We start from the raw sequence: 57,671 nt of genomic DNA, 5'->3' as shown, positions 1-57,671 counted from the left end.
TAGCAGAAAATCATGACTTATTTCTTTAGCAACTTATGTAAGAGCTGAACTGACGCATCAATTACAAACCAGGTGGCGAGAAAAGCGATGACTTCCAAACCAAAACTGCCAAATTTGTAAAATGTGTTCGCTATAAGGAAAGAAACAAAAAAGATAGGCATCTGCTCTAACAACAACTCTCGATTAGAAATAGCGCGTAAAAAAGTAAACATAACAAATACCTTTCGGTTGTTTTTAGTTACTTAAAGCGTAGCCAATATGGCAGTTCCAGGCAAACCTTCGGTGTTCAAAATATTCATTAAATTTATTAAAGAATTAGGATGGAAATAAGGCATCAACATAGCAGTCTATGTTGATGCCAACTTCTTAGCACTTATGCCATAGTCAATCTGCCTGCTTGTTCTTTATCCGTATACAGCACCACATGCGCATGATTACTCATCACGGTACAAGCCCATATACGGTAGCCGCGCTATAAATAGAAAACTCAGAGCCAATCAGCAACAAACGATCTTCTACCCATGCCCTTATGTGTTCAAAATTTTGTCCTGTGAATTTATCAACAGCGCGGTTGCCACCCCACACAAAAATGAACGGCGCACACAACAAGAAACACAATGGTAATAAGGGGTGTCAATTAGACTAATTTGGCTTTTAGGTAGCTGAGGCATAACAGACCATCATTTTTTGAATACCTTACAACTTAGAGCGAAACTGTCATTTTTCAACTTTTAAGAATGGGTGTCTTATAGTTTTTTATTAATATTATGAGCAGGGGCTTAGATAAAAGCGTCAAATACACGTAAAAAGACCATCTTGTTAAAGATGGCCTTATATTGTGATGTATTGGCTAAGGTAACAGAACGGTATCGATAACGTGTATTACACCGTTTTTGGTTTTTAAGTCAGTTTGTACAACATTAGCATTGTTGATCATGACTCCAGTATCGCTGACTTTAATCATGACTTTACTGCCTTGCACTGTTTTAGCTTCAGATAATTTAACCACATCCTTGGCGTACACTTCACCCGCTACAACATGGTAAGTCAATACAGCAACGAGCTTGTCTTTGTTCTCTGGCTTCAATAACTCTTCTACCGTTCCGGCGGGTAATTTTTCAAACGCCGCGTTAGTAGGAGCGAATACCGTAAAAGGCCCAGCGCCTTGCAGCGTATCAACCAAACCAGCAGCTTTTACTGCGGTGACTAAGGTAGTGAAATTTGAATTACTCGCCGCAGTCTCGACAATATCCATTTTAGCTTCATTGTGATGATTCGCCATTACAGGAGCCGATAATAGTGAAAGTGATACTACGCCTGCAGAAATAAATTTTAATAGAGTACTTTTCATTATTTTTCCTTAGTTTATTGAGTTAGTTCAAGTTCGTTTTACCCACCAGTGACTAATTAATGTCGCTGTGGTAAGTGCTTTATTTTTCACCATTTGATACCGCTAAAAACGACACTTCGATCATAAAGAAAAATAAAAATTTATAAGTTAAAACAATGATTTAAGTAAATAAAAAAAGTAATCCAAGAAGACAGTGCGGCACTATACGTTACAGATAATAAAAAAGTTTACCGTGTTTATTGAAATAGCAAATACGCACTTTTACTACAAATAGTATTCGCTACGGATAGGTAAATTGTATTTGCTGCCACCCACTTGCATCGACAGCGATTTTGCCTATTTCATTAATGGGGCAAGTGCTTATACCGCTGCGTTCACAAAAAGCACAGAGTCGCGGAAACCCCCTTTAAACAACAATAACTTACGATGCTCGTGATTGAGTTATGCCTTGATGTAGAAACCGAGGTAATTAATTACAAAGACACCCACAATAATAATAAGCAGTTAGTAGGTAGAAACTAATCTCGGTAGGCTGCTTGTCCTTACCTCTTAGGTTTACATAGTCACCGTTTTGAATCTGTCCAGACTCCATGAATCTTTTCGCCCTTAATGTATTTTTTTATTATTGTGTTAGTTGCTGGGAGCATAAACAGATAAGTTAATAACACTGACTTTGGGCATGAGATATATATCCTCTAAAAACAGAAAGGCTCTTCATTTCTGAAGAGCCTTTCTATCACTATTTGGTGAAGCTGACGTGATGTAATACACAGTTAAAGTTGATTTACACCCTTACAATATACGTGGGCTAAGAGCTTATCAAGTTTCTGTCAGCAGACAATATGACACTAAAGTAAGGTAAACTTAACACTCTAATTTGTTCAATTATTGCGACTGAATTGTGATTATTATCTGTATAAATCAAATACCAAGGAATTAAAGCTATCCTTTATCCTCAGCTGCATTCAAAGGGTTGCTTGAAAAGTAAAAACCGTTTTGCTTTCGTTGGAACTCACTGTTAGCGTTCCGTTGTGCGCTGACGTTATTTGTGACGCAATGAACAAGCCTAGCCCTAAGCCCCCGGTTTTCTTATTGCTTTCATTTTGCCAAAAGGGCTTAAATAGTTTATCAATCTTTTCAGGCGTTATCGGCTCGCCACCATTACTGACACTTAGTAAGAAAATGCCGTCTTTGATAGTCGATTTAACATCAATCATTTGTGCTGGGTCGCCGTGCACAATGGCATTTATTAAAAGATTAGATAACAGCTGGGCAATACGCTCAGGATCACAATCAACCAGACCCTTTATATTAATATCGGTCTGTATAGCTCGTTGTGGATGTAATCCGGATAGTTCGGAAACAGTGTGTGTTAAGGTATCTTCCAAGTTATCTACCGTCTTGATATTTAACACCATGCCATTGCCCATTTTCTCACGGGTCAAATCCATAACATCACTGATTAAGCGCGTCATTCTGGTTGTGCTATTGTCCATTCGAGCGAGTATTTTCTGAGAGGTCTCGTCTTTAACCTGTTGCTTTAAGAAACTGACGCCCATTGTGAGTGCAGATAATGGCGTCCTTAAATCGTGACCTAGAATAGCAATATATTGCTCTTGAAGTTTAAAGGCGGTCTTCTGGTTAAATAAATCAGACTCGGCAATGCTTAGTCTCTGATCAACTTCAATCTGTCTAGAAATTAATTCAGCAAATGACTTGATTTGATGTTCAATTTCAGTCGTTTTTAACTTTGCAGGTAGGGGATCAAGACCACATAGCGTGCCGAAAAAATCGCCATTCGAATTGAAAATAGGGAAAGAAAAGTAACTTTCAAACCCGTACATAATGGGAATTTCGCTTTTGCTATAATGCGCATCTGTTTGAGCGTGCTCAATGACTATTGGCTGGCTCGACCTTCTAACCTGACTACAAAAGGTAGTCGTTATCTCAAGCTCGTCACCAGGGTTGAGATTAAAGTCAACTAAATCAAGCACTGCGCAAGTTGTCCATTTGACTTCAGTTACTCGTGCAATACAAATGAAACGCAGCCCTGTCGCATCTGACAGCATTTTCATTATGTGAGGCACAGCCTCTATAGACTGAATAGTCTGAATATCTTTTTCAATTAACGGGTTCATCAAATACTCTTCACTTTGCATCATATGCACGATAACTATTCGCGACTCACATCTTTTTGCGATTCATTTTCGCAGTAAAAGCGCCTGTACGTTTTTGTAGATAATTTATATTAAACAGAATGACAAGCAACTAACCGCAAGTTTTTAACACGAATCATTAACATTTATAATTAGGTAGGCTGCTTTACTTTATATAAGAGTTTACAAGGACAGGGCTAGAGATAGTTACTAAACGATCCACTAGTTGTGTAATTAGTTATGTATTACTGAATGACCGAGAATGTTCTAAACACGTTTCAGCCTTTTATGAGGTATACCTTTTACTGTTGACACTTAGATGCACGTTGATTTTAATTAATGACTAACATTTCTTCTACCTTTCGATAGTAAAAATTTTTCACTGGTTGCTGATCCTACTGGGTTTGCGTGCGTATCTATAGAATAGCTATATCGTGTGAATAGTATTAATCTGTGTGCATATTGTATCTAGTGAAAGTTAGAATTTTCAATAAAGCTACGTCACAGTTGTAGTCAACTTTACCGTATAAGGGTGAAAATGATTGAACATGGTTCGTTTGAACTAGAATTAACTGGCAATATCCTTACACTTAGAGCTTATGACGCTTGGAATTACCAAACTGCCATTCGTTGGAGTAAAGAAACCAAGGAAATTGTTAGTAGCATAAAAAGTCATCATTGGTCGAGTTTATGCGATCTTACTGAATGGGAGCTCGCCACTCCTGAAATTCATCCCTATGTATTGGAATTAAATGTTTGGTTGGATGCTAATAATTTAAAGTATTTAGCCATCGTATACAAAACCGCAATTCAGCAATCTCTTCTTGAAAAGACTAATCGAGTATTTACAAATGTCGAAGTAAGGTATTTCACCAACGTAGATGAAGGGGAAACTTGGTTGAAAAAGGTATCCACACCAGCAAATATGAATTCCAATAAAGCGGGTAACGGTTAGTCATCTAATTCGATTTTATTTTGATAATTGGATGCATAGCTTTCGTAAGGCTAAGTAATTACTAAGTCGTTCAAGTGTTATTCCTCGAACTCATAAGTCACTTCTCGTCGTTACGTTTATCGCTGCAAAACAACTACCTTCAACAGCAGAGCATGGTTTGATATTTTTAATCTGTGGACAATTTGTGGATACCCAGACATAAAAAAGCCCCTAACTTTTTAAAAGTTAGGGGCTAAATGTGGTGGAGCTGGCGGGAGTTGAACCCGCGTCCAAAAAACGTTAACCGTCGGTACTACATGCTTATTCTGTCTTTTATTTAACTAATTCGAACTCCGGCAGACAGGATTTCTCATAGCGGGCCTAATACTATTTCGCGGTTCACCCTTAGACAAGGTTCCCTCGCTATCCTGCTGGGATGACCTTCCGAACCTCTACTAGCAGAAAGAGTATGAGTGGAAGGGCACTGCCGGTTATTAAGCGGCTAGTGCGTAGTTTTCGTCGTTTGCGACTATTTAAATGCGGCTTTTATAGAGGCAAACCGCTCCTCTGCATGCACCTAAAGCCTCAAGAATCTTGTCGAATCCAATATCAGCCCCAAAGCGTGTTGGTTGCAAACTACCAACGCCGAGCATTGTAACACAGGCTCGGAGGAAATCACTACTATGCGTAGGCAAAATCGCGAATAATTCGCTCGTTCTCACTGCTTGATTAAAGATTGTACAGGCAAACACGGGCGATTTGCCCAGTTGTTGCTCGATAGGGTAAATAGGTAAATTTGCAAGCAGATTTAATGCACCGGTTAACGCTGAATTTGCATCAGGATCGCGCTTATCTTTTGGGGTTGATTGACATTTATATTCACCCAACTAGGAAAGACGAAGGTTTTGCCTATAAACCAAAAATAAAAGGCGCTAAGGCGCCTTCTTATATTGATTAAAACACTCAGCCTAGACTTTATGTTTCATCATACGTTCTTTATCTCTTGCCCAGTCTCGGTCTTTAACGGCATCACGTTTGTCATGCTCGTGCTTACCTTTACCTAGGTAAATTTCGACTTTTACCCAGTTTTTCTTCCAATACATGGCGGTAGCGAGTATTGAAAAACCTTGGCGTTCAACTGAGCCAATTAGCTTGTCGAGTTCGCGCTTTTTAAGCAGTAGTTTGCGTCGGCGAATGGGTTCGCACACCACGTGACTTGATGCTTGGTTGAGAGGTTGAATGGTACTACCAATTAAAAAGGCTTCGCCTTTGTGAAGGGTAACGTAGCTGTCTGATAAATTTACTTTCCCAGAACGAATGCTTTTGACTTCCCATCCTTGTAATTCGACGCCCGCTTCGATTTTATCTTGCAAGATATAATCGTGCCGTGCCTTCTTATTTAAAGCGATGGTATTGCTTGTGGCTGATTTTGACTTCTTTCTATTCATGGGGAAGTATTATAATGGTTGTTATTCGCGGTACAACAAAAATCACTGATATTGAAATAGATATATGATTTTATGCTAGAATTTTGCGCTTATAAAAACAGACTTACTCAATTCAAGGGGAATTGATGGCTAATGTGACCCGTAGTGCCTTGGTGGCTTTTAGTGCTGAATCGATGTTTGATTTAATAAATGACGTGCAGCGTTACCCTGAATTTTTACCTGGTTGCGCGCAAACTAAGGTGCTTGATGAAACACCACAAAGCATGGAGGCATCGTTACTTATATCCAAAGCAGGCATAAAGCAATGGTTTACTACGCGCAATGAATTAGCACGTGGCCAGTACATTAAAATGCACTTAGTCGATGGACCCTTTTCTGAGCTTCGTGGCGGCTGGACATTCAAGCCACTGACAGAGAGTGCGTGTAAAATTGAATTGAATTTAGATTTCTCTTTTTCCAGTCGCTTAGTGGAAATGGCGTTTGGACGAATATTTAATTCAATAGCGTCTAATATGGTGGTTGCCTTTACTAAGCGAGCAAAAGAGATTTATTAATGAGTGACAAGCAAATAAACCTTGAAGTGGCGTACGGGCTACCTGGTCAACAAGCGTTATTAGAGGTCGTAGTAGAACGTGGGCATACCGTAGAAGAAGCGATTAACGCCTCTGGTATAATGCAACGCTTCGATGATATTGATTTAAGCAAAAATAAAGTCGGTATCTGGAATCGCACCTGCAAATTAACGGATGTGCCTCAAGACGGTGATCGTATTGAAATTTATCGGCCTTTAATTGCCGACCCGAAAGAAGCACGGCGTCGACGAGCTGAAAAAGCCAAGGATGAAGGGCGAGCGAATAAGATTACGGGCGGTCGTGCCTAAGGCGACTAAAAGGTTGTTTTTCAGTCTCAGGGATTAAACGAAGCTTATTCGCCTATCAATTAAAAACGTAACCCTAACGCATCACATAAAAACTTCTGTAACGGCTGTGCTCGACCATATCGAGTAGCGGCCAATTCACACACATTGCCTGTTAATAGTTGTTCTTTGGTCAACGGGCACATGGCAATAAAATCTTTACGTTTAATTTCTTCAATCATCGGTGATTCAGTGTCATAACCTTTAGGCGGGCGCGTGAGTGTGTCACCTGCTAAATGGTAATACTCGGTAAACGGTTTGTGTTCAATGGCATCTTGATAAACTGCCGGTTTACGTTGAATGTGTTCTCGAATGGCTCGCAGTGCATCGGGTTGCGGATGCCAAGTGCCCACAGCTAAGAATATTTCATGAGTCGAAATATGAAAGTAAAAACCAGGTGAGTGCACGTCTTTGCCAATTTCATGACGAAATTGAATACCCACGTTGGTTTTATAAGGAGATTTGTCTTTAGAGAAGCGTACGTCTCGGTATACCCGCATCAGCGAGCCACCTACTTTTTTCGGCGAAGCCTCATAGTGCGGTGAAATCATCGGGATCCAATTTTGCATTTCACTGATAAATTCGAGTACCGGGCCGCGAACTAAATCTTCATAGCGCTGCTTATTATCATTGAACCATTCGCGGTCATTGTGCTTCTCTAATTCTTGTAAAAATGTGAATAGCGAAGGGGAGAAATGCGTAAACATAGACAGGCCTTTTATAAAATCTGTGCCCAGCTTACCCCTTGTTTAAGGCAAATCAAGTCACTAAAGGGGGATAATTGTTACATGATTTTAGCAAGCTTAACCGAGGCAATAATGCAGATCGTCGAGGTAGGAGACGACAAGCATTAAGACCTTTATTCAATAACGTGCATGGCGAAGGTGTTTATGAGTGAACAGCTAGGCAATTTGCTTGGTTGTTTACTGATGCACGCGACACGTTGATTGGTTAGTGTTTTTTACGTTGTAAGCCTGTTGTGGCAAGTATTTTGGCTGAAATTTCTTCAATTGAATAAAAAGTACTGTTTAAAAATGGGATTTTCTCTTTGCGATAGAGGTTTTCGACTTCGCGTAATTCCATACGACACTGTTTTAACGAAGCATACTGGCTGTTTGCACGACGTTCTGAGCGAATTTGATGCAGACGCTGGGCTTCTATGGTTAAGCCAAACAACTTGTCTTTGAAAAGCTTTAGGGCCGGAGGCATTTTAAGAATATCGCCCATATCTTCTTCAGTAAATGGGTAATTTGCGGCTTTGATCCCATATTGCAGCGCTAAATATAAGCTAGTGGGGGTTTTGCCCGAGCGGGACACGCCGACCAAAATAATATCGGCTTCTCCGTAGTCACGTAAATTTGAGCCATCGTCATTTGCCAAGGCGTAATTCACCGCTTCGATTCTGATGTCATAATTCTTTTCGTGAATACTATGCGTACGATGTTTTTCTGGCTTAGATGGTACACCTAATATGATTTCTAATGGGGCAACAAATTGGTCGAGAAAATTGTAGTTAATACCGACTGATTTAGAGATTATTTTGCGCACATCGATATTTACGATGGTGTAAAACACCAGAGGGCGCTGACCGTCATCTTGAAAACTTTCAGATATTTTTTTAACAACTTGTTGCGCATGCTCCACTGTTTCGACGAAGGGAACGGTGATATGTTCGAACTCTATCGTGAATAATGACAGCAATGCGTGGCCAAACACCTCTGAAGTAATCGCCGTGCCATCTGAAATATAATAAGCCGTTCGCATAACATTTCCTTAACAATGTAGTAATATAATTACAGAAAGAAATTAAATTTTACTTTCCACTAGAGTGCATTCTAAAATCCTTCTCGTAAAAAGCTAGGCGCTTGAGAAATATAATTTTTTTTAGTGTATTGCGAGCATCATTTTGACTAACTATCTGGGGTTGTCATTGTTGGCAGCTTACACAATTGAGTTCATCTTGGAGACGAATTAAATGCAAGAAAATGTACTTTGGTATCAGCAATTGGGTATGGGCGACGTGAGTGTTGTCGGTGGTAAAAATGCATCCCTTGGCGAAATGATTTCAAATCTTTCAAATGCTGGTGTACAGGTACCCGGTGGTTTTGCGACAACAGCGTCGGCGTTTAATCTTTTTCTGGAGCAAAGTGGCCTTGAGGCTCGTATACACACATTACTCGACAGTTTAGACGTTGACGATATTCCTGCATTAGGTGAGGCAGGCAAAGCTATTCGTCAGTGGATTATTGAAACACCGTTTTTACCCGAGCTTGAAGCAGATATCACCACCGCGTTTAAAACTCTGCAAGGGGATGCCGGTGAAGAAGCATCGTTTGCAGTACGTTCATCTGCAACGGCAGAAGATATGCCAGACGCATCATTCGCGGGTCAACAAGAAACCTTTTTGAATGTAAAAGGTATTGATGCGGTGATGGTTGCCATCAAATACGTGTATGCCTCTTTATTTAATGACCGCGCTATTTCTTATCGTGTACACCAGGGTTACGACCATAAAGGCGTAGCATTATCTGCTGGTATTCAACGCATGGTACGCAGTGACTGCGCCGCTTCAGGTGTGATGTTCACCATTGATACAGAATCCGGTTTTGAAGACGTGGTATTTATTACCTCTTCTTATGGTTTGGGTGAAATGGTTGTGCAGGGTGCGGTTAACCCAGATGAATTTTATGTACATAAGCCAACCTTAGAGAAAGGTCTTCCAGCGGTGCTTCGCCGTAATCTTGGCAGCAAATTAACCAAGATGATTTACTCAGATGACTTAAATCATGGTAAGCAAGTTGAAATCGTTGACATTGATAGTGCCGATAGCATGAAGTTTTCGCTTACTGACGACGAAGTACTTGAGTTGGCGAAACAAGCGCAAATTATTGAGAAACACTATAAACGTGCGATGGATATCGAGTGGGCCAAAGATGGCATCGACGGCAAACTTTATATTGTTCAAGCACGTCCAGAAACCGTTCGCAGCCGCGAAGATATGCAAGTTATTGAACGTTTCCGTTTAAATGGCAAAGCGAAAGTTGTATGTGAAGGTCGTTCAATCGGTCATAAGATTGGTGCAGGCGTGGCCAAAGTGCTTGGCTCTGTCGAAGAGATGGACAAAATTCAAGCGGGTGATGTTTTAGTAACTGATATGACTGACCCCGATTGGGAACCGATTATGAAAAAGGCATCTGCGATTGTGACTAATCGTGGTGGCCGTACTTGCCATGCCGCAATTATTGCGCGTGAACTAGGCATTCCGGCGGTAGTCGGTTGTGGTAACGCCACAGACGTAATCAAAAATGGCGATAAACTCACTGTGTCATGCGCTGAAGGCGATACAGGCTTTATTTACGGTGATGTGCTTGATTTTGATGTGGTCACTTCACGAATTGATTCAATGCCTAAAATTCCGTTGAAGGTGATGATGAACGTGGGTAACCCCGATCGTGCATTCGACTTTTCTCGCTTGCCTAACGATGGTGTGGGCCTTGCGCGTTTAGAGTTTATAATCAATCGAATGATTGGTGTGCATCCTAAGGCGTTGCTTCATTTTGATGATCAGCCTGAAGAACTCAAACAAGAAATAAGCGAAATGATCGCTGGATACGAATCTCCTGTTGAGTATTATGTGCAGAAATTGGTTGAAGGGATCGCGACTATCGGCGCTGCATTCTCACCTAAGAAAGTGATCGTGCGTATGTCTGATTTCAAATCTAACGAATACTTCAACTTAGTTGGCGGCTACCAATACGAGCCAGATGAAGAAAACCCAATGTTGGGATTCAGAGGGGCAAGTCGTTATATTTCTGAAGACTTCCGTGATTGTTTTGCACTCGAGTGTGAGGCCATTAAACGGGTGCGTAATGACATGGACTTAACGAACGTTGAGATCATGATCCCGTTCGTACGAACGCTTGAAGAAGGTCGCAAGGTTATTGAACTACTCGCTGAGCAAGGTTTAGTGCAAGGGGAGAATGGTTTACGCGTTATTATGATGTGTGAATTACCGTCCAATGCATTACTGGCTGATCAGTTCTTAGACATCTTCGATGGTTTCTCTATTGGCTCAAACGATTTAACCCAATTAACCCTCGGCCTAGACCGTGATTCAGGTGTTATTGCGCATTTGTTTGACGAGCGTGACCCAGCGGTAAAAGTTTTATTGGCTATGGCCATTAAGGCCGCTAAAAAACGTGGCAAGTACGTGGGAATATGTGGTCAAGGCCCATCTGATCATGAAGACTTAGCAGCGTGGTTGGTTGAGCAAGGTATCGATAGCGTATCGTTAAACCCTGATTCAGTTGTAGAAACATGGTTGTACTTAGGGGAAAAACACGCGAAGTAAATAGCGCTAAAATACACCACTGAGCAAGAATAATAAGAAAATCAGTGCCCTACACGTAAAAGGCTGTCATATGACAGCCTTTTTAATTTCTAATACTTTTTATGTCGGTATAAGCTATTGGCTTAGCTGGGTAACAATTGCACTAATATGGGGTTTAACTACGTAGTTTGCGATTAAGTATTAAACGGTCAAGCTTAGCCGAAGAACGGCTCATGGTGCTTTGGCAGCGCTTTAGCCATGTTCTGGCCAAGGGCACATCAACACTGAGTAGTAATAAACCCGCCAGCACCAAAAGCATTGAGCCAGGTATGATAAATAAGACGATGCCTGCAAGCAGCAACAATGCGCCAAGTCCGATACGTATTTGTTTCACGGTTTAAATATTCCTTTTTTCATCATTACTTTTTACGTCACAAGTACCGAAGTTGCAACAAACCACTTGTTACTGAGTATGAAGATTGTGCAAAAATGCAGGATATTAAATTATTTTTATCGGATAAGAGCTAATTAATTCGAAACACGTATTAGCTGTTATAGGCCCATGGGTTGTATAATACCGCGCAATTGATGAACCGTGAGAATAAAGAACATTATGGCACAACTTGAATTACCTGCTTTAAACGTTGAAACCGGCCCGCAATCTAATTATCAAGCTTATTTATCGGCTTTGAGGCGCAGCGAATTTAGTGGCGATATTGAGTTTAGTTATGCCAGCCGTTTAGCTGTTGCGACAGACAATTCCATTTATCAATCTCTTCCTCAGGCTGTTGTGTTGCCAAAATCAGTAGCTGATCTAAAAATTATCGGTGAACTTGCTAGCCAATATGCTGATGTCACGTTTAGCGCGAGAGGCGGTGGTACGGGCACAAACGGTCAGTCTTTAACATCGGGCATTATCGTTGATGTGTCGCGGCATATGAATCATATTCTGGAAATTAATCCGCAAGAACGCTGGGTGAAGGTACAAGCAGGTGTCGTTAAAGACCAATTAAACGATGCGTTGCGCCCTTATGGTTTATTTTTTGCGCCGGATTTGTCTACCAGTAACCGTGCCACTATTGGCGGTATGATCAGTACTGATGCGTCCGGTCAGGGATCATTGGTGTATGGTAAAACCAGTGATCACGTATTAGGGCTAACCTCTGTATTAGTCGACGGAACACTGCTGGAGTCATCCCCCATGAGCATGGAGGAAGCCAAGCAAGTCGCGAAAATCAACACCACCACAGGGCGTTTAGTTAGGCAAATTCTTGCAACCTGCGTTGATAAGCGGGAACAAATTCTGGCTAAATTCCCGCGCATGAATCGATTTTTAACCGGTTACGATTTAGAGCATGCGTTAAGTGATGATTTATCAATGGTTGATGTAAGCCGCGTAATTACCGGTTCTGAAGGCTCATTAGTCTTTGTGGCCGAAGCTAAGTTAAACGTGACGCCTATTTCCAAACATAAAGCCTTGGTAAATATTAAATACGATTCCTTTGAATCAGCACTTCGTCATGCGCCTCATATGGTGGCTGCGCAAGCAACGTCAGTTGAAACAGTTGATAGCAATGTATTGAATTTAGCCAAGCAAGATATTATCTGGCATCAGGTAAAGGATCTGATCACCGAGGTTGAAAACAAAGAAGTGCTTGGCTTAAACATGGTTGAGTACAACGGTGATTCTGATGATGAACTACAAGATAAAATTACCCAGCTCTGCAGTAAATTAGATGCCGCCCTGGATAACAATGAAGATGGGGTCATTGGCTATCAAATTACCTTTGATAGTGTCGATATCGGCAAAATCTATGCGATGCGTAAAAAGTCAGTTGGACTGTTAGGTAAAACCAAAGGCCGCAAAAAACCGTTAGCCTTTGTTGAAGATACCGGGGTACCGCCTGAAAACCTTGCTGACTTTATTATGGAATTTCGTGCTTTACTCGATGCTAGGCACCTCAACTACGGTATGTTTGGTCATGTAGACGCTGGGGTATTACACGTACGCCCAGCCCTTGATATGTGCGATCCTGAGCAAGAGAAAATGATCCCCGACATTTCCAATGAAGTGTCAGCCTTAGTCGCCAAGTATGGTGGTTTGTTGTGGGGAGAGCATGGCAAAGGTTATCGCAGCGAATATGCCCCGGCGTTTTTTGGTGAAGAACTCTATACAGAACTGCGAAAAATCAAAAGCGTGTTCGACCCGCATAATAAGATGAATCCAGGCAAAATATGCACGCCTTACGAAAGCACTGCTTCGTTAGTCAGCGTTGCTGGGGTTAAGCGCGGAGAGTTTGATAGGCAAATACCCATTGAAGTGCGTGATGCGTTCGAGCCCGCCATGAGTTGTAACGGTAACGGCTTGTGCTTTAACTATGACACCACATCACCTATGTGCCCATCGAGTAAAATAACGTCTGACAGGCGCCATAGCCCTAAGGGACGAGCGGGGGCTATGCGTGAATGGTTACGCCTACTGGCTAATCATAATGTGGATGTGAACGCCCTTGAGCGAAATGCCAAGAGCCAGAGCTGGTTTAAACGGCTCAATAATTCTATGGGTAAAGCCCAGTCGACTGATTTTTCTCACGAGGTATTGGAAGTGATGGACGGTTGTTTGGCCTGTAAGGCGTGCACCAGCCAATGCCCAGTGAGCGTAGATGTGCCAACATTTCGTGCACGCTTCTTGTCGCTCTATTATCAGCGTTATTTGCGTCCCGCTAAAGACTATTTGGTCGGCAATATTGAAGCGATGGCCCCCTTGATGGCTAAAGCGCCTAAAATGGTCAACTTCTTTTTGAAGCAAGGATGGATGAACAGCCTGATCAAGAAGTCAGTGGGGTATGTGGACACACCATTATTGTCGTCGCCTTCACTAAAAAAACAGCTTGCGGGTCATCAAGCCAGTCGTTTTGATTTAGGTACGCTACAAGCATTAAGTGGCAAAGAACGCGCTAAAAAAGTACTGATTGTACAAGACCCGTTTACCAGTTTTTATGAAGCTGATCTACTCAGTGATTTAGTGAAATTGGTGGAGTGCTTGGGTTACGAGCCCATATTGTTACCCTTTAAACCTAATGGTAAGCCTCAGCATGTTAAAGGCTTTTTGAAAGAGTTTGCTGCGACTGCCAAGGATAGTGCTGACTTTTTAAATAAAATCCTTCCGCTAGATATTCCTATGATTGGCGTCGATCCCTCTTTAGTGTTGTGTTACCGAGATGAATATAAAACAGTACTTGGTGATACCAGAGGGCACTTCGAGGTGAAACTGGTGCATGAATGGCTGGCGAATATTGAATTTCCAGATAAAGGTCAATTAACAGAGGTCGAATACGCCTTTTTCGGCCACTGCAGTGAAAAAACAGCACTACCGGAAAGCGAAAAGCATTGGCAGCAATTATTCCAGCGAATGGGGATGACGCTTACGCCCATTGCGGTAGGTTGCTGTGGTATGGCGGGTACGTTTGGTCATGAAGCGAGCCATCTAGATCAATCTAAAGGCATATATGCATTAAGTTGGGAAAAAGCGATAGCCCGCTTTAATAGCAAGCAAATTTTGGCAACTGGGTATTCTTGTCGTAGTCAGGTAGCACGAATTGAAGGGCATAAACCGAAACATCCGTTGCAGGCTATGCTGGCGCACTTGTCTTAAATCACGGGATGTAAAAAAGGGCGGGGAATACCCAGTATTCATTGCCTTGTTTATGCTGTTAACAAAAAATGAATAGGGGCTTTGTTAATACTGGTTTATAACTGAGATCTGAACTCTTAGATAAAAGCCAACGCGGCATTAAAATAGACACACGAAGCGAGTCGGCCGAAGCTAGCTAACGACAGTATTTTTCAACCTTTGGTAAAGCCAGCTGGGTTTGTAATACATCGCTTTGCTTTTTCGGTTCCACGGCCTATTAATTCTATTGTTGTCTAAGTACTCTAAGTACTAAAGCAGACTTAACCACCGTTAAAAAACTAAACTTTGGCCTAGGCTTGGTATGACGGCTCTGATGTTTTTATCGGTCCATAATTTTTGCGCTAAAGCCTCTTGAGCTCTGGGTTCACCGTGGACTAAAACAACTTTGGGTGAATTCTCAAAATGAGCAACCCATTCTATTAGTTCACTTTGCCCAGCATGGGCCGAAAAACCGCCAAGGGTTTCGATCTGTGCTTTAACCACATAATCATCGCCAAATAGTTTTAAGTGTTGTAAGCCGTCAACGAGTAGGCGTCCCAACGTGCCATTTGCTTGGTAACCACAAAAAATAATGCTGTTACGTGCATCCCAAATACGCTGTTTAAAATGGTGGCGTATTCGTCCTCCGGTACACATTCCGCTACCGGCAATAATCAGCGCGCCTTTTTTCATCTTATTAATCATCATGGATTCGTCTGGCGTCACTGATAAAAATAAGCGAGGGATGAAATCTTTTAATATGGACTGTGCATGGGGACTTGCTTGTTCAATTTCATCTCTATCTAGTGCGCTAAACCAATGGTCGTAAACCCTTGTGACTTCAATTGCCATAGGGCTGTCGAGAATAACCTGCCAGTTGTCTAATAAACCTTCTTGGTGTAGTTGACCCAAATAAAACAATATCTCTTGGGTACGCCCCACCGCAAAAGCTGGGATCATGATATTCCCGCCGCGTTCTTCTGTGTTGCGTAAAATCGTTTTAAGCTCAGATACCGTATTATCGATAGATTTATGATTGCGGTCACCGTAGGTGCTTTCCATCAAGACAATGTCGGCCTTAGTCAGTATGCTAGGGTCTTTCATCAATACTGCACTTTTGTTACCTAGGTCGCCGGAAAATACCAGTTTTTTCTGCTCGCCTCTTTCTTCAAAACTGAGTTCGACAATGGCTGAACCGAGAATATGGCCTGCATCATGAAGACAAACGGTTGCCTTGTCTGCTACGGTAAATCCCTTGTTGTAGCTTTGAGGTTCACACTGCGTTAGTACCTGCATAACATCTTCTTCAGAGTATTCTGGTTCAACTAAAGGCTTACCCTTACGAGCTAATCGGCGGTTCTCGCGCGCTAAATCTCCCATATAGATACTGACCGAATCTTTGAGCATCACCACCAATAATTCAGCCGTTTCTGACGTACAGTATATCGGTCCAGTAAAGCCGTCATGGACTAGTTTGGGTAACATACCACTATGGTCGAGGTGGGCATGAGATAGAATGACTGCGCCAATAGACGCGGGATTAAAAGGAAACCCTTTATCACCTATGCGCTCAATGGAGTTGCCTCCTTGATGCATACCACAATCAAGTAAAATTTTGCCGAAACTAGCTGACTCAATCAAGTGACAAGACCCCGTTACTTCTTGTGCCGCGCCCCAAAAATAAATAATAGCCATGGTGATCCCTTTTTAAATGAGAAAATTGTTTATATCGCCTATCTATAATGTAGCTCGCTTAACGGTAAATACTTTGTTTTGGATCTAGTTTCTGTGACTTTACTTATTGGGTGAATTTTGGCGTATGAATTTCGTTTAATCTAAACATTTTTTAATGGCAATGCTGATTAACAGGACTAGAGGGCTAATGCAGCCGAGCAGAAAAACGGCTGAAATAGGGCAGAAGCAACGCAGAAATGAGTTTCGTTAAAGGGAAGGCTACTTTTTTACACAGCCTGTACACACAGCCTGTACACATAGTCTGTATATACAGTCGACGGGTAAATTAACTCGAGTGCTCAATGACGAGGTATTAATTGGAGAACGAATCAGCTCGAGATAAATTAGAACTGACTAACAATATTCGAGCGTTTTTCCCTGCATACAATTAGTCTTTTTTCTCGCCGATGGCTTTGTCTTCACCTTTACAGATAGTATCGTAGCCGTCTCGATAGTAGCGTAAATTTACGCACGCTTCTTCGTAGTGCTTTTTAGCGGTTAGGGCTTGTTGTGGATATTGTTTGTTGTCCATCGTTTTTCGCCATTCTGTGCATTGCTGCTCTTGGCGCTTAACTTCAAGGATATCTTCACAGGGTTTTTGCTGATTAACGCAGCCTGTAAGACTGGTGACGATAAGTGTGCTTGCGATCAGTAACTGTATTCTCATGCTACCTCTACATATTTACCGAGATCACTTTTAAGTGATTCGAATTTTTGTTGGTGAGATTCAAGCATAACCATGTTTTTCAAATGACGATACATCTGTTTTAAGGTATTAATCGCACGGGTTTCTGGTTTTTTCATTTGCGCGATAAGTTTAAGATTACATTGCAATATATTAAGGGCGGTACCCGTATGCACTGGGGCAACTTTTTGTGCTTCAGCAAACGCGCCGTGAGCCTCTTGAAAACGCCCGCTGTTATAATGTTCTACCCCCAGTTTATTGAAGCTTTGATAAAGTCCTTTACGCTGAGCAACTTTTTCAACACTGCTTTTTAATGATAACAGGGTACTCTCATCCAAGCGTTTACCACTTGTTACCAGTTTTTGACTAAGGCGATCTGCGTCGTCATACTCGCCTAAATCTAACAGTACTTTGATAGAGTCCGGAGCAAAAGCGGTTGGATATTCTTCGAAACGGATTGCTATCTGCTGTTGGCACTCGCTCAATATGCGCTTTGCTTCCAATAAACGTCCGTCTAAAACACTGATACGTGCGGTCAAAATATTCTCATAAATACCGTAGTCAAAATCTTCATCAATTCTGGCTAACGCCTCGTCGTGGCGGTAGCGTGCAATAGCTGTCAGCATTTCGTGCTGATATTTGCTGCGAATATGTTTATCTGTACAGTTTTCGGCGGCGTCCAAAATACTTCGAAAGTAATTACATAAATGGGAAATATCGCGATGAATTGATTTCTTAGACTGCTCCCATACATCAAGACTGCGCAACTTGACCATCTCGTAGTTTTGATTTTGTCTGGCAATTTTGCAAGCCGCTAACTGGCGCTCAACGGAAAAAGGCGCAAGGGAGATTGCCTTTTCAATTGCTGTGAGTGCATCAGCGTAATTCAACTGTTTTACGTAACACTGGGCTAAAATATCGTATGCTTCAAACAGTAATGGATTACGCGAGAGTACATCTTTTGCAAGTGTAATAGCGTCGTCATATTGCTGAAGATACATCTCTGTTTTAGCCAGTGCAATGCTCACCCAAGGATGAGGGCTTTGCGCTAACAGCGGCGTCAACATGTGCTTAGCTTGTACGTACTCACCTGCTTTCCAGTAGAGTTCGGCGAGTAATCTACAACAGCTTTTGGTATAGCGAGTACCCGACATAATAGCTTGTCGACAAGCCGCTATCGCCCCTGAGGTGTCATTTTTTTGCATGGCATGATAGATGGAACTCAGCGTAATGCGTTTCTGATACGCTTTAGATAAGCGTAAATTGAGTTGTGCTTGGGAGAATGGCTTAATCAAATAGTCATCTGGCTGTTTTTCAACGCTGCCTAATACCATGGGGCGTTCAGAGTCTGCACTCACAACGGCAAATACCGTTTCTGGCTTAACGAGGTTTTTTTGTCTGGCTTCTTCTAAGAACTGATAACCGTTCTTTTTACCTGAGCCTAAGTGTAGGTCACAGATAATTATATCGAATTTTTCTTTTTTGCAGGCTGCGAGAGCTGAATCTGCATTTTGTACAGCCACGACGGACTGCGCACCCATATTGTTTATTACACCACGAAGTAATGTTAAAAAGGGTCGCTGGTCGTCTACGATCAATACGCGTTTGTCAGAATAATTCATGATCTATGTACCTTTAGTGTCCGTTACATAAGGTGCTTGAGTGCTGCGCTTGACGCAAAGTAATACCATAGTAAATTGCCGATGGTTAAAATATTAACCTTTTATGAGTACGTGTATAAGATACAGATAATTTGTAGACTTTAGTTATAGGATCTTATCCTTAAGTATAAGTTTTGTATTCGAATTGGCCTAAATGGTCACTTGGGTGTTACTGTGAAAAATGTGATCTGTGATAATTTAGTTAGGTGTTAAATTAGCTAAAATATTTTTAATTTTTATGGCAATCTCATTGGAAAACCCAATGATAAGAGAAGGTTAGGTGTTTGATTTTTGTATAGTTGGCGGCGGCATGATCGGTGCTGCAACCGCATTAGGTCTAGCTAAAAAAGGCTTTTCCATTGCGTTGATAGAGACGCATATGCCAAAAGAGTTTGAACCCAGCGATGAACCAGACATACGTGTATCAGCTATTAGTGTGACATCTCAAGCGTTACTCGAATCGCTTGGTGCATGGCAGTATATAGAGCAAATGCGCACCTGCAGTTATGCGCGTTTGTCGGTGTGGGAGCGACCAGATTGTCGCACTGATTTTGTAAGCGACGATATCAACACGCCGCGTCTTGGTTATATTATTGAGAATCGCGTATTACAATTAGGCTTGCATCAGGCACTAGCCGACTTTACTAATGTGACTTGGTTTTGTGATAGTCCGGTAAAAGAGATAGTACCTGGTGATAAACCGTTAGTGCACCTAACGGATAAGCGTGTGCTGAGCTGCCGTTGGTTGATTGGCGCAGATGGTTTGCGTTCACAGGTACGCGAAGCCGCATGTATCGGTACGCAAGGATGGCAATATAGCCAGCAAGCGTTTGCCATTCAGATTATTACCCATGCACCCCAACAAGACATTACTTGGCAACAATTCATACCAACTGGACCCGTCGCATTCCTTCCCATGTATGCGCAGTTTGCATCTTTGGTGTGGTACAACACGAGTGACAATATAAAGCGCTTAAAAACGTTACCGCCGGTCGCACTTAAGCAAGAAATAATAAAGGCGTTTCCGGAAGAATTGGTAGATTTTGATGTGTTAAAAACAGCACATTTCCCACTGATGCGAATTCACGCTAATCAATATGTGAAGGAGCATGCGGTACTGATTGGGGATGCTGCGCACGCTATTAATCCTTTAGCTGGGCAAGGCGTTAATCTAGGTTTTAAAGATGTAGCAGTACTACTCGAATGCATTGGTAACGAGCAGCCACAGGTTAAAGACTTGTTACGCTACGAATCTATCAGGCGCAAAGATAATTTACTGATGATGAGTGCTATGGATGTGATCTACGGTACTTTCAAACAGCGCAACCCACTATTTAAAGTCATACGAAATTTAGGGTTTAAACTCGCTAATCACGGCGGTGTTATTAAACATCAAGTGATGAAATACGCTATGGGTTTAAACTAATAGCGTTGATATTGAGCCCGCTAATATAAAAAATAGCCATATATTCGGTAACTTAGGAAAACTATAATGATAAAAAATCTGATCGTTCCATTCGCGTTAAGTGCACTGGTTTGTGCCTGTTCTGTGCAACAAGAACAAAGCTCGCTTTCAAAGCAGGACGTCACCGCCGAACAAATTGAAAATACTAAAAATGCAGTTAGTTTGCCGCAGAATCAAGTCGCGTTTGATGCATTAGTTGAACAAAAAACTATAGCGTTTATGCATTACGAACCGCTTCTTGCTACCGCTTTAGGAGTATCTGAATCGATAGCAGGAAAAGGCTATAACACTCGCTTTACTGATTTCTCGCCTACGGGAATGCGTAAATTTCAACAAGATATGAGTGATGCATCCCAAGCTGTGTCCAAAGCGAACAATGATGGTTTTTCTGTCGATGCAAAACGCCACCAACAGATAGTGACGGATATTTTGCGTTATTATACCGGGTTCTCTGAGTTTCATGGCGGTTACATTGATACGTGGGCTGGGCACTTACCGTATATTATTAATCAATTATCCGGCCCATTAATTGATGTGCCTAAAGTAATGCAAGTCCAGCAAACTGTGTCAACGCTGGCTCAAGCCCAAGATTATATTGCCCGTTTACAACACTTTGATTTTCTCGTCGCTGGTGTACTAGAAACATTCAACGGTGACAGATTGAACGGTGTGCAATTACCCCAAAAGCTATATCCTAAAACATTGGATTACTTCAGTAATTTCCTTGCTAGTCCGATTGAAGATCATGCGCTTGTCACGTCATTTTCAAAAAAATTAGCCCAGACCAACATGAGTGAAAAGCAACAAGGTCAGTTAGTTACCCAAGCCAAGCAAGCAATGGAAAATGTGGTTTACCCAGCCTATCAAACAGTCAAAAATACTTTGCAAGCTACCCAAGCAAATGCCCCTAAGGGTGACGGTGTGTGGGCACAACCCAACGGCGATGCTATGTATTTGCATGAAGTGCGTTATCTAGGTGATTCAAATATGACACCGGATGATATTCATCAGCTGGGTTTAGATGAAGTCACGCGTATCAGCAAAGAGATGGATAGCATTTTACGAGCCCAAGGCTACGAAGATGGTAGTGTGGGTGAGCGCATGGTTGAGCTAGCTGAACAACCAGAGTTTCTATATCAAGATAGCGACGAGGGCCGCGAGCGGTTACTAGAGGATTTAAACGGTCAAATCGCAACTGTAATGACGAAAACAGATATGTACTACGGTACATTGCCTAGTCAGAAGGTAGAAGTTAAACGCATTCCTAAAGTAACTGAAGCGGGGGAGGCAGGTGGTTATTATTCTCAGCCGTCATTAGATGGAGAACGCCCAGGTATTTTTTGGATAAACCTTAGAGATATGTCAGCGGTGCCGAGTTTCTCTTTAAAAACGCTTACCTATCATGAAGCTGTGCCTGGTCACCACTTTCAAATTGCCCTTAATATGGCCCAACATGATATTGGCTTGTTACGCCAAAACGCACCGTTCAATGCATACGTTGAAGGTTGGGCACTGTATTCTGAGTTGGTCGCCAAAGAAATGGGCATGTACGAGGGCGACCCCTTTGGTGATTTAGGACGCTTGCAGGCTGAATTGTATCGCGCGGTGCGTTTAGTGGTAGATACAGGCTTACACCGTAAGAAGTGGACCCGAGAAAAAGCAATTGAGTATTTCCACCAGACAACTGGTACAGGTATGACAGACGTAATTGCTGAAATTGAACGTTATATGGCATTACCAGGGCAAGCCCTCGGTTATAAATTGGGTATGTTGCAGTTTGTAGAACTTCGCCATATGGCCGAAAAGTCGCTTGGTAGTGAATTCGATCTTAAACGTTTTCATGATCTATTGCTTTTACCCGGTGCTCGCCCCATGTCAGTGGTGAGAAGCGACGTAAAACGCTGGATTGCTAATAACGGGATATAAGGTATGACTCGAAAAAGTTTTTATCGATTCACAACAAGGGGGCAGTTTTGACGGTTTTGATTATATTAGGTGTTTTATTGGTTGCCTTATTAGTCGTTGTACCTTTACTTGAGCGTTCAAGTTTTAGAATATCAGGCGAGCAAACAGCAAAAATGAGCCGCTGGATACTGCCTTTGTTGGTGGTAATGGTTGTGGTACAGCTGGTGATGCATTTCACTTCGAATTGAACACGCTTTGCTGGTGAACTCTAGCAAAGCTGTTGTTAAACAGATTGATTTAACAAATGGAAATACTATGTCATCAAAAATACTGTTTTTAGCCGGAAGTGCGCGCAAAGACTCAATGAATAAAAAATTGGCGAAAGTTGCCTATGAACTTGCTGTAGAGCAGGGCGCAAATGCTACCTTCGTTGATTTAAAAGACTACCCAATGCCGCTATATGACGGTGATGATGAAACTGCCAGCGGTTTACCTGAAAATGCTATTAAACTGAAAGCGCTATTTATTGAGCACTCTGGTTTGTTTATCGCATCTCCCGAATACAATAGTTCGTTTTCTGCATTACTAAAAAACACGCTAGATTGGATTTCACGGCCCCATACTGACAAAGAGCGTCCTTTATCTGCCTTTAGAGATAAAGTCGCAGGCTTGGCTGCTACATCGCCTGGGGCTCTAGGTGGATTACGCGGCTTAGTGGCTCTTCGAATGTTGCTTGGGAATATTCAGGTGATGGTATTACCAGAACAAATCGCTATCGGTGGTGGCATGACAGCGTTTGACGAGCAAGGTAACTTGATAGATGAGAAACAGCGTCAAGCCCTAGGGTTAATTGTTGCACGGCTTATTTCTGAAACATCAAATTAATCTAAGAGACTTGACTTTATAAATGCAAAAAAGCCGCTGACATCAGCGGCTTTTTTACAGAAACGAATTAACGAGACTTAGTGTAATAGAAGTCGCTATTTGTTTTGATCCCAAATACCTTTCTCACTTTCTCCCTGGATCTCGCAATCACCGGTTTGGTATTCAATTGTCTTACCACTTTTGTGCTTCTCAAAATAATCTTTGGAGATAGCGACAATTGTCGGCGTTAGCATGCCAATTGCGATGATATTAATGACCGTCATTAATCCTAACGCCATATCAGCTGCAGCCCAAACCTCAGGTAATGCAGCCATTGAACCCCATAAGATCATGGCCAGATAGCCAACGGTATAACACGTCCTACCGATCTTATTATCGAGTTTGAACATGTGTAAGTTACTTTCGCCGTAAGCGTAGTTGGCTACCACTGAGGTAAAAGCAAATAAACTTATTGCGGCCGCTACAAATTCAGTTCCTCCGCCAAAGTGACTGCTCATCGCGTTTTGAGTTAAACGAATGCCTTCCATTTGATCACTAGAAGACCCGCCTGCAAGCAAAATAACAAATGCTGTACAGGTACAAAGAATCATCGTATCGATAAACACCCCAAGCATTTGCACGTATCCCTGTGACACGGGGTGGTTTGGATTCGGCGTGGCGCTTGCCGCCGCATGAGGCACGCTACCAGAGCCTGCTTCGTTAGAATATAAACCGCGTTGCACACCGTTTTTAAACGCGGCTCCCAGCGCGCCAGCTCCAGCCTCTTGCAAGCCAAATGCCGATTTAAATATGTCTGCCAACATGGCGGGCACTAAATCGATATTCATCACGGTAATAAACAGAGTAACAGCGATATAGCCTACTGCCATAAAGGGTACAACCCATTCGGCAAATCGAGCAATTGCGCGTAAACCGCCGACTACGATCAGTGCAGCCAAAATAATAATAACCAGACCAGAATGTAGGGTAGGGATATCGTATGCAAATTTAAGGGCGTCAGTGATGGTGTTGGCTTGCACAGCGCTGAAGATAAAGCCGTACCCAAGAAAAAGGAACAGAGCAAATGTGATAGCTAGCCAGCGGTTATTTAGCCCTTGTTGAATATAGTAAGCTGGGCCGCCTCGATATTCGCCGTTATCATCGCGTACCTTATATAATTGGCCTAACACACTCTCAGCAAAACCCGTTGCCATTCCTAATAGTGCGATAACCCACATCCAGAATACGGCTCCTGCGCCCCCTAACGATATAGCTACAGCCACGCCCGCTAAGTTACCCGTGCCTACTCGAGCGGATAAACTCGTGCACAGCGCTTGAAAAGAACTAATACCTGCTTTATCGCTTTTATTACTGCCTTTCATTACGCCAAACATATGAGTGAAATGGCGTAGCTGAATAAAGTTAAGCTTAACGGTAAACCACACCCCGGCTATAATAAGCAGGTAAATTAGAACTTGGCCTTCACCCCACAATACATTATTAATAAAATTGACGATCTCAGAAATCAAAAGCTGGTCCGCAGTCTTTAAGGTTATTGAGCAAAGTGTGCCGTTTAATGGCATGTGTGTCTAGGTTGAAGCGAGGCTAAAAGGCAAATTTAAGAAAATTAACTGCCGAAACGAAAAAAGCCAGACTTTCGTCTGGCTTTTTAAGCATAAATGTGTGAAATACATCACTATATATGGCTGGGATAGCTGGATTCGAACCAACGAATGACGGGATCAAAACCCGTTGCCTTACCACTTGGCGATATCCCAATAAAACAGATATCAACAATCTATTCATTGAAAAAATGGCTGGGATAGCTGGATTCGAACCAACGAATGACGGGATCAAAACCCGTTGCCTTACCACTTGGCGATATCCCAAACATGGTGCGGAAGGAGAGACTCGAACTCTCACGCCGTGAAGCACTGGAACCTAAATCCAGCGTGTCTACCAATTCCACCACTCCCGCACATTTTTCTCCCCTGCTTCTCTAAACGTATTTAGTCAAACAGGAAATGGTGGCTACAGCGGGATTCGAACCTGCGACCCCATCATTATGAGTGATGTGCTCTAACCAACTGAGCTATGTAGCCATTCCTTCACTCCCTCTCGGAAGTGGCGCGTATTATGCTGATATGCCTTTTAGTCGTCAACCGTTTTTTTAAGATTAGATGATCGTTTGCTCGCATAATAAACAGTTGGTGCTAATTTAGCCTATGCGTGGCGAAAAAATAACATGCTTAGTTTGTTTTTTGCCCACATCATCTGTTTGTGGGCAAATACTGTTGTGCTTATTTTCACTTAAAGTTGATTTCTTCAGCCAAATTTAAGATTTGGATTCAAATTTAGACCCGTTTATTCAGATTAGATGTAAAAAAACACTGTTCGAAAGAATAAACTAGCTCTATTGATTAAAAGAAATCATCAAATTTTACGTTAGTTAATTATATTTACGTCATTTTCTATATTTTTACGCGTTGGGGAGTGATGAATAATGCGTTTGCTCAAAAGAGTTTGGTATTACCCGTAAAGTGGTTTTTTAAAATAACAGGGCTTTAAGTCTTACTGTTAGGCAACAACACGTATACCGATAGTAAAAAAGTAAAAACCATTTTCGTCAAAATTATCATTCGACTCTCGCCACAGCCATAAGCCCAGTGCGGGTATTTCATAGGTATAGCCACCATCTGAAGTAATGGCTGTCTTCCCTGTGACGCTCTCTAACGTGGCCAAAGCGCTTTTGGCTGGCAAGCTCAATATGGCTTCGCCCAAAAGTGTCACATCATATAGCTCGCTATATGCAAACTCAATGGATTCAACAAGTGCGGGTTGCCCCTTATATGAAATGTGTAAATCATTGCGAAAGAGTGCGTCGCTTGCTTGCTCCCGCTCCGGGTATTTTTTAATAGCTTTATAAGGCTGGTTTAATACGCTTAGCAAGGTATCTCTGGATGCGTGCAATTTAATTTGGTCGCACCCAATAAGGGGTTGTATATCAAAAGTAGGTTTCATGATGATTCTTTAATAGGTTAACAGGCCGGTTTTCCAAAGTGTAAAGTTTGAGGTTAAACCCGTAAAGATATTCATGTACGAAATATTAGTAGTAAAAGTGTGGTGGCAAAAGGTAAGTGTAAACAGACTGTAAAGTCGCTGTGCTTAACATCATTCTATCTACCACTGATGAGTCAATCAAAAGGCCGATAATGAATAACACCTTCCAAAACGTTAGCGAGTATAGGGCTTTTCAATTTCAGTTGCTTGACTGCTCCGCCACATGAGGGGCATACGTTAACTCTCAGGCGTTGCTTGCCTAAGATATTTAGTGTTGGACGCGATCATCAGCAAAGGCTTGTAAACGTACTTTTTCTAAATTTTGAGTGGTAAGTTCAACATTGGCATTGGTTAAAAACGCAGACATGATTTTCACCCCTTCAATTGACATAAGCTCAGCAGTATCGCGATCATAGTATTGGGCTACTCCGCTGTCATTCTCTTTCATTTCGATATTTGGATGGGGATCATAATATGGATTTTTCTTTGCCTGTTTATGAGGCGCAATATAACCTAATTCTTCATTCAGACTTTCTTGGATATCAGCGCGGCCAACAAAGGTTAGAAATAACTTTGCTGCAGCTTTGTGTTGCGCATTTTTAGGTATAACGAAAATTTCAATTGGTGTTTCTTCATGAAGAGGTATGTTTGGATCAATCTGTGGAAAGCGAAAAAAAGCAATGTCATCACTACGTTTCTTTGCAATATGCTGTTCAGCAAAGTTACCTAATAAGGTCATGCCAGCAATATCACGGTAAATATAAGGCAGGGCCTCTTGCCAGTTTTTATTGTTCATCGTCGGGATAAAATACCCTAAATCGATAAGTTGTTTCCATTTGTAGAATACGTTACGCACCCGCACATCAGTGTAAGGAATGTGACCTTTCATTACTTGCTGATGAAAGGCTAGGCCATTAATACGTAAATTAAGGTAGTCAAACCAGGAGGCAATTGGCCATAAACCTTTACCCCCCACAACAATTGGTGTTACACCTGAGGACTTTAATTTTTCACATACGGATATAAACTCTGCCCATGTTTGAGGGGCAGTGATATTGAGTTGAGAAAATAGTGATTTTTTGTAATAGAAGCCCCACTGATAGTACGAATAAGGTAAGCCATAAATATGATCATCTTGGCGAATGATGGCTTGTATACCTTTGGGAAAATATTTCTGCCAATGTTGGGCTTGCCACAGTTCATCGAGTGGCTCTAATAAGCCCTGAGCAGCGATTTGATTTAGTCGCAGCCCTGCTTGCCAATACAGCACATCTAATCCTTTGATTTGGGTTAACCATTGATGAATAGAGTGTTTGTAGTGTTTGTCGTTTTGCGATAGATAATTTATGTGTATATCTGGGTGTTGTTTCTCAAATTGTATAGCGAGATGCTCATAGGCCGAGCGTTGGCCTTTGCTCGCAACAAGCACAGCTACATTCAAGGTCTCTTCTGCACAGGTCTTAAGCGACAAGAAAATAGATGAGGCGAAAATGCTGATAAAAATTAATATACGCAATTCGTTTAAACCAAGGTTGTAGTGTCTTTATCAATTTGACCCGTTAAAAATCTGTAAATGGGAATAATAAAGTGCATAAGTAGTTCCGCAAGCATAGCCCACACACTATTTTTTTCATTAACTCTTTAGTCGTGAAACATCGGCTTACTACGAATGGGTGTTAGCTAAATCAGTAATATGTAATGAGGTAAATTAGGGGTATAAAAAAACAGAGCTAAGAAGCTCTGTTTTTTGCAAAATCATATTAAACCGTGAAGGTTAAACGTTGAAGCGGAAGTGAATTACATCACCGTCTTTTACGATATATTCTTTACCTTCAAGACGCCATTTACCTGCATCTTTTGCACCTTGCTCGCCATTGAATGCTACAAAGTTTTCATATCCAATCACTTCAGCTCGAATGAACCCTTTTTCGAAATCAGTATGGATGATGCCTGCTGTTTGTGGGGCAGTAGAACCAATAGGGAAGGTCCAAGCGCGCACTTCTTGTACACCAGCAGTGAAATACGTATTCAAATTTAGCAAATTGTAGCCGCTGCGAATGACGCGATTCAATCCCGGTTCTTCAATACCCATTTCGGCCATGAATTCCGCACGTTCGTCATCTTCTAGTTCACCTATTTCGGATTCCATTTCGGCGCACACCGCTACAACGACTGCGTCTTCATTTTCTGCGATGGCACGTACTTTATCTAAGTAAGGATTATTTTCAAAGCCGTCTTCATTTACGTTAGCAATGTACATAGTGGGTTTTAAGGTTAAAAAGTTCATGTAGCTAATGGCTTTTAACTCTTCCTTTTCAAGCTCCACGGCACGTAATAAAACGCCTTCGTCCAAATGAGGCTTAATTTTTTCAAGCACTTTTAATTCAAATTTAGCATCTGAATCGCCACCTTTGGCACGTTTTGCTACGCGTAAAAGGGCTTTTTCGGTCGTTTCCAAATCGGCTAGTGCCAATTCAGTATTGATAATATCGATATCATCTTGTGGGTCAATTTTACCCGCAACGTGAACAATATTGTCGTTGTCGAAACAGCGTACAACATGACCGATAGCATCAGTTTCACGAATATTAGCTAAAAATTTATTACCTAAACCTTCACCTTTAGATGCCCCTTCAACTAATCCTGCAATATCCACAAATTCCATTGTGGTAGGCAAAATCCGCTTTGGATTAACGATAGCAGCTAGCTTGTCTAAACGAGGATCGGGAACGGGTACAACACCTGTGTTCGGTTCGATCGTGCAAAACGGAAAGTTAGCGGCTTCGATACCGGCTTTGGTCAAAGCATTGAAAAGAGTTGATTTACCAACGTTTGGTAATCCCACTATGCCGCATTTAAAACCCATTTTTTGATCCTCTTAATCTTTAGTTTCAGCAGTAACTGCTGATGCTTATTCTGCTTTGAATGAATGGAGCCGATTCATGGCTTTTTTCATATCATCTTTAATTAGTATTTCGACACAACGGATCGCTTCATCTATGGCAGCGTCCATTTGTTCTTGTTCTTTTGCTGGGGCTTTGCCTAGAACGTATCCAGTCACCTTACCTTTGTGACCAGGATGGCCTATGCCCACACGCAAACGATAAAAATCTTTATTATTTCCCAAGCTTGAAACTATATCGCGAATACCATTTTGGCTTGAACTGCCGCCTAATTTAAATTTGGCGATACCAGGGGGTAAATCGAGTTCATCGTAAGCCACTAAAATAGATTCAGGGGGAATGCGATAGAATCCTGCTAATGCAGCAACCGCTTGACCACTATTATTCATATACGTGGTGGGAATGAGTAAACGTATATCTTGGCCATCAATCGTCATGCGACCAGTAAAACCAAAAAATTTACTTTGTAAGCTTAGGGTGCAATTGTGCAAACGGGCGAGGTTTTCAACTAACCACGTGCCAGCATTATGACGGGTGTTTTTATATTCGGGGCCTGGATTACCCAGGCCCACGATTAGTTGAATGTTAGACAATCAACTTATTCCGCAGTAGGAGCTTCTTCACCATCGGTGTCGGCTTCTTCTGATTCAACACTTGGACCTTTAGTCGTTTTAACTGTTACTACAGCTAAATCGTGATCTTCGCCTTTAGCAAGGTCAACTGAAGTAACGCCTTCAGGAAGAACAAGATCTGACAAGTGAAGAGTTTGACCAAGCTCAACTGCAGCAACGTCAACTTCAATGAATTCAGGTAAGTCAGCAGGCAAACAGCTGATTTCTACGTCAACCATGTGGTGCTCAGCGTGGCCACCCAATGTTTTAATAGATTCCGCTTTCTCTTCGTTTAAGAAGTGTAAAGGTACGTTTGTTTGAAGCGCTTGCTTAGCATCAACACGTAAGAAATCCAAGTGAGTTACACGAGGTTTAAACGGGTGACGTTGCATGTCTTTTATAACAGCTTCAACTTTTTTTCCGTCAATGTTCAACGTTAGAACGTGAGAGTAAAAAGCTTCAAATTCTTGCGCTTGGAAAACTTTGTTGTGAGACAAAGTTAAAGAAACGGCTTCTTTACCTAGGCCGTATAATACAGCTGGTACTTTGTCGTCGTGACGTAGGCGGCGGCTCGCACCTTTCCCTAAATCAGTACGGACTTCTGCGTCTAGTGTGAAAATTCCATCAGACATGGGGTAACTCCAATAAGTAAGTAATTAAGTGTAGATTTCTGCGACCAAAATCTACTATGTTCGCTAGATTGTCTCGCCAGTAAGGCCAGAAAACCTGCAGCCCTATAAAAAGGGCGGCGAATATTACCATTGGCATGGGTGGTTAACAAGAAAGATCTCCTTCGATTACCGACGCGTCTTACTCTGGTAATAAATTCCAATGTTCTGATATAGCGTTAGCTTGACTCTGTGCTTGAGCTAAGATGTAAAATTCTAAATTAAGATTACTCAAGGAACTGTACTTTTTGTTTGCTCTTGCTGCGTGTTAATGGCGCGTATGGGGTAAGGAATAACGATCCCTTCTTGGCGAAAACGCGCGTGCAAGGCTTTGATGAACGCGGATTTAATGAAAAACCGATTGAAATATTCTTCTGCTCGTAACATCACTGTAAAATTTATGCTCGAGCTATCAAAGGTATGAAAAACCACGAAGGTCTCGTAATCGTCAACTCCCCATTTGTGGCTACGTAATATTGCTCTAGCAACTTCGAGAGTCACTCGTTCTACGTGTTCTAAATCAGAATCGTAGTGCACCCCTACATCTACTGGAACAGACAGTTCTTTCTCTGGGTAATAGTAGTTAACAATTTTTGACTGGGATAGCATACTGTTTGGCATAACGATTATGTTGTTGGGAAGCATCTTTATCCAGGTTGAACGCCAACCAATTTTTTCTACAAAACCCTGTTCACCGGAATCAAGCTCAACAAAGTCGCCTACCCGAATAGGTTTATCGATGACAAGCTGTACCCCGGAGAAAAAATTCTCCAATGTTGGCTGCAACGCCAATGCTACTGCCAGCGATGTTATCCCGAGAGAGGCAACAATTGGCGTAATCGAAATTCCCAAAGTTCCCAGTATTACTAGTCCGCCTATGCCGATGATGAGTATTTTAGTGGTTCCTCTGATAATACTCTGGCTGGTACGAATTGCTTCGGATGTTTCGGCGTAACTACTGGCAAGATGACTGCAGAACCGCTCAGCAAATACCAAAAGCGCAATGATAATGCCAATTTGCGCAGCTTTATCGACTCCTATGGAAAACTGATCAGAAATTAAGGCGTATTTTACCAGCAGATATTGCAAGAGATAAAGATTGATGACGAGTATTAAAATATTCAAAGGTTTACTGAATGAGAGTAGTAAAATACTGCCCACATGGTGACCCTCATTGCGTTTTATCTTTTGTAATTGCACCAAAATAACGCTTTTAGTCAAGTACAGGGTCGTGACGCTTAGCGTGACTAAACCGGCTACAATCAGCCAAGAATAAGGAAACAGCTGCCATACGTTGTCCATAGGGACTCCGAGTTACCCAATCAATATATTACCCGCGCAAGTTACGTACCAAAAGAAATATTAAGTGATGGTAAGAGAAGGGAACCGTGTCAGAATGTCTTGGAGTGTGAATTTTTAGCAAAAAAAAGCCGCTAACTTAGCGGCTTTCGTCTATCAAAAAACGTTCAGATCGTTATGCTCAATATTCAAACATTGCCGAAATAGATTCTTCGTTGCTCACGCGGCGAATCGCTTCAGCCAACATATTTGATAAGGTCAGTTGCTTCACTTTATCAAGGGCTTTAATTTCAGGGCTAAGAGGGATGCTGTCAGTAATAATGATTTCATCGATAACAGAGTCACGAAGGTTTTGTGCCGCGTTACCCGAGAAAATTGCATGGGTAGCGTAAGCGTATACTTTTTTCGCGCCGTGGGCTTTTAACGCCTCAGCAGCTTTGGCAAGCGTTCCGCCAGTATCGATCATGTCATCAACTATGATGCAGTCACGGTCTTGTACGTCGCCTATAATATGCATAACCTGAGCAACGTTCGCTTTGGGACGACGTTTATCGATAATAGCTAAGTCCGTATCGTTAAGCAGTTTTGCCACGGCACGAGCACGCACAACGCCACCAATATCAGGAGACACAATAACAGGGTTTTCAATATTGCGGCGACGCATGTCATCAAGCAATATTGGAGTACCGAAAGCGTTATCTACTGGTACGTCGAAGAAACCTTGAATTTGTTCAGCGTGTAAATCGATTGTCAAAACACGGTCAACCCCGACGTTTGATAAGAAATCTGCAACCACTTTAGCCGTGATAGGAACACGAGCAGAACGTACGCGACGATCTTGACGGGCATAACCGAAATACGGAATAACAGCAGTAATACGACCTGCAGATGCACGACGAAATGCATCAATCATTACGATCAATTCCATTAAGTTATCATTAGTAGGAGCACAAGTGGATTGAATAATAAATACGTCTGAGCCGCGCACATTTTCATGAATTTCTACGCTGATCTCCCCGTCGCTAAAGCGCCCGACACTGGCGTGGCCAAGTTTGGTATACAGCCTGTCGGCTACTTTCTGTGCAAGTTCAGGTACTGCATTTCCAGCGAAAAGCTTCATGTCTGGCACGTTAAATTCCTCAGTGCGTAAAAGTGAAAATGGCTGGGATAGCTGGATTCGAACCAACGAATGACGGGATCAAAACCCGTTGCCTTACCACTTGGCGATATCCCAAAAATACTGCGTATTGCTATAACCTTTCGCCGCGTAATCACGCGTCTTACATGTGCTAACAAATGCTACCGAGATGTGCTAATTTTTCATGCACAGGAGAGACATTGACTCCCTTGGCAACAAAACCTGAACAACCTAGCGGCAAGTTAGCAAGCACATTTTTAGCTTCTTGGTTACTGGTAAAGACCGAAAATAAACAAGCACCTGTGCCTGTCATTCTTGACGGCGCGTATTCTAACAACCAGCGTAATGTATTTGCAACATTCTCAAAGCGATTACAGACTAATTGTTGACAGTCATTGTGTGTACGGTCAAATTCATACTCTTGCCAAGAAATAAGCGGTGTGTTTCTAGGCAGATCAGGATCTGTGAATATCTCAGCAGTAGATACATGACATTCAGGGAAAACCACTAAATAGTACTGTTGCGTCAAATTGACTGGGGTCAATTGTTCACCAACCCCCTCAGCAAAAGCTGTACATCCCCTAACAAAAACGGGCACATCAGCACCCAAATCTAAACCTAGTTTAGCTAATTCTGTCAGGCTTAGGTTACATTTCCACAGATAATTTAAGACAATTAGTGTGGTAGCTGCATTCGATGAACCTCCACCGATGCCGCCGCCCATAGGTAAGTTTTTGCGTAATCGAATTTCGCAACCCTGATTTTTACCAGTATGTTTTTGCAGTAATCGAGCTGCTCTTACAATCAAATTTTGTTCATTGGGTACGCCATCGATTGGCGTTAACAAAGCAATATTAGGGTGCTCGGTAACATTAAAGGCCAGCTCATCGCCTTTATCTAATAACTGAAATAAGCTTTGTAAGCGATGGTATCCGTTTGGATAGCGACCGTTGATATGCAAAAAAAGATTAAGTTTAGCGGGGCTTGGCCACCAATCTATTGTTTGGTCCATTGATTTACTCTAATCAGTATTTGATTCCCAAGGGTGGGGTTATCTAAGGTAATATTATGTGGTAACCAAACATCGCCAAGTTGGCGATAATCACTATAGCTAATCAACCAGCCAGTGCAATTATCACAATGAGGAATAAGCTGACTCACGACGCCGCTTTGTGCATATATGGCTTGATCTGTGGGTCCTGCTTGGCCTTTAATCCAAAATGGAAACTGAGACACCGGAATTTGCCAACCAGTAATACGCCAAATTAAGTGGCTTGCGTCGGTATCTTGATAATGCTCATCATCAGCATCTAGCTCCACTGAATGGTTATCGCCGTGCATGGACAAGATATTAATGCCCAACATGGTATTAAGCGAAAGATGATAACTGTCTTCAATTTGCTGCCAATTCAAATTGGCACTAAATTTTTCGTCGGTGCTTTTAAACGCCATGCGGCCTTTGAGTTTCCACTGCTGAATTTGACCCAATTTGACTTGGTGAGCTTTGCTATTAACCTGAATATTACTAGGCGTCCGAGTGGCGCAAGCATTAAGTAGGATCGTAATGAGAATAAGTAATACAAAATGTAAATTTGAAGGGACGCTCACAGGCACCATACTCATAAAATGAAAGTCGCTATAGGAACATAGATGGCAGGGTGCTTTCAATAGTTTTACCTTTTGCGTACAATGCGCCCAGATCTGGCCTTAACACTGTTTAATGAAAAAGCTGTAATCCGCATGACCTTAATTGCCTTCGGGATTAACCACAAAACTGCGCCAGTAGAATTGCGCGAAAAAGTCGCGTTTTCCCCGGACTCCATGGTTGAAGCCCTAAAATCTTTGGCTCAACTGACAGGCGCTTATGAATCTGTGATTGTATCTACATGCAATCGAACAGAGATATACGCGCAAGCTAAAAATTTGACCAGGGACCATTTGAGTCAATGGCTGGCGAAATTTCATAACGCCGATGCTGACGAGTTAGCCGCAAACAGTTATGTGCATCATCAACAAGACGCAGTCAAACATATTATGCGCGTCGCCAGCGGTTTAGATTCATTAATACTCGGTGAGCCGCAAATTTTGGGGCAAGTAAAACAAGCGTTTATTAGTGCCAAAGATTCTGGGGTGATAAAAAGTGAATTTGAACGCTTGTTTCAGCAGACATTTTCAGTGGCAAAACGGGTACGCAGTGAAACTGAAATAGGCTCCAACGCAGTATCTGTCGCTTACGCATCTGTACAGCTGGCCAAACATATCTTTTCATCACTGAAGAAAAGCAATGTACTGCTAATTGGCGCAGGTGAAACCATTGAACTTGTGGCGAAGCACTTGCACGATCAAGGCGTGGAAAAGCTCAGCGTGGCGAATCGAACACTTGCCAGAGCTGAAGCCATTGCTAAACCTTTAGGCGCCACCACGTTAACCTTGACGCAAATTCCACATCACTTAAAAGATGCAGATATAGTGATCAGTTCTACTGCTAGCCAATTACCTATACTGGGCAAAGGGTTAGTTGAACGAGCCTTGAAAGACAGACGTCACAAGCCAATGTTTTTGGTAGATTTAGCGGTACCGCGCGATATCGAGGCGGAAGTGGGCGATCTAGACGATGCCTATCTATATACGGTGGATGATTTACAGCAAATTGTTGAGAAAAATATTGAGTCTCGCCAACACGCTGCTTTGCAAGCGGAGCAGATGATTGATGAACAAGCCTTACAATATTTGCAATGGTGCCAAGGTCAGTCTTCGATTGATGTACTGCGTGATTTTCGCCAACAAAGTGAAACCCAACGAGACACGTTAATATCTAGAGCGCTAAATCAATTAGCGGACGGCAAAGAAGCCGAACAAGTAATTAAAGAATTGGCGAATAAATTGACGAATTCGTTGATCCACGCGCCAACCAAAGCTTTAAAGCAAGCTGCAATGCAGCAAGATAATAAAAATATGAGTCTGTTGATGGATGCGTTAGGGTTAGCGCGCGCGAACGACTCGTCGAAGTAACTTCATTTACACCTTTTTTGATCGGTGCGAACCGGCGGGTTGCGAACCGACAGGTAATTCAACCAACTAAAGGTGCTTAGCAGGAATCACATGAAACAATCAGTTCAAGGTAAATTAGAATCGTTAACCGAACGCTTTGAAGAGGTGCAGGTTTTAGTTAGTCAGCCTGAAATTATTGCCGATCAGAATAAATATCGGGCGTTGACTAAAGAGTATTCTCAACTCGAGGGTGTGGTTAAATGCTTTGCAGAATATCAAGGGGCGAAAGCCGACTTTGAGTCAGCCCAAGAAATGATGCAAGAAAGCGATCCCGAAATGCGCGAAATGGCGCAAGAAGAATATAAAACTTCGAAGCAGGCCATAGAACAATTTGAAGATGAACTGCAAATCCTGTTACTGCCAAAAGATCCGAATGATGAAAGTAACTGCTTTATCGAAATTCGGGCAGGGGCGGGCGGTGATGAAGCGGCTATTTTTGCCGGTGATTTGTTCCGTATGTACAGTCGTTATGCCGAATCTCGCCGTTGGAAGGTTGAAGTGGTCACCATGAACGATGGCGATCATGGTGGTTATAAAGAAATCATAGCCAATGTAATTGGCGAAGGTTCTTATGGTGTGCTTAAGTTTGAATCCGGTGGACACCGCGTACAGCGCGTACCTGAAACCGAGTCTCAAGGACGTATTCATACATCAGCTTGTACCGTGGTAGTGATGCCTGAAGTACCTGAATCTGAAGCTATTGAAGTGAATAAAGCGGATCTTAAAATTGATACCTTTCGCGCGTCAGGCGCTGGTGGACAACACGTTAACAAAACCGATTCTGCAATTCGTATTACGCACGTGCCATCTGGTATTGTGGTGGAATGTCAAGATGAGCGTTCACAACATAAAAACCGTGCGAAAGCGATGGCCGTATTGCAGTCACGATTGAACAAACTTGAAGAAGATAAGCGTCAAGCGGAAGAAACATCCACTAGGCGTAATCTTGTGGCCAGTGGTGATCGTTCTGAACGCATTCGTACTTATAATTTCCCACAAGGGCGGGTAACTGATCATCGCATCAACTTAACCTTATACCGTCTTGATGATGTGATTGCTGGTGATTTAGATGCAGTACTTGAGCCGATTCGTCAGGAACACCAGGCTGACTTGTTAGCATCATTGTCTGACGAAGGTTAGGCATTGTGAGCACTATTTCTCGTGCTCATAGTGCTCACAGTATCGCTGAGCAATTGGCGATATCTAAAGCCCAATTACAGGCGTTTGACAGTGCTGGGATCGATAGCCGCTTATTGATGTGCCATGTTTTACATTGCGAGCCAGTGTACTTAATGACGTGGCCTGAGAAAGAACTAACCGAGGCGCAGTTAAGTGCCTTGCGACAATTAGTCGCTAAACGCAAATCAGGCCATCCCATTGCTTATCTTATCGGGTATCGAGATTTCTGGAGTCTGCGGTTACAGGTATCCCCAGCTACATTAATTCCTCGCCCTGAAACTGAATTACTGGTTGAAACTGTATTGGCTTTGTCATTGCCCCAACAGGCCAAGGTTCTTGATTTGGGTACAGGTACAGGGGCAATCGCGTTAGCCCTCGCGAGTGAAAAACCAAAATGGCACATCACTGGTATTGATAAAAACACCGATGCGGTAGCTCTTGCAAAGCAAAATGCTCAATTGAACAAATTAACGCAAGTTTGCTTTAAGCACAGTGACTGGTTTTCAAATATAGGAGATGAAACATTCTCGTTGATTGTCAGTAATCCGCCCTATGTTGAAGATGACAGTGTCTATTTGCAACACGGGGATGTGCGTTTTGAACCTGCTAGTGCGCTAACATCGGGGCCGGATGGCTTAGACGATATTCGCTTGATTATTGCAAAGACCAAAGCCTATTTAGCCAAAGAAGGTTGGCTTGTTTTTGAGCATGGTTATCAACAAGCGCCTGGGATCCAAGCGTTATTTACAAAGCATGGTTTTGAACAAATACACTCGTTAGATGATTTAAATGGCCAACCTCGCATAACACTGGGCCGCTATTCGGCTCAATAAGCCTTTTTAAACGCCCCACTTTTCCTTTTCGGATATTGCAACTAATTGAAAAGCGTACTATTTTGAAAGCGCATTTAGATGTACAACGATATCAAGTTAAAATCGCAGTAGCGAAGGGAAGATATGTATGAATGACGAGTTGGTATTTGCAGAAGATTCTGATGAAGATGAAGTTCAATATAAGGGCTCATGGAAAATTTTAATTGTTGATGATGAGCCTGAAATTCATACGGTAACAAAATTGGCGCTAAATGACTTTGAGTTTCAAAACAAGAACTTAACATTTATTAGTGCATACAGCGGTGAACAAGCTAGAGAAATATTACTTAACAATCACGATATCGCCGTTGTTCTGTTGGATGTTGTTATGGAAACGGACGATGCGGGCTTAAAAATTGCCGATTTTATCCGTAACGAAGCAAAAAACCACTTTATTCGTATTATTTTACGTACCGGCCAGCCGGGGCAAGCCCCAGAGCGGGATGTGATCATTAATTATGACATTAATGACTATAAATCGAAGACTGAACTAACGGCGCAAAAGCTATTTACCGTCGTGATAGCAGCGCTGCGTTCTTATCGGGATATTGTGGCCATCAATGAAAATCGAATAGGGCTGGAAAAAATCATTTCTGCCTCTGCTAATTTGTTTCGTACTCATTCTGTTGAACATCTTATTGAAGGCATTGTGCAGCAATTATCGTCGTTGTTAGGTGCCGGGAAAGATGCAGCATATCTCACTTGCGCGGTAGCTGGCCCTCGACCTGCTGCTGAATCACCTACCAATTCGTTAGACAATCTTGTTGTATTTACGGGACAAGGTGAGTACCAAAATGCAGCAGGAAAAGCCCTTCCTAACGTTTTATCTGGTGAGCAATTAGAAGCGTGTCGTATTGCTTTACATGAAAAAACCTTGGTGTATGCAGACGAGTATTTAGTGGCCTTCTGTGAGAGTCATACCCACTATGGCTCGTTGCTATATTTATCGGGCTTGCCGAAACGTTTAAATGATGCTCAGAAAAAGTTAGTGGAAATTTTTTCTCAAAATGTCCAAATTGCATTCGATAATATTATGCTCACAAAAGACATCGAAGATACGCAACGAGAAATTATTGAGCGTTTAGGTCAAGCGATGGAAGTAGGCGCTGGCATAGAAAATTATACTTTGCGCACCGTAAAAGTGTGCCAAATTCTAGGTCAAGCGCTTGGGTTCGATGAAGAGCAGTTACGTTTGTTGATGTCGGCTGTACCGTTGCATGACATTGGCAAACTATATGTGCCAACACACGCATTATTCAATGCTGATGCACCGAGCGCTAAAGATATTGATTTGATTGCCAAACACACCAAATTTGGTTATCGATTACTAAAAGATTCGAAGCGCCCGTTAATTAAAATTGCGGCGACGATAGCCAAAGAACATTACGAGCACTGGGATGGAAAAGGGTATCCCAATGGATTATGCGCAGAAAACATTCACCTGTACGCACGTATTGCTTCGGTGGCCATTGCCTACGATGTACTGCGTGGCCAATCAAAACATGCTGAAGCTTGGCCAGTACCTAAGGTGATGACTCGCATGAAGGAGCTAAGTGGTAGTCAGTTTGATCCAAGCCTGATTGCCTTATTAACTGAAAATATCGATAAAGTAGAGGGCGTCGCCTTAGATTGTGTGCGTTAATATAGGCATCCATATCACCCTTAGTTCCCCGTGAGTATGTGAGTCGTTGTGCATGGCGCAATATCACTTTATCATTGTTCAAAGCTAACTAAACCCAATTTAATTTCATAAGGACCATCCATGTTGTACACCGCTGTAAAACATCTTCATTTAACCTGTATCGCCTTAAGCGTTTTATTATTTTTAATACGCTTCTTTTGGACGATGACAGGCTCAAGCATGTTGCAAAAAAAGTGGGTGAAAATTACGCCTCATATAGTTGATACTTTTTTGATACTCAGTGCCGGGACCCTATGTGTACTTATTAGCCAATACCCGTTCGTTACTCCTTGGGTAACTGAGAAACTGGTTGGCTTGTTTATGTACGTCTTTATGGTGGCGTTAGCCCTTAAAATGGCTCGCACGACCTTTATGCGTATCATAGGCTTAGTTGGAGCATTAAGCTGGATTGCTTTTACAGCTTTGGTTGCTATTACTAAACAGCCTATTTTGTTTTCTTAATCTACATCGTACCTACCTTTCATGCATACCTAGTTGCCTAGGCTCCCATAGGCAACTTTATCCACTGTCATTGCTATTGAGATAAAATTTACGCACATTTGATATCAAGAATACGCGGTTCTTTCCGATAAAATAGACAGGGTATGGAAAAGGGAATGTCTCGGTGCAGTCTTTAGAGCAAGCAATACAAAGTGATCAACTGTTATGTGCAGGGCTATTAGCCAGCCGTCACAGTGTTGGGATTGATACGGATATCTCTGATTGTTTACAACAACTTGATAAATGGGCGAAGCAAGCCCGTGTTTTAGCACATATATCTCAGCCTGATCACTCCGCTTTTTTACGTTTAATTCACTTTTTTTATCGTGAGCTCGCCTTTACCGGTGCTCACAACAGTGTGGATTCATGTCAGCAAAGCTTATTGCATGAGGTCTTGATTTATCGTAGTGGCACACCAGTCACCTTAGCGGTGCTGTTTAGTCATATAAGCCAGCGTCTTGGCTTTAACGTTCGCTGTGTTAACTTCCCTGGTCACTTTTTGCTGAGATGTGATATATCCTGCCTAGAAGATAAAGCGATATCAGACACGTTAGCATTGCCGCGAGATTTAAACTGCGGTGAAGGAAATGACCAAGAGACTAAAATTCAAAGCGTACTGATCGATCCTATCGATGGACGCGTGTTGAACAATGATACGTTGAGGCAAATGTACTTTAATGTGATAGAAGAAATTGATAACGAATCTATGCCTAATGAAGCGTTAGAGCCAGCTAGCAACGACGAGGTGGTTGTGCATATGTTGCATCAGGTCAAATCTTCACTTATCAACGAAAAACGCTATGAACATGCCCTTCGCAGTATCGATTTGTTGATCCATTTATGCCCAAATAATCCTTATGAAAGAAGAGATAGAGGGGTGTTATTGCATGAGTTACAATGCCCCCAACTCGCTATTATCGATTATCAATATTTTATCCGCCAATGCCCTCAAGACCCAGCTGCGTCGCTATTAGCACACCAAGTTAAATATATGGATATCACGCCGCCAGTGATGCATTAACAACGTGATATTGTCATTAATTACTACCGTCTTATTTGCTTAATACTTCGTATATCGCCTGCGTTAATTGGGTTAGTTCATCAGGCATAATGATGTAGGGGGGCATAATATATACCAGCTTTCCAAAGGGACGGATCCACACGCCAGCCTCTACAAACTTACGTTGCATGGTGGCCACATCGATGGTTGACTTGCACTCGACGACGCCAATCGCACCTAAAACGCGTACATCCGCTACCGCATCAAGCTCACGGCATCTAGTCAATTCTATATTCAACTGATGTTCGATACTACTTACCTGATGCCGCCACTCGCCAGTGGCGATAATATCTAAACTTGCATTAGCAATGGCGCACGCCAGTGGATTCCCCATGTAGGTTGGACCATGCATAAATACCCCCGGACTGCCTTGGCAAATACCTTGGGCAACATCTTCAGTACATAGGGTAGCTGCAAGGGTAACATAACCGCCGGTAAGTGCCTTTCCTATGCATAGGATATCAGGGCTAACATCAGCATGCTCACAGGCGAATAACTTGCCGGTACGACCAAAGCCAGTGGCAATTTCATCGCAAATCAGCAGCAAACCATAGTCATCACACAATTGACGAGCGCGCTTCAAATATTGAGGATGATAAATACGCATACCGCCAGCATTTTGCACCACAGGCTCCAGCACGAGGGCGGCAAGTTCATTATGATGTTGCTGGATTAATTCTTCTAGTGGCGCTATATCATCTTCGTTCCATGTTTGCGCAAAACGCGTCTGCGGTGCAGGGGCGAAAATTTGTTTGGCAAGCGTGTCAGTAAATAAGGAATGCATGCCATTAACTGGATCGCACACTGACATCGCGGCAAATGTATCACCATGATAGCCATTGCGCGGCGTAATAAAGCGGTGTTTATTTGGACTTCCTTGGCAAGCCCAATATTGCAGTGCCATTTTCATGGCTACTTCCACTGATACCGAGCCTGAATCAGCCAGAAATACCTGTTCTAAACCAGAAGGCGTTATAGCAATTAATTTACGGCACAAATCAATAGCGGGCTGATGAGTTAAACCACCAAACATAACGTGAGAGAATGCATCGATTTGGGCTTTTGCTGCATGATTTAATTCAGCGCGGTTATAACCATGAATGGCTGTCCACCAGGATGAGCAACCATCGACTAGTTTCTCGCCTGTCGCTAAATGAATATGCACACCTTGGGCACCGGAGACTTGATAACAAGGTAGAGGGTCGATTGCTGATGTATAAGGATGCCAAATATGTTGTTGATCGAAGGCGAGATTTGCCTGAATTGAATCGCTCAAAAAATGCTCACTTGTAAAGTTTATATATTGATTTAAGTTGACAATGTGCCGCGCGGACTTAGACTAAGCGCGAAATATAATGATGTAAAGGAACAACTATGCCAGTCAGTGTCGAAGCACCTATTAACGCACATTCGCAAGCCCAAAATCAAAGTGCAGCTCAAAGTCATTCCCAGCATTATTCTGTGAACGCCGGCCAAGCGTCTGATTCTATTCGCCACGATTGGTCTCTTGCAGAGGTAAATACGTTGTTTTCTCTACCGTTCAATGATCTGCTATTTCAAGCCCAGTGCGTGCATCGTGCTAACTTTGATCCGAATTACGTACAAGTTAGCACGCTATTATCGATAAAAACCGGGGCTTGTCCCGAAGATTGCAAATACTGTCCGCAAAGTGCTCGTTACGACACAGGTCTTGAAAAAGAGCGCCTGATGGAAATCGAGAAAGTCATTTTACGGGCCCAAGAAGCAAAAGCAGCAGGCTCAACGCGTTTCTGTATGGGTGCTGCATGGCGTAACCCGAAGGATCGCGATATGCCTTATGTGGTCGATATGGTGCGTGAAGTGAAAAAGTTGGGCTTAGAAACCTGTATGACATTGGGTATGTTAACCCGTGATCAGGCGGTCGCCTTAAAGCAGGCAGGACTTGATTATTATAATCACAACTTAGATACCTCACCTGAATTTTACGGTGATATTATTACTACCCGCACCTATCAAGACCGCTTAAACACCATAGATAATGTTCGTGAAGCGGGAATGAATGTTTGTTCCGGCGGTATCGTGGGTATGGGTGAAACGGGCTCTGACCGTTCAAGTTTATTGATACAGTTAGCCAACCTAGATCATCATCCAGAAAGTGTGCCTATTAACATGCTGGTGAAGGTTAAAGGTACACCGATGGAGAACGTCGAAGATTTAGATTACTTTGAGTTTATTCGCACCATAGCCGTCGCGCGTATTATTATGCCGAAGTCGTTTGTACGTTTGTCAGCAGGGCGTGAAGCTATGAACGAACAGATGCAGGCTCTGTGCTTTATGGCTGGCGCCAATTCAATTTTCTATGGGTGTAAGTTATTGACTACGTCAAACCCAGAAACCCATGAAGACGTAACCTTGTTCAAAAAGCTCGGTATTAACGCCAAGCAAACACGTGAATTCTCTGATGAAGCTCATCAAGCCGCTTTGCTAGATGAAATACAAAGTAAAAAAGTGGCCCGGACGCCAGAGTTATTTTACGATGCGACTCAGAAAAAAACTGAGACGGTAACCGGTTAATGGCATTTGATTTTATTCAAGCCGCGCTAGCTGCGCGGCGTAAAGACAACTTGTTTCGCCAAGTTACTACGTTAGATTCAGCGGTCGGTGCGCTAATTGAAGTGGGCGGCCAGTATTATCTTAATTTTTCAAGTAATGACTATCTTGGTATGCGTCAATCTACTGCTGTTATGCAGGGATGGGTTGATGGCATAGGTCAATTTGGTGGTGGCAGCGGCGCATCACCTTTAGTGACAGGGCATACTCAAGCGCATCAAGCACTGCAAGACTATTTGGCCGGCGTGCTAGGACGTGACGCAGTGCTGTTGTTTAATTCAGGCTTTGCTGCTAATCAAGCACTTTGTCAGGCGTTGTTTCAGTTGCCCGTTAACCAAAAGAGAGCGAGTGAAGGGTATATTGTTGCGGACAAACTCATGCATGCTTCGTTGCTTGAAGGCGCAATGGGCAGCGACGCAACACTGCGCCGCTTTGCGCATAACGACTGTGCGCATTTACAAAAGCAACTAGATAAAATACATGCAGGCGCCAAGAGTACAGCACAAGATATTTTGCTGGTTACCGAAGGCGTATACAGTATGGACGGCGACGAGGCTCCTTTGAGCGAGCTTGCCATTATTAGTGAACAGCATAAATCTTGGTTAATGGTCGATGATGCTCATGGTTTTGGTGTGTTGGGCAAAACAGGTATGGGGGCAGTTGAAAAACATGTTTTAAATCAAGAACAAGTGCCAATACTAATGGCCACCTTTGGCAAAGCAATTGGTACTGCTGGCGCGTTTGTTTCGGGTAGCCAAGATTTAATCGACTACTTGACTAATTTTGCTAAGCATTACATATACAGTACGGCAATGCCGCCTGCTCAGGCAGTGGCAACATTGGCGAGCTTGCATACCATTGAGCAAAGTGAGCAGCGTGCTTTATTGCATGACAATATTGCGTACTTTCGTCAATTAGCCACAGCCGCAGGCATAGCGTTAACGCCATCTATGACCGCCATTCAGCCAATTATTATTGGCAGCCCTGAATTGGCAATCGCTATCAGTCAAAGGTTACGCAATATGGGTCTGTGGGTAAGCGCTATTCGCACGCCTACTGTGCCAAAAGGTACAGACAGATTGCGCATTACCTTAAGTGCGTCCCATCATAAAAAGGATATTCAAGCATTAGTCGATGGGTTGATACTGGTAATGGAGCGAGCGAATGAGGCTAAATTCATAGGTGAAAAGCGATGAGTGATATCACCAATGGCGCTTGAATTGATAGACGATAAACCACAGATGGTCTGTACGGATAACAATGTGGCTAATAACAGTAAATCTAACGTTAGCAGTTTAGTAAGTTGCAATGTAAGCAGCCCTAGCAAAGATCAGCAACTCAAACTACGTATCGCCAAGCAGTTTAGCCGCGCCGCCAAACGTTATGACAGTGCTGCTCAGATACAAATTGAGATAGCCAGTGAAGCCCTTCGCTTATTCAAAGAGCACGCGTATGGTACAAAGAAGTGCCGCCTCCTAGAGAAGTCGCCCAAAAATATTTTAGATATTGGCTGCGGTACGGGGCGTGTTACTAGGCAGTTAGCTGCTATGTATGTCAATCAACAGCAACATACTCTGGCGATGGATTTAGCCCTCGGTATGTTGCAGTACGCAGAACAAACGACGACCAATCAGGGCGTTGAGCAGCAAGCCAATAATTTGCAAAATATACATTGGCTACAGGGGGATGCTGAGCATATTCCCATGGGCGACAATACAGTGAGTGGTGTGTTTTCCTCAATGGCCCTGCAATGGTGCAAAAATAGTACCCAGGTGTGCCATGAAATCAACCGGGTGTTAGCGCCAAATGCACAAGGCATACTCGCGATTATGTGTGCAGGCTCAATGCTTGAATTAGACGCTTGTTGGCAGCATATCGACAGTGCACGACAAATAAACCATTTTGACTCAGCCGATAAATGGCTGAATGCCGCTCAAAAAGCAGGTTTACAGGTTGAAATGCAGCAAAAAAACTTTGTCACTTGGCATGAAAATGTAAGAGCACTGCTTGGCTCAATAAAACAGATTGGTGCTAATGTGGTAACAAGTAATGCTCAGCAAAAAGCGATTAGCCGGCACACTTTTCAGCAATTAGAGCAGTATTATCAACATGAGTTTGGCAACATTCAGGGATTACCATTGACCTACAGCGTATGCTTTTTGCAGATCCGAAAAAATACTAATGAGTAACAACCAAGTCAGTTAAATCTCGTCAATCGATTTACCCATCCAAAAAACCAATTAAGGAAATGCGCCATGTCGTCAGATAACGCAAAACAATATCCGGTGCAACATACCTTCTTTGTCACTGGCACGGATACGGAAGTGGGCAAAACCTTTGTCAGCTGCGCACTACTCGCCAAGTGTAATGACATGGGCTTGTCTACTGCAGCCTATAAACCAGTATCCGCTGGATGCGAGCGTAGCGCTCAAGGCTTACGAAATGATGATGCAATGCAGTTACAGCAGATAAGTAGCGTTATGCTCGATTACAACGATGTAAATCCCATCGCATTTGAAGAGCCTATAGCGCCGCACTTGGCCTGTGCTAAAAAAGTCGCTAAAGGTGACGGAAAATTGATTGAACTACATGACATTAATCTGGGTTACCAACATTTAGTGCTTAAGCAAAGCGATGTGCTTTTAGTAGAAGGGGCGGGAGGTTGGCGCTTACCATTGGGTAAAAACAGCCAAGGGCGAGAGCAATTTTTGTCAGATTTCGCCATCGCTCAGCAGCTTCCCGTTATTTTGGTTGTTGGTATGCGTTTGGGTTGTATCAATCATGCCCTGTTAACCGCTCAAGCCATAGAACAGGATGGTCTCGTGGTGGCGGGCTGGGTTGCCAATATGCTTGAGCCCGATATGCCATTTTTAGACGAGAACATTCAAAGTTTACAGAACTTATTGACAGCACCGCTGGTGGCACGAATCCCAAAAGCAGTAAGCTCTATTGATGTGAAAGAATGTTTTGATATGCAAGCATTAGGTTTTTGATTGATTTTTAAAAGCGTAGCCTTTTTACTCCGCTCAGGCTTACACCTCAGTTACTACTCAATTTTAGCTTTATTCATGCTTAAATTTAACGTCTGTGCAATGATTCTGGAGCACTGAGTTGGTTTGTTTTTCCTACCCAGTGCGCCAACAAATACTCATTTATAAAAAAGACAATAAGTTTTCGTCGAGTTGCATTAAGGTTTTTGGGTCGGCCATCATAGTTTTAGCTAAAGACTTTGTTCTAGGTAATAAACGTTCAAAATAGAATTCAGCGGTTTTGATCTTAGCACGGTAGAAGTCACGATTTTCGACGTCTGTGGCTAATTTTTCATAGGCAGTTTGCGCCATTTGTGCCCAGAAATAGCCCATCATGATATAACCTGAGTACATTAGGTAATCAACTGAAGCAGAGCCGACTATATCGCGATCTTTTTTCGCACGTAGGGCTAAACGCATTGTGTATTGCTGCCAGTTCGCCACATTTTTGCTTAACGCCCAGACAAATTTATTCATTTGACGTTTATGTGGGTTACTGGAAATCATACTGTTGTTTTTGCAAAAAACGAGCACCTCTTTACTGAATGCTTTTAATGATTTACCACGCGTTAATAATATTTTACGGCCTAATAAATCTAACGCTTGAATGCCGGTGGTGCCTTCATACAACGTGGCGATACGCACGTCGCGAACAATCTGTTCCATGCCCCATTCTTTTATATACCCATGACCACCAAATACTTGCATACCGTGACTGGCGCTTTCGCAGCCAAGTTCGGTCAAGAAGGCCTTAAGAATTGGCGTGATAAAGCCTAATCGATCATCCGCTTCTTTACGTGCTTCATCGGTTTTTGCCATTTCAATTTCATCAACAATCTTCGCCGTGTAATACACCATTGCCCGCCCACCTTCAGCGATAGCTTTCTGGGTCATCAGCATCTTGCGTACATCGGGGTGCACAATGATGGGGTCAGCGACTTTATCTGGACATTTTTTGCCGGTTAACGCTCGCATGGATAAACGGTCTTTGGCGTATAACAACGAGTTTTGATAAGCCAGTTCAGAGGCACAAACACCTTGCAATGCAGTCCCTACACGGGCAGTGTTCATAAAGGTGAACATACATTCTAGGCCCTTATTTTCAGGACCTATTAATACACCTTTTGCGTTGTCAAAATTAAGTACTGCCGTGGATGACGCTTTTATGCCCATTTTGTCTTCGATGGCGCCACACGTCACATTATTACCTTCGCCTAAATTGCCTTGCTGATCGACTTGGACCTTTGGCACGATGAATAATGAAATACCGCGAGTACCTTCAGGAGCACCGGGAAGGCGCGCTAAAACGATATGAATAATATTTTCGGTTAAGTCGTGTTCACCTGCAGAAATAAAAATCTTAGTCCCAACAATGTCGTAAGTTCCGTCGTCATTTGGTATAGCTTTGGTCTTAACTTGACCTAGGTCTGTGCCGCATTGAGGTTCGGTTAAACACATAGTGCCGGTCCATGTGCCTTCTGTTAATCGAGTAAGATACAATTCTTTTTGTTGTTCAGTGCCATGGCTTTGAATGGTGTTCATTGCACCGTGGCTCAAGCCGGGGTACATGGCCCATGACCAATTGGCTGTGCCCATCATCTCTTGTTTTGCCATGCCTAAAGATGGAGGTAAACCTTGCCCTCCATGTTCAACAGGGTGAGATAAGCTCTGCCATCCACCTTCAACATATTTGTTGTAAGCCTCTTTAAAACCAGTTGGCGTGGTGACTACACCATTATTAAATTTGCAGCCTTCCTTGTCGCCACTTTGATTCAACGGCAGTAATTCGTTTTCACAAAATTTTGCGCATTCTTGAAGTATCGCATCTACTAAATCGGGTGTTGCTTCAGCAAACTCTGGGTATTTTGCATAATGAGGGTAATAGTTAAACACGTCTTCAATAAGAAACTTCATGTCCATAACCGGCGCTTTGTATTGCAACATAGTAGAACTCCAAAAAGGTTTGATTTGATCAGCTTCTAAAGAGTATAGCAGAAAAATACAACTGGTCTAACCACTTATATCTAAATAGTTGTTTATCGGTATCCGATCACCTTGCTTTAGAGGTAACAGCGCCTACGGGTGTTATGAACCTAACTAACGTGTTACACACTTTATTTTCAGGTTTTGAGAGTTATAGCTAGTCCACCCTAATGTAGCCAGAGCCCCATTAAACCTGCAATCGCGCCGTATAGTAGCAACACGAGTATGCTGCGTTTTAGGATATAACCTTCACTGTTTTGTAACCCTAATATTGACGTTACTGCGACGATATTATTGATACAAATCATATTTCCCATAGCTGCGCCCACGGACTGTAATGCCAAAATTGTCGTGGTATTAAGGCTTAGTTCGACGGCGATGGATTGCTGAATACCGGCGAACGTCAGATTAGAAATAGTCGCTGATCCAGAGAAAAATGAACCTAAGGCACCTAAAAATGGCGCGAAGAAGCCCCAGTATTGTCCACTAATACTAGCCAGATTTTGACCAATTAAACTCACGGCTGAGTGCTCAGCGCCAAGCATCATCATATTAACAAACACGAGGGCTCCCATAAGGGCAATAACAGGTTTTTGCATACTGTTTTTGGTATGCCTTAACACGGTAGTAAGTGAGCCGTTTTTAAACCACCACAAAGTTAGCATACCCATAACAAGAAACGGTAATATAGAAGGGACATATAACAAGTTATGTTGCCATACGATATCGGTTCGCAGAATATGCTCGAGCTTTAATACCAGTGCGGCACTGATACTAAAGTCACCTAACTGTCCAAGGCTTATACGCCAAGCTGGCGCCGTAAGTTGTAATAGGCTTTTAATGCCCAGATCAGGGATCCTTGTTACAACCAATAACAATACGGTCCCCCACAGTGGAAAACTCGCCTTTATTAGCATTGATAGGGGTACATTGACCGACGGAATAGGGGGGGCTGTGTCGTTATTTAATCCGATACCAAACTTAGCCAACAGCAAAGTCAATACTAACCCTATTAACCCACCTACTAGTGACGGAAATTCTACTGACACAGAACTGAGTAATAAATAAGGCAGTGTGCACGAGAAAGTCGATAAAATTATAAAACCTAAATTTTGTTTAAGCTGACGTTTTTTCTCGACCACAAAAGCCAGTGCCGCAATAACCACAAACGGGGCCGCCACGGTATTAATTAACGCTGACTTCCATGCGACATCTTGCAGTAATGAAGATGTTAGGTCTGTCATCGACAAGCCAAACCAAATAGGTGTGCCCACGGCGCCAAATGTAACGGGGATAGTATTAAGAATAAGGCAGCATATAGCGACCCTTAAGGCAGGAAAGCCTAAACCCACTAAAATTGGGGCTGCAATGGCTGCTGGTGTACCAAAACCACTGGCACCTTCGATTAAAAAAGCAAAAGCCCAGGCGACTATCATCAGTTGTGCCACAGTGTTACTGCTGATCTGATTTAGCCAATTACGAATAATTTCTAGCGCCCCCGTGACCTCCATACAACGAAACAAGAAAATTGCGCCAGCGATAATCATAATCGGTGTTAATGCCAACAATAGGCCACTTAGTACGGAAGCATTAACCAAATTAGCCTTAAAATTGAAAACGACCAACATCAACATATAGGCTATTACCGCGCACAATGGCAAAGCTTTGCTCGCGGCTAAATTATTTTTTTTGGTCATCAGGTAAATTAATAAAGCGATAGGTAGATATGCACTTAAAAGCAGGAACATGATTTTCCTTGATAACAGTGTGTTGCCTCTAGCGTTATCAATAAGGTGCATTGGAATAGATGTCAAAGGTAATTTAGTCTAGCAGTGGCGCAAGTTTCTTGGGATTGGGTCAGTTTATATTTGATAGTGTTAAGTGTGACGTAACGTTGAGGCGATAAAGCGTTTCTCAAATACCGCTAACTCGATAAACATAATCTGCCTGTTAGGGTCGACGTCTAGAATTGTCGATTTCGAATACAGTACTTTGTCACAGCTTTCAATGCGATGATTGAAATGGGCGTTCGAACTTTAAGTCAAAAAGGAATCAAGTACATCATGAAGGCTCATGATGTACGCGAATCTGTTGGCAGCGCGAGTGGTTTTGTAGCTATACATTGGCACTCAGTGCCCAGTGGTTATATATCGTAAAATGCATCTACTAACGCACCGACTTTAACGTCATTAGCAATAGTTTGGCTATTAAGGAACGCTTCGATCGCGGCTTTGTTTTCTTCAGTTGCGTTACCATAACGTTCAGCCGATGTGACGAAACCATCTAAAGATTCGCTATCATCGTTCAAGGTTATATATAAATGTTGCGCGGTAACTAATTCTGCAAAGCTATTGAAGAAAAGCTCGTACTCTTCTTCAGTCGCTTCAGCCAAATTACAACTAAACTCGAAGCCTAAAATCGCCCACTCATCTAAATGTAATTTCTTGCGTATACGTCTGTTTCTGGTTGTTTTCTCTGACATTGTGCTACCTATAAAAAAAAGCAAAAGGATTAACGTTATCACCCGTATCAATGAGCTTGTCATGGATGCTAAGTAATTATCGCGCGCATATTAACAGTTTTTGCAAACTCATATTGAAAGAAAAACAACAGGACATTATTGTTGCGCTATAATAGTGAAAATAACGCGATATGCCGTATTAATCAGTCATTAAACTTGGCTCTTTACCAAAGATATTTCCATGAATCGAAAGAAAAAATTAACACAAATCCATAAAAAACGTATTAAAGCAGTAGCTGCTAAAAATAGCGGTAAGAAAAAATCTTCATACGTTTCAAAAGCTGAGCGCACAAAGCAAGAAGAGATCGTCGAGTCTGAAACGATTACCCAAAATGTTGAACCGATTATTGAGTCTTGATATAGCGGGTAAATTATAAATTGCATCGCACTGAAGCCTAGCTAAAAGTACGAAATAGCTTAGTAAAATCGAGACCATATGAAGACTAGACTTATTGTGCTTTTTTGCGGGCTTTTGCTCTTTTATTAATGGAACATCATCTTTTTGGTTGTTCGCTGTACAGGGCCTAACAGCAGTAAAATGATTAAAAATAACGCTGATTTATTTAATACACGTACTTGGTTCCATCGGTATTATTTTTTATTAGCAGTACTAGGTGTATTTTGTTCAAAGCAGCGCCCCAGAGGTTGGCAGTAAAATGCCAGCCCACCAACGGACTTTATTTCCGGTGACGATAGATTTTCAGGGAGAAACGAATGGTACGTCAGGAAACACCTAAGGCTTTAATAACATCACGCTGGAATGAACATTACAAAAATACGTTTAAGATAACAGGCTTATGTAGTGAACTAATGCGAAGAGTACGCAGAGTGGTTTTACTGTCGCTATTTACGTTTGTGTTCTTCCAAGGGGTAAGTGTTGTCCATGCCATTACATTGCAAGAGGCCTATGCGAATCACAAAAGTGACGTACAGGTCAACGGCAGCGGCACTGTGGTGCGTGTTTTGCGTGATGACAACAAGGGCTCCCGGCATCAAAAATTTATTCTTAAGCTTTCATCAGGCCAGACTATTTTAATTGCCCATAATATAGATCTTGCTCCGCGCATTAAGACTATCGCCCAAGGTGATACCGTTCAATTTTATGGTGAATATGAATACAGCAATAAAGGTGGCGTAGTGCACTGGACCCACCGAGACCCAAATAACCGCCATGTTCATGGTTGGCTAAAACATCAAGGTACGCTTTACCAATAAAGATTAAAGCAGTTCGGCTTACAATAGTCTTTTATGCATGTCATATCCGCAATGTTGGACCACTGAGTAAGTTAAATACCTAGCTCACCATTTAAACAATAAGCAAGATTACTGAAATTTTAGCACTACTTATATTGCTTTTGTATAGCTTTTATCTAAGCGCAAAAAAATCCATTCTTCCTTTTTTTCCTTCCAAGATATTCACGTATCGTAATTACCTAATAAACGCTTTAAAGGCAAAAGCACCATGGGCCCACGTGGTGATGGCATCGTAAAAATGGACTGGGTCGTTGGCAGTATCAGGTAGGAGCTAGCTACTCAAGGTATTGCGGTTTTCATCAGTGACAATGGGCCAGTGTTCGATGATGGCTTAGGCGATAAAGCTGCTGAAATGCTTGGTTAACATACACTCGCAGGACTCTTTAGATGCGGAAAAAACAGTGTTTTTGAAGGCGGTACTCGCGAGCCGATGATTGTTTATTGGCCTGGTAAAACGGTTCATAGCCACCGCAAAGCACTTATATCGCAAGTAGATGTTTATGCGTCTTTAGCTAGTTTGGTAAATCAACCTTTAGCGAATGAAGAAGCTATTGATAGCCTAGACATGATGAGTGCATTGCCAGATTACGCTATTTATGGCGCTGTTCTTGCTGAGTTTAGCCATTGTTGATCAGCAATAACCAGCAGCTTTACTGCGCAAATGAGGAAGTATCTAATGTTAGTGACCAGTTTTGAATACGAAAAGTGGCAGCGAGAATACGCCAATCAAGGCGAAAAGGTACAAGACGCAACTGCAAACGGGCAAGCGTTTGCCGCTGAACTGGCCGTACAGCAATCGTCACAAAGGGAATCGGTCACTCAATCAGATACCATAGTAGACCCTGATGAAAGTACAGACAAAGAAGCGTCTTTTAGTGAAAAAGCTTTTGAATATTTGTTGGCTAATCGTTTAGGCGTTGATAAGCGTACGCTTGATGAAATTAAAGCGGAAATTGAAGCGTTAGAAAAAGAACGCGATACGCTAGTAAGCAAAACAAGCCTCAATGAAGCACAACAACAACGATTAGCGCTGATCAATGATCGAATTGATGTGCTGACGCAGCTTATGAAAGACTTAGTCGAGCAGGCCAGTAAGCGGGCTGCTGAGAATGAAGCTAAACAATCGTTAACATCTGAGCCAGCGCTGTCAGCAAGTGAGCAAGTTGCTATAGAAGAGAATGAAGTTCTACCTAACACAGAGCTGCAAGACCGTAAACATCCGTTTGGCACTTAGGTTTAAGTGATAACCTTGTATTATTGAGGACTCAGGAGGCTATTTTTGATGCCATCAATAGCTTGGTCTGCGGCGTGCAGTGCCCCTTCTAGGTAGCCTGGGTCTTGGTTTGAAAATTCACTGCCCGCAAAATGCACGTTAAGGGTTTTAAGCTCATTCTCTAATCCGTGTATGTTAAATTCAGGATGTTTCGCGGCTTCATTTCTATCATATTCGGTCGTAATAAATGGGTCTTGTCCCCAGTCTTTAATATGGCAGTTTTGGATCTTGTATGCATCTTCTCCATAAAAAAAGGCTAGCTGATCTAAGCAGGCTTGTATTAATTGAGTCTCACTAATTTCGCTTCGTCGCTTGGCTGATATGCCAATAAAACCAAATAAGGCATGACCGCCGTTTTCGGTGCTGCTGGCATCATGCATTTCTATCATTGGGCCTACCTGACTAAACGCTTGACCCGATAAACCTTTTTCACGCCAAAAGGGTCGTGGGTAGGTAGCAATAAATTTTGCTTGGGCTGCCATCCAAGTCGGTACTGAACGTAAACGTTGCTCAAGCAACGTCGAGCCCCAAGTTTGTACTGCAAAGTCCCGTTGGATAATCCGTGGCGGTAAAGCTAATAATAGATGTTCAGCGTTGAAGATGAAGCTCTCGTTCGTGTTATCAAGGTCGCCTGTGATGTGTTGCGTATCTTGCGAAAAATCAGAAACGGTTAGTTGCCAAGCATTTTTTACACTGTCTTTTTCAATTTTTTTAACGCAGTGAGAGCGCTTTATTTTATGCGCAGCGCCAGCGTTAGCGAGCTGACTGTATAATTTATCTATCAGTTGATACATACCTGACTCAACGCGAAATAGCTGCATAACGCCAGCCCCAGCAATTTGTGTTGGTTGAGTTGTATTAGATGCTTGAAAAAGAACATCGCCGGTTGTGTATTGTTCGAATAGATTTACTTTCAAGTCTTTTGCTAAGGCTTGCATTTTACTTTGATGAGGGAAAATCCACGTTGGGCCGAAGTCATGGCTTGGGGATTCATTTTGCTTACGATCACCTATTGCCGCCCATATTCGGCCACCTAAATGCGATTGTGCTTCGAGTAACAGATAAGGGATATTTAACTGTTCTAATCTGCTTGCCGCATATAAGCCAGCTAAACCACCACCTACTATAATGACTTTACTGTGTTGCACTATATGTCCTCTTAGTGTCAATTCAGGCGTTAGTGAATCTATCAGTAGATAGTTTTGATTTATATGTCGTGAAAGTCAACTGCCCATCATCTGGCTGAGGTGTTTCAATATAGGTTTAATAAAGCGCAATATTACTAAAAGATAACAAAAATATCTGCCAAGCACGCACATAATGCATCATTTACTCAATCCTTGTCTTTCTTAGATGGAAAAGGAAAAACAGCTGATTAGCAGCCTAGCTGCTTGGTGACAACTTCTGCAGTGGAACAGAGCTGCATGACTAAACCCGCTTGGTTTAGTGGTTTACTAAGGTGGCTGTTCAGGGATGAAACTGTAAGAGAGGCTATGCCTTACCCCTTAAGCTCATCTATAAGTACTGCCACGTCAGTTACTCGGTCAATTAAGGCATTCTATTGGTGCAGAATTCCGCTAATTACTATTTGTCGGTGGGTGTGGCGTTAAAAATAATAGGAGTGGCTAATTATGGCGCTAGAGTTAATCGGTGTTGCATTGTTGCTTTTCTACCATGAAACTCTTTTAGCATTAATACAACCTCACGCAACCCTTTATGTTTAACCGCATTATGCCTGTGACTGCCTGCGCTATATTGTAACCTATGCGTAAAGCCCCTAGGCGGGATAAATAGTATGATATTCTTTTGCGAAAATTGATTTTTATTGCCCTTTTCGCTGTGATGCGGCGTGACGATGTAGCGCATTAACCTCGGTGTTCAAAGGTTGTTTTAGCGTGCAACTGAGACAATGCAGACGTGACGAACAGCAACGATTAATACAATATCTATTACAGGAATAAAAGACTATGGCGAACGATACAAACTACAAAAAAAACAAAATCGGTGATCACGTACTTAAGCCTGAAACTATGATGATGTCCTACGGTTACGATCCGCAACTATCACAAGGTTCGGTTAAGCCTCCGGTTTTCTTGACGTCGACCTTTGCCTACCAAACACCGGAAGAGGGGGAAGAGTTTTTCAACATTATGGCTGGCCGTAAGCCTGCGCCACAAGGCAGCGTGGGCGGACTAATTTACAGCCGTTTCAACCACCCAAATGTGGAAATTGTCGAAGACCGCCTATCTGTGTTCGAGGGCGCTGAATGTGCGGTCGTTTGCTCCAGCGGGATGGGCGCCATCAGCGCCATACTGCTCGCCTACTTGCGCCCTGGTGATGTGATTGTGCAAAGTGCTCCTCTTTATGGCGGCACTGAAACGCTTATCCGAAAATTCTTACCTGAGTTTAATATTCAGACTGGCGAGTTTCACGATGGTCTGGACGAGGCCGGAATGCTTAGCTCGTTACGTGAAGCGGGTAAAAAAGGTCGGGTAGCTATGGTCTTTGTTGAATCACCGGCGAATCCGACAAACGCGCTTGTTGATTTCGAAGCACTTAACCGCGTTTTGGACATAATCAAAATGGAAACTGGTCACCGCCCAATCAGTGTTTGCGATAACACTCTTATGGGGCCCGTTTTCCAACAAGTGGTACCTCAAGGCATTAATATAGCCATGTACTCACTAACGAAATACGTGGGGGGGCACAGTGATCTTGTCGCTGGCGCTGTATGCGGTAGTCGTGAAATGCTGCGTCCAGTTCGTGCTACTCGCGGCGCACTGGGACTCAACCTAGACCCACACACAAGCTGGATGATATCGCGCTCACTGGAAACCTTAAGTATTCGAATGGAACGCGCCGCCGACAGCGGCCGTAAAGTGGCACATTGGCTCGCGAACAATGCTTATATCTCAGCTAAAATCCTGCACCCTGACTTTATCGAAGATAAAGCCTATCAAGCAGTCTATAAGCGCCAATGTTCAGGCCCTAGCTCGACATTCTCTTTCGTACTGAACGTAGCAAAGTCAAAGGCATTTTGTTTAATCAATAATCTGTCTATTTTTAAATCAGCCGTTAGCCTTGGGGGGACTGAAAGCTTGGTATGCCACCCAAGCAGTACAACTCATTCAGGGGTGTCTGCTCAATTACGGGATAAATTTGGCGTTACCGAAGGTCTCATTCGTTTATCAATTGGTTTAGAACATCCTGACGACCTAATTGCCGACCTTGCTAATGCGTTCAGCGCGACATTTAAGGATAAGAAAACTGGGTAAAATTAAAATAGCGGTAAGTTAATGAATAGAGGCGAAAAAAGTTCGCTTCTTGGATTTCCCTTAACATTGATTGCTGTTTATTTTCCGTTGAATTGATATGTTAACAAATACCATTTTATAAAAAGAAACAGGCTCTAAGCTACCTTGCGATCAGATGATAGAATTATATTATCTGAAATTTTAACGTGTCTGTTTTTATCGATTTATATACCTATGTGGTATATTTTTATCAAGCGCATTTCTACTATAATCCTATTATTCAAGTTTATGATTGCTGTGCAGTATTTGCTTTATTAAAAAGTCTGCGCAAAAAAAACGGATTATTAAATAAACACGATGAATATGCTCAAAGCCCCTACATTAAATAGACAAACTGGGTTCACCTTAATTGAGTTGATTATTGTTATTGTCATATTAGGCACTTTAGCGGTAACGGCTGCACCTAAATTTCTTGATTTGAGTGGTGATGCTAATGCGGCAGTATTAAAATCTGTGGGTGGTGCTATGCAGTCTGCTGGGAAGTTAGTGTACGCCAAAGCGGCAATTCAAGGACTTAATAACTCGGAACTAGGTGAAGTTGACTTAAATGGAGATGGGGTATC

The 57,671-nt window shown here is 42.5% G+C and carries 50 protein-coding genes, 5 tRNA genes, 1 other RNA gene and 1 pseudogene (1 of these 57 only partly in view); 25 read left to right on the top strand and 32 right to left on the bottom strand.

The features are described 5' to 3' along the window. Positions 1–17: 17 nt before the first annotated feature. From GQR89_RS12575 to GQR89_RS12565, 4 genes and pseudogenes are all read right to left on the bottom strand, one after another. Positions 18–212, bottom strand: coding sequence for a hypothetical protein (locus GQR89_RS12575; RefSeq protein ID WP_158770360.1), 195 nt, complete (start codon positions 210–212; stop codon positions 18–20). 182 nt (positions 213–394) lie between these two features. Next, positions 395–671, bottom strand: a pseudogene (locus GQR89_RS21750) (transposase); the annotation flags it as partial. Between the two features lie 179 nt (positions 672–850). After that, entirely contained in the window at positions 851–1,351 is a 501-nt protein-coding gene (locus GQR89_RS12570; RefSeq protein WP_158770359.1) for a fasciclin domain-containing protein, read from the bottom strand. 965 nt (positions 1,352–2,316) lie between these two features. After that, positions 2,317–3,489, bottom strand: a complete 1,173-nt coding sequence (locus GQR89_RS12565; RefSeq protein WP_158770358.1) for a HAMP domain-containing sensor histidine kinase — start codon at positions 3,487–3,489, stop codon at positions 2,317–2,319. Positions 3,490–4,045: 556 nt separating this feature from the next. Here GQR89_RS12565 and GQR89_RS12560 point away from each other — a divergent pair. Beyond that, positions 4,046–4,462, top strand: coding sequence for a hypothetical protein (locus tag GQR89_RS12560; RefSeq protein WP_158770357.1), 417 nt, complete (start codon positions 4,046–4,048; stop codon positions 4,460–4,462). A gap of 239 nt (positions 4,463–4,701) precedes the next feature. On the opposite strand, the gene ssrA is transcribed toward GQR89_RS12560, so the two are convergent. After that, positions 4,702–5,058: a transfer-messenger RNA gene (ssrA, locus tag GQR89_RS12555) on the bottom strand. A gap of 351 nt (positions 5,059–5,409) precedes the next feature. Further along, the gene (gene smpB, locus GQR89_RS12550; protein ID WP_040515319.1) at positions 5,410–5,889 is read right to left on the bottom strand and encodes an SsrA-binding protein SmpB; all 480 of its coding nucleotides are present in this window, start codon (positions 5,887–5,889) and stop codon (positions 5,410–5,412) included. A gap of 125 nt (positions 5,890–6,014) precedes the next feature. Here smpB and GQR89_RS12545 point away from each other — a divergent pair, with 125 nt between their 5' ends. Both GQR89_RS12545 and GQR89_RS12540 read left to right on the top strand, forming a co-directional pair. Continuing rightward, positions 6,015–6,443, top strand: coding sequence for a type II toxin-antitoxin system RatA family toxin (locus GQR89_RS12545; RefSeq protein WP_158770356.1), 429 nt, complete (start codon positions 6,015–6,017; stop codon positions 6,441–6,443). Then, entirely contained in the window at positions 6,443–6,769 is a 327-nt protein-coding gene (locus tag GQR89_RS12540; protein WP_158770355.1) for an RnfH family protein, read from the top strand. Before GQR89_RS12545 ends, GQR89_RS12540 begins: the two co-directional genes overlap by 1 nt. 59 nt (positions 6,770–6,828) lie before the next feature. Here the strand turns inward: GQR89_RS12540 and GQR89_RS12535 are convergent, their stop codons facing one another. Both GQR89_RS12535 and GQR89_RS12530 read right to left on the bottom strand, forming a co-directional pair. Beyond that, complete coding sequence (locus tag GQR89_RS12535; RefSeq protein ID WP_158770354.1) at positions 6,829–7,512, bottom strand: DUF2461 domain-containing protein; 684 nt, start codon at positions 7,510–7,512, stop codon at positions 6,829–6,831. 244 nt (positions 7,513–7,756) lie between these two features. Beyond that, a complete protein-coding gene (locus GQR89_RS12530) occupies positions 7,757–8,569 on the bottom strand; it encodes a pyruvate, water dikinase regulatory protein (RefSeq protein WP_158770353.1) in 813 nt (270 codons plus the stop codon). Positions 8,570–8,780: 211 nt separating this feature from the next. Between GQR89_RS12530 and ppsA the strand changes: the two genes are divergently transcribed. Continuing rightward, the gene (ppsA, locus tag GQR89_RS12525) at positions 8,781–11,156 is read left to right on the top strand and encodes a phosphoenolpyruvate synthase (RefSeq protein WP_158770352.1); all 2,376 of its coding nucleotides are present in this window, start codon (positions 8,781–8,783) and stop codon (positions 11,154–11,156) included. A gap of 154 nt (positions 11,157–11,310) precedes the next feature. Here ppsA and GQR89_RS12520 read toward each other — a convergent pair whose 3' ends face one another. Beyond that, positions 11,311–11,529, bottom strand: coding sequence for a PGPGW domain-containing protein (locus GQR89_RS12520; RefSeq protein ID WP_158770351.1), 219 nt, complete (start codon positions 11,527–11,529; stop codon positions 11,311–11,313). A gap of 219 nt (positions 11,530–11,748) precedes the next feature. Here GQR89_RS12520 and GQR89_RS12515 point away from each other — a divergent pair, with 219 nt between their 5' ends. Continuing rightward, the gene (locus GQR89_RS12515; RefSeq protein ID WP_158770350.1) at positions 11,749–14,790 is read left to right on the top strand and encodes an FAD-binding and (Fe-S)-binding domain-containing protein; all 3,042 of its coding nucleotides are present in this window, start codon (positions 11,749–11,751) and stop codon (positions 14,788–14,790) included. A 309-nt stretch (positions 14,791–15,099) separates the two neighbouring features. Here GQR89_RS12515 and GQR89_RS12510 read toward each other — a convergent pair whose 3' ends face one another. The 3 genes from GQR89_RS12510 to GQR89_RS12500 form a co-directional block, all read right to left on the bottom strand. Further along, a complete protein-coding gene (locus tag GQR89_RS12510; protein WP_158770349.1) occupies positions 15,100–16,503 on the bottom strand; it encodes an MBL fold metallo-hydrolase RNA specificity domain-containing protein in 1,404 nt (467 codons plus the stop codon). A 427-nt stretch (positions 16,504–16,930) separates the two neighbouring features. Continuing rightward, positions 16,931–17,209: a hypothetical protein gene (locus GQR89_RS12505; RefSeq protein WP_158770348.1), complete on the bottom strand. Its 279-nt coding sequence runs from the start codon at positions 17,207–17,209 to the stop codon at positions 16,931–16,933. Further along, entirely contained in the window at positions 17,206–18,849 is a 1,644-nt protein-coding gene (locus GQR89_RS12500; RefSeq protein WP_158770347.1) for a response regulator, read from the bottom strand. Before GQR89_RS12500 ends, GQR89_RS12505 begins: the two co-directional genes overlap by 4 nt. 319 nt (positions 18,850–19,168) lie before the next feature. Here GQR89_RS12500 and GQR89_RS12495 point away from each other — a divergent pair, with 319 nt between their 5' ends. The 4 genes from GQR89_RS12495 to GQR89_RS12480 all read left to right on the top strand — a co-directional run bounded on the left by GQR89_RS12495 (position 19,169) and on the right by GQR89_RS12480 (position 23,143). Continuing rightward, positions 19,169–20,314, top strand: a complete 1,146-nt coding sequence (locus tag GQR89_RS12495) for an FAD-dependent oxidoreductase (protein WP_158770346.1) — start codon at positions 19,169–19,171, stop codon at positions 20,312–20,314. Positions 20,315–20,380: 66 nt separating this feature from the next. After that, on the top strand, positions 20,381–22,279 hold the full coding sequence (locus tag GQR89_RS12490; RefSeq protein WP_158770345.1) for a DUF885 family protein: 1,899 nt from the start codon (positions 20,381–20,383) through the stop codon (positions 22,277–22,279). Positions 22,280–22,326: 47 nt separating this feature from the next. Further along, on the top strand, positions 22,327–22,506 hold the full coding sequence (locus GQR89_RS12485; protein ID WP_158770344.1) for a hypothetical protein: 180 nt from the start codon (positions 22,327–22,329) through the stop codon (positions 22,504–22,506). Between the two features lie 67 nt (positions 22,507–22,573). Then, positions 22,574–23,143: an NADPH-dependent FMN reductase gene (locus GQR89_RS12480; RefSeq protein ID WP_158770343.1), complete on the top strand. Its 570-nt coding sequence runs from the start codon at positions 22,574–22,576 to the stop codon at positions 23,141–23,143. A 95-nt stretch (positions 23,144–23,238) separates the two neighbouring features. Here GQR89_RS12480 and GQR89_RS12475 read toward each other — a convergent pair whose 3' ends face one another. The 15 genes from GQR89_RS12475 to lolB all read right to left on the bottom strand — a co-directional run bounded on the left by GQR89_RS12475 (position 23,239) and on the right by lolB (position 34,469). After that, positions 23,239–24,651 (bottom strand): sodium:alanine symporter family protein, encoded by a 1,413-nt coding sequence (locus tag GQR89_RS12475; RefSeq protein ID WP_158770342.1) that lies wholly within the window; start codon positions 24,649–24,651, stop codon positions 23,239–23,241. 174 nt (positions 24,652–24,825) lie between these two features. After that, positions 24,826–24,900, bottom strand: a tRNA-Gln gene (locus GQR89_RS12470). A 36-nt stretch (positions 24,901–24,936) separates the two neighbouring features. Beyond that, a tRNA-Gln gene (locus tag GQR89_RS12465) sits at positions 24,937–25,011 on the bottom strand. 4 nt (positions 25,012–25,015) lie between these two features. Further along, a tRNA-Leu gene (locus GQR89_RS12460) sits at positions 25,016–25,100 on the bottom strand. 47 nt (positions 25,101–25,147) lie between these two features. Next, positions 25,148–25,224 (bottom strand) — tRNA-Met (locus tag GQR89_RS12455). A 475-nt stretch (positions 25,225–25,699) separates the two neighbouring features. Continuing rightward, on the bottom strand, positions 25,700–26,143 hold the full coding sequence (locus GQR89_RS12450; RefSeq protein ID WP_158770341.1) for a hypothetical protein: 444 nt from the start codon (positions 26,141–26,143) through the stop codon (positions 25,700–25,702). Positions 26,144–26,450: 307 nt separating this feature from the next. Continuing rightward, entirely contained in the window at positions 26,451–27,698 is a 1,248-nt protein-coding gene (locus tag GQR89_RS12445; protein WP_233268958.1) for an ABC transporter substrate-binding protein, read from the bottom strand. A gap of 258 nt (positions 27,699–27,956) precedes the next feature. Beyond that, entirely contained in the window at positions 27,957–29,048 is a 1,092-nt protein-coding gene (gene ychF / locus GQR89_RS12440; RefSeq protein WP_158770340.1) for a redox-regulated ATPase YchF, read from the bottom strand. 45 nt (positions 29,049–29,093) lie between these two features. Continuing rightward, entirely contained in the window at positions 29,094–29,678 is a 585-nt protein-coding gene (pth, locus tag GQR89_RS12435; protein ID WP_158770339.1) for an aminoacyl-tRNA hydrolase, read from the bottom strand. Positions 29,679–29,683: 5 nt separating this feature from the next. Continuing rightward, a complete protein-coding gene (locus tag GQR89_RS12430) occupies positions 29,684–30,328 on the bottom strand; it encodes a 50S ribosomal protein L25/general stress protein Ctc (RefSeq protein WP_158770338.1) in 645 nt (214 codons plus the stop codon). A gap of 267 nt (positions 30,329–30,595) precedes the next feature. Next, positions 30,596–31,666, bottom strand: a complete 1,071-nt coding sequence (locus GQR89_RS12425; protein WP_158770337.1) for a mechanosensitive ion channel family protein — start codon at positions 31,664–31,666, stop codon at positions 30,596–30,598. Between the two features lie 178 nt (positions 31,667–31,844). After that, positions 31,845–32,792, bottom strand: coding sequence for a ribose-phosphate pyrophosphokinase (locus GQR89_RS12420; RefSeq protein ID WP_158770336.1), 948 nt, complete (start codon positions 32,790–32,792; stop codon positions 31,845–31,847). Between the two features lie 30 nt (positions 32,793–32,822). After that, positions 32,823–32,897, bottom strand: a tRNA-Gln gene (locus GQR89_RS12415). Between the two features lie 55 nt (positions 32,898–32,952). Next, positions 32,953–33,813: a 4-(cytidine 5'-diphospho)-2-C-methyl-D-erythritol kinase gene (ispE, locus tag GQR89_RS12410; RefSeq protein WP_158770335.1), complete on the bottom strand. Its 861-nt coding sequence runs from the start codon at positions 33,811–33,813 to the stop codon at positions 32,953–32,955. Then, positions 33,798–34,469: a lipoprotein insertase outer membrane protein LolB gene (gene lolB / locus GQR89_RS12405; protein WP_233268957.1), complete on the bottom strand. Its 672-nt coding sequence runs from the start codon at positions 34,467–34,469 to the stop codon at positions 33,798–33,800. The genes ispE and lolB overlap by 16 nt, the downstream gene beginning before the upstream one ends. Before the next feature lie 72 nt (positions 34,470–34,541). On the opposite strand from lolB, the gene hemA reads away from it, so the two are divergent. From hemA to GQR89_RS12375, 6 genes are all read left to right on the top strand, one after another. Beyond that, entirely contained in the window at positions 34,542–35,813 is a 1,272-nt protein-coding gene (gene hemA, locus GQR89_RS12400; protein WP_158772253.1) for a glutamyl-tRNA reductase, read from the top strand. Positions 35,814–35,903: 90 nt separating this feature from the next. After that, on the top strand, positions 35,904–36,992 hold the full coding sequence (gene prfA, locus GQR89_RS12395; protein ID WP_158770334.1) for a peptide chain release factor 1: 1,089 nt from the start codon (positions 35,904–35,906) through the stop codon (positions 36,990–36,992). Between the two features lie 5 nt (positions 36,993–36,997). Continuing rightward, positions 36,998–37,864, top strand: a complete 867-nt coding sequence (gene prmC / locus GQR89_RS12390; RefSeq protein ID WP_158770333.1) for a peptide chain release factor N(5)-glutamine methyltransferase — start codon at positions 36,998–37,000, stop codon at positions 37,862–37,864. 127 nt (positions 37,865–37,991) lie between these two features. Further along, positions 37,992–39,545 carry a response regulator gene (locus tag GQR89_RS12385; RefSeq protein ID WP_158770332.1) on the top strand — a complete coding sequence of 518 codons (1,554 nt, stop codon included), beginning with the start codon at positions 37,992–37,994 and terminating at the stop codon, positions 39,543–39,545. Between the two features lie 123 nt (positions 39,546–39,668). Next, positions 39,669–40,046: a SirB2 family protein gene (locus tag GQR89_RS12380; RefSeq protein ID WP_158772252.1), complete on the top strand. Its 378-nt coding sequence runs from the start codon at positions 39,669–39,671 to the stop codon at positions 40,044–40,046. A 163-nt stretch (positions 40,047–40,209) separates the two neighbouring features. Then, positions 40,210–41,106: a SirB1 family protein gene (locus GQR89_RS12375; RefSeq protein WP_158770331.1), complete on the top strand. Its 897-nt coding sequence runs from the start codon at positions 40,210–40,212 to the stop codon at positions 41,104–41,106. A gap of 31 nt (positions 41,107–41,137) precedes the next feature. Here GQR89_RS12375 and bioA read toward each other — a convergent pair whose 3' ends face one another. Beyond that, positions 41,138–42,421: an adenosylmethionine--8-amino-7-oxononanoate transaminase gene (gene bioA / locus GQR89_RS12370; protein ID WP_158770330.1), complete on the bottom strand. Its 1,284-nt coding sequence runs from the start codon at positions 42,419–42,421 to the stop codon at positions 41,138–41,140. Positions 42,422–42,519: 98 nt separating this feature from the next. Here bioA and bioB point away from each other — a divergent pair, with 98 nt between their 5' ends. The 4 genes from bioB (at position 42,520) to bioD (ending at position 46,727) form a co-directional block, all read left to right on the top strand. Then, complete coding sequence (gene bioB, locus GQR89_RS12365; protein ID WP_233268956.1) at positions 42,520–43,698, top strand: biotin synthase BioB; 1,179 nt, start codon at positions 42,520–42,522, stop codon at positions 43,696–43,698. Then, positions 43,698–44,930, top strand: a complete 1,233-nt coding sequence (locus tag GQR89_RS12360) for an 8-amino-7-oxononanoate synthase (protein ID WP_158770329.1) — start codon at positions 43,698–43,700, stop codon at positions 44,928–44,930. Before bioB ends, GQR89_RS12360 begins: the two co-directional genes overlap by 1 nt. A gap of 24 nt (positions 44,931–44,954) precedes the next feature. Then, positions 44,955–45,923 carry a methyltransferase domain-containing protein gene (locus GQR89_RS12355; RefSeq protein ID WP_233268955.1) on the top strand — a complete coding sequence of 323 codons (969 nt, stop codon included), beginning with the start codon at positions 44,955–44,957 and terminating at the stop codon, positions 45,921–45,923. Positions 45,924–45,989: 66 nt separating this feature from the next. Next, the gene (gene bioD / locus GQR89_RS12350; protein WP_158770328.1) at positions 45,990–46,727 is read left to right on the top strand and encodes a dethiobiotin synthase; all 738 of its coding nucleotides are present in this window, start codon (positions 45,990–45,992) and stop codon (positions 46,725–46,727) included. A 159-nt stretch (positions 46,728–46,886) separates the two neighbouring features. On the opposite strand, the gene GQR89_RS12345 is transcribed toward bioD, so the two are convergent. The 3 genes from GQR89_RS12345 to GQR89_RS12335 form a co-directional block, all read right to left on the bottom strand. Then, on the bottom strand, positions 46,887–48,707 hold the full coding sequence (locus GQR89_RS12345; RefSeq protein WP_158770327.1) for an acyl-CoA dehydrogenase C-terminal domain-containing protein: 1,821 nt from the start codon (positions 48,705–48,707) through the stop codon (positions 46,887–46,889). Between the two features lie 206 nt (positions 48,708–48,913). Next, entirely contained in the window at positions 48,914–50,494 is a 1,581-nt protein-coding gene (locus GQR89_RS12340; protein WP_158770326.1) for an L-lactate permease, read from the bottom strand. Positions 50,495–50,889: 395 nt separating this feature from the next. Next, positions 50,890–51,228: a YggL family protein gene (locus GQR89_RS12335; protein WP_158770325.1), complete on the bottom strand. Its 339-nt coding sequence runs from the start codon at positions 51,226–51,228 to the stop codon at positions 50,890–50,892. Positions 51,229–51,448: 220 nt separating this feature from the next. On the opposite strand from GQR89_RS12335, the gene GQR89_RS12330 reads away from it, so the two are divergent. The 4 genes from GQR89_RS12330 to GQR89_RS12315 all read left to right on the top strand — a co-directional run bounded on the left by GQR89_RS12330 (position 51,449) and on the right by GQR89_RS12315 (position 53,755). Next, positions 51,449–51,625, top strand: coding sequence for a DUF2986 domain-containing protein (locus GQR89_RS12330; protein ID WP_158770324.1), 177 nt, complete (start codon positions 51,449–51,451; stop codon positions 51,623–51,625). A gap of 356 nt (positions 51,626–51,981) precedes the next feature. Then, complete coding sequence (locus GQR89_RS12325) at positions 51,982–52,482, top strand: DUF3465 domain-containing protein (protein WP_370460944.1); 501 nt, start codon at positions 51,982–51,984, stop codon at positions 52,480–52,482. A gap of 469 nt (positions 52,483–52,951) precedes the next feature. Then, positions 52,952–53,152: a hypothetical protein gene (locus GQR89_RS21530; protein WP_233268954.1), complete on the top strand. Its 201-nt coding sequence runs from the start codon at positions 52,952–52,954 to the stop codon at positions 53,150–53,152. A 45-nt stretch (positions 53,153–53,197) separates the two neighbouring features. Next, positions 53,198–53,755, top strand: coding sequence for a hypothetical protein (locus GQR89_RS12315; RefSeq protein ID WP_233268953.1), 558 nt, complete (start codon positions 53,198–53,200; stop codon positions 53,753–53,755). Between the two features lie 20 nt (positions 53,756–53,775). Here GQR89_RS12315 and GQR89_RS12310 read toward each other — a convergent pair whose 3' ends face one another. After that, on the bottom strand, positions 53,776–54,942 hold the full coding sequence (locus tag GQR89_RS12310) for an FAD-dependent oxidoreductase (protein WP_158770323.1): 1,167 nt from the start codon (positions 54,940–54,942) through the stop codon (positions 53,776–53,778). 819 nt (positions 54,943–55,761) lie between these two features. Here GQR89_RS12310 and GQR89_RS12305 point away from each other — a divergent pair. Continuing rightward, positions 55,762–57,069, top strand: a complete 1,308-nt coding sequence (locus GQR89_RS12305) for a cystathionine gamma-synthase family protein (RefSeq protein WP_158770322.1) — start codon at positions 55,762–55,764, stop codon at positions 57,067–57,069. Positions 57,070–57,405: 336 nt separating this feature from the next. Further along, positions 57,406–57,671, top strand: the start of a protein-coding gene (locus GQR89_RS12300; RefSeq protein ID WP_158770321.1) for a prepilin-type N-terminal cleavage/methylation domain-containing protein. Its footprint extends 268 nt past the window's final position; the window shows 266 of its 534 coding nt (coding positions 1–266); the start codon lies at positions 57,406–57,408; the stop codon falls past the right edge of the window.

Source organism: Paraglaciecola sp. L1A13 (genome assembly GCF_009796745.1).
Lineage (GTDB): Bacteria > Pseudomonadota > Gammaproteobacteria > Enterobacterales > Alteromonadaceae > Paraglaciecola.
This window is presented reverse-complemented; position numbering and strand designations above follow the sequence as displayed.

Excerpts from the sequence above, each read along its gene's own strand:
- GQR89_RS12575 (WP_158770360.1), bottom strand. The coding sequence starts at position 212 with ATGTTTACTTTTTTACGCGCTATTTCTAATCGAGAGTTGTTGTTAGAG.
- GQR89_RS12570 (WP_158770359.1), bottom strand. The coding sequence starts at position 1,351 with ATGAAAAGTACTCTATTAAAATTTATTTCTGCAGGCGTAGTATCACTT.
- GQR89_RS12565 (WP_158770358.1), bottom strand. The coding sequence starts at position 3,489 with ATGAACCCGTTAATTGAAAAAGATATTCAGACTATTCAGTCTATAGAG.
- GQR89_RS12560 (WP_158770357.1), top strand. The coding sequence starts at position 4,046 with ATGATTGAACATGGTTCGTTTGAACTAGAATTAACTGGCAATATCCTT.
- smpB (WP_040515319.1), bottom strand. The coding sequence starts at position 5,889 with ATGAATAGAAAGAAGTCAAAATCAGCCACAAGCAATACCATCGCTTTA.
- GQR89_RS12545 (WP_158770356.1), top strand. The coding sequence starts at position 6,015 with ATGGCTAATGTGACCCGTAGTGCCTTGGTGGCTTTTAGTGCTGAATCG.
- GQR89_RS12540 (WP_158770355.1), top strand. The coding sequence starts at position 6,443 with ATGAGTGACAAGCAAATAAACCTTGAAGTGGCGTACGGGCTACCTGGT.
- GQR89_RS12535 (WP_158770354.1), bottom strand. The coding sequence starts at position 7,512 with ATGTTTACGCATTTCTCCCCTTCGCTATTCACATTTTTACAAGAATTA.
- GQR89_RS12530 (WP_158770353.1), bottom strand. The coding sequence starts at position 8,569 with ATGCGAACGGCTTATTATATTTCAGATGGCACGGCGATTACTTCAGAG.
- ppsA (WP_158770352.1), top strand. The coding sequence starts at position 8,781 with ATGCAAGAAAATGTACTTTGGTATCAGCAATTGGGTATGGGCGACGTG.
- GQR89_RS12515 (WP_158770350.1), top strand. The coding sequence starts at position 11,749 with ATGGCACAACTTGAATTACCTGCTTTAAACGTTGAAACCGGCCCGCAA.
- GQR89_RS12510 (WP_158770349.1), bottom strand. The coding sequence starts at position 16,503 with ATGGCTATTATTTATTTTTGGGGCGCGGCACAAGAAGTAACGGGGTCT.
- GQR89_RS12505 (WP_158770348.1), bottom strand. The coding sequence starts at position 17,209 with ATGAGAATACAGTTACTGATCGCAAGCACACTTATCGTCACCAGTCTT.
- GQR89_RS12500 (WP_158770347.1), bottom strand. The coding sequence starts at position 18,849 with ATGAATTATTCTGACAAACGCGTATTGATCGTAGACGACCAGCGACCC.
- GQR89_RS12490 (WP_158770345.1), top strand. The coding sequence starts at position 20,381 with ATGATAAAAAATCTGATCGTTCCATTCGCGTTAAGTGCACTGGTTTGT.
- GQR89_RS12480 (WP_158770343.1), top strand. The coding sequence starts at position 22,574 with ATGTCATCAAAAATACTGTTTTTAGCCGGAAGTGCGCGCAAAGACTCA.
- GQR89_RS12450 (WP_158770341.1), bottom strand. The coding sequence starts at position 26,143 with ATGAAACCTACTTTTGATATACAACCCCTTATTGGGTGCGACCAAATT.
- ychF (WP_158770340.1), bottom strand. The coding sequence starts at position 29,048 with ATGGGTTTTAAATGCGGCATAGTGGGATTACCAAACGTTGGTAAATCA.
- GQR89_RS12430 (WP_158770338.1), bottom strand. The coding sequence starts at position 30,328 with ATGTCTGATGGAATTTTCACACTAGACGCAGAAGTCCGTACTGATTTA.
- GQR89_RS12425 (WP_158770337.1), bottom strand. The coding sequence starts at position 31,666 with ATGGACAACGTATGGCAGCTGTTTCCTTATTCTTGGCTGATTGTAGCC.
- ispE (WP_158770335.1), bottom strand. The coding sequence starts at position 33,813 with ATGGACCAAACAATAGATTGGTGGCCAAGCCCCGCTAAACTTAATCTT.
- hemA (WP_158772253.1), top strand. The coding sequence starts at position 34,542 with ATGACCTTAATTGCCTTCGGGATTAACCACAAAACTGCGCCAGTAGAA.
- prfA (WP_158770334.1), top strand. The coding sequence starts at position 35,904 with ATGAAACAATCAGTTCAAGGTAAATTAGAATCGTTAACCGAACGCTTT.
- GQR89_RS12385 (WP_158770332.1), top strand. The coding sequence starts at position 37,992 with ATGAATGACGAGTTGGTATTTGCAGAAGATTCTGATGAAGATGAAGTT.
- bioB (WP_233268956.1), top strand. The coding sequence starts at position 42,520 with ATGCCAGTCAGTGTCGAAGCACCTATTAACGCACATTCGCAAGCCCAA.
- GQR89_RS12360 (WP_158770329.1), top strand. The coding sequence starts at position 43,698 with ATGGCATTTGATTTTATTCAAGCCGCGCTAGCTGCGCGGCGTAAAGAC.
- bioD (WP_158770328.1), top strand. The coding sequence starts at position 45,990 with ATGTCGTCAGATAACGCAAAACAATATCCGGTGCAACATACCTTCTTT.
- GQR89_RS12345 (WP_158770327.1), bottom strand. The coding sequence starts at position 48,707 with ATGTTGCAATACAAAGCGCCGGTTATGGACATGAAGTTTCTTATTGAA.
- GQR89_RS12340 (WP_158770326.1), bottom strand. The coding sequence starts at position 50,494 with ATGTTCCTGCTTTTAAGTGCATATCTACCTATCGCTTTATTAATTTAC.
- GQR89_RS12335 (WP_158770325.1), bottom strand. The coding sequence starts at position 51,228 with ATGTCAGAGAAAACAACCAGAAACAGACGTATACGCAAGAAATTACAT.
- GQR89_RS12330 (WP_158770324.1), top strand. The coding sequence starts at position 51,449 with ATGAATCGAAAGAAAAAATTAACACAAATCCATAAAAAACGTATTAAA.
- GQR89_RS12325 (WP_370460944.1), top strand. The coding sequence starts at position 51,982 with ATGGTACGTCAGGAAACACCTAAGGCTTTAATAACATCACGCTGGAAT.
- GQR89_RS21530 (WP_233268954.1), top strand. The coding sequence starts at position 52,952 with ATGATTGTTTATTGGCCTGGTAAAACGGTTCATAGCCACCGCAAAGCA.
- GQR89_RS12315 (WP_233268953.1), top strand. The coding sequence starts at position 53,198 with ATGTTAGTGACCAGTTTTGAATACGAAAAGTGGCAGCGAGAATACGCC.
- GQR89_RS12305 (WP_158770322.1), top strand. The coding sequence starts at position 55,762 with ATGGCGAACGATACAAACTACAAAAAAAACAAAATCGGTGATCACGTA.